This is a genomic window from Actinomadura sp. SCN-SB (genome assembly GCF_043906805.1).
Taxonomy (GTDB): Bacteria; Actinomycetota; Actinomycetes; order Streptosporangiales; family Streptosporangiaceae; genus Spirillospora.
Genome location: NZ_JBIMPP010000064.1, coordinates 1 through 44,032, shown reverse-complemented (window position 1 = coordinate 44,032; position 44,032 = coordinate 1). Strand labels below are relative to the sequence as shown.

At 71.2% G+C, this 44,032-nt stretch carries 26 protein-coding genes; 12 read left to right on the top strand and 14 right to left on the bottom strand.

Annotated elements, in window-relative coordinates:
• Positions 1–258: 258 nt before the first annotated feature.
• The gene (locus ACGWYJ_RS31025; RefSeq protein ID WP_395110000.1) at positions 259–843 is read right to left on the bottom strand and encodes a TetR/AcrR family transcriptional regulator; all 585 of its coding nucleotides are present in this window, start codon (positions 841–843) and stop codon (positions 259–261) included.
• Between the two features lie 92 nt (positions 844–935).
• On the opposite strand from ACGWYJ_RS31025, the gene ACGWYJ_RS31020 reads away from it, so the two are divergent.
• Both ACGWYJ_RS31020 and ACGWYJ_RS31015 read left to right on the top strand, forming a co-directional pair.
• The gene (locus ACGWYJ_RS31020; protein ID WP_395109999.1) at positions 936–1,685 is read left to right on the top strand and encodes an SDR family NAD(P)-dependent oxidoreductase; all 750 of its coding nucleotides are present in this window, start codon (positions 936–938) and stop codon (positions 1,683–1,685) included.
• 29 nt (positions 1,686–1,714) lie between these two features.
• Entirely contained in the window at positions 1,715–2,032 is a 318-nt protein-coding gene (locus tag ACGWYJ_RS31015) for a DMT family transporter (RefSeq protein ID WP_395109998.1), read from the top strand.
• Between the two features lie 201 nt (positions 2,033–2,233).
• Here the strand turns inward: ACGWYJ_RS31015 and ACGWYJ_RS31010 are convergent, their stop codons facing one another.
• The 5 genes from ACGWYJ_RS31010 to ACGWYJ_RS30990 form a co-directional block, all read right to left on the bottom strand.
• A complete protein-coding gene (locus ACGWYJ_RS31010) occupies positions 2,234–2,602 on the bottom strand; it encodes a hypothetical protein (RefSeq protein WP_395109997.1) in 369 nt (122 codons plus the stop codon).
• Between the two features lie 281 nt (positions 2,603–2,883).
• Positions 2,884–4,119, bottom strand: coding sequence for a TIGR02679 family protein (locus tag ACGWYJ_RS31005; RefSeq protein WP_395109996.1), 1,236 nt, complete (start codon positions 4,117–4,119; stop codon positions 2,884–2,886).
• Positions 4,116–8,279 (bottom strand): TIGR02680 family protein, encoded by a 4,164-nt coding sequence (locus ACGWYJ_RS31000; protein ID WP_395109995.1) that lies wholly within the window; start codon positions 8,277–8,279, stop codon positions 4,116–4,118. The genes ACGWYJ_RS31005 and ACGWYJ_RS31000 overlap by 4 nt, the downstream gene beginning before the upstream one ends.
• Positions 8,276–9,439 (bottom strand): TIGR02678 family protein, encoded by a 1,164-nt coding sequence (locus tag ACGWYJ_RS30995; protein WP_395109994.1) that lies wholly within the window; start codon positions 9,437–9,439, stop codon positions 8,276–8,278. The genes ACGWYJ_RS31000 and ACGWYJ_RS30995 overlap by 4 nt, the downstream gene beginning before the upstream one ends.
• A gap of 16 nt (positions 9,440–9,455) precedes the next feature.
• Positions 9,456–10,994, bottom strand: coding sequence for a TIGR02677 family protein (locus ACGWYJ_RS30990; protein WP_395109993.1), 1,539 nt, complete (start codon positions 10,992–10,994; stop codon positions 9,456–9,458).
• Positions 10,995–11,207: 213 nt separating this feature from the next.
• Here ACGWYJ_RS30990 and pglW point away from each other — a divergent pair, with 213 nt between their 5' ends.
• Together pglW and pglX are read left to right on the top strand one after the other, a co-directional pair.
• Complete coding sequence (gene pglW / locus ACGWYJ_RS30985) at positions 11,208–15,653, top strand: BREX system serine/threonine kinase PglW (protein ID WP_395109992.1); 4,446 nt, start codon at positions 11,208–11,210, stop codon at positions 15,651–15,653.
• 39 nt (positions 15,654–15,692) lie between these two features.
• Positions 15,693–19,343, top strand: a complete 3,651-nt coding sequence (gene pglX, locus ACGWYJ_RS30980; RefSeq protein WP_395109991.1) for a BREX-2 system adenine-specific DNA-methyltransferase PglX — start codon at positions 15,693–15,695, stop codon at positions 19,341–19,343.
• A gap of 373 nt (positions 19,344–19,716) precedes the next feature.
• Here pglX and ACGWYJ_RS30975 read toward each other — a convergent pair whose 3' ends face one another.
• Entirely contained in the window at positions 19,717–19,956 is a 240-nt protein-coding gene (locus ACGWYJ_RS30975; RefSeq protein ID WP_395109990.1) for a hypothetical protein, read from the bottom strand.
• An 88-nt stretch (positions 19,957–20,044) separates the two neighbouring features.
• Between ACGWYJ_RS30975 and ACGWYJ_RS30970 the strand changes: the two genes are divergently transcribed.
• The 6 genes from ACGWYJ_RS30970 to ACGWYJ_RS30945 all read left to right on the top strand — a co-directional run bounded on the left by ACGWYJ_RS30970 (position 20,045) and on the right by ACGWYJ_RS30945 (position 31,554).
• Positions 20,045–20,971, top strand: coding sequence for a Scr1 family TA system antitoxin-like transcriptional regulator (locus tag ACGWYJ_RS30970; RefSeq protein ID WP_395109989.1), 927 nt, complete (start codon positions 20,045–20,047; stop codon positions 20,969–20,971).
• Positions 20,910–21,197: a DUF397 domain-containing protein gene (locus tag ACGWYJ_RS30965; RefSeq protein ID WP_395109988.1), complete on the top strand. Its 288-nt coding sequence runs from the start codon at positions 20,910–20,912 to the stop codon at positions 21,195–21,197. Before ACGWYJ_RS30970 ends, ACGWYJ_RS30965 begins: the two co-directional genes overlap by 62 nt.
• A 218-nt stretch (positions 21,198–21,415) precedes the next feature.
• Entirely contained in the window at positions 21,416–25,246 is a 3,831-nt protein-coding gene (locus ACGWYJ_RS30960; protein ID WP_395109987.1) for a PglY protein, read from the top strand.
• Positions 25,243–28,119: a BREX-2 system phosphatase PglZ gene (pglZ, locus tag ACGWYJ_RS30955; RefSeq protein ID WP_395109986.1), complete on the top strand. Its 2,877-nt coding sequence runs from the start codon at positions 25,243–25,245 to the stop codon at positions 28,117–28,119. Before ACGWYJ_RS30960 ends, pglZ begins: the two co-directional genes overlap by 4 nt.
• Before the next feature lie 7 nt (positions 28,120–28,126).
• Positions 28,127–29,458 carry a BREX system ATP-binding protein BrxD gene (gene brxD, locus ACGWYJ_RS30950; protein ID WP_395109985.1) on the top strand — a complete coding sequence of 444 codons (1,332 nt, stop codon included), beginning with the start codon at positions 28,127–28,129 and terminating at the stop codon, positions 29,456–29,458.
• Positions 29,455–31,554 (top strand): DEAD/DEAH box helicase, encoded by a 2,100-nt coding sequence (locus tag ACGWYJ_RS30945; RefSeq protein WP_395109984.1) that lies wholly within the window; start codon positions 29,455–29,457, stop codon positions 31,552–31,554. Before brxD ends, ACGWYJ_RS30945 begins: the two co-directional genes overlap by 4 nt.
• 542 nt (positions 31,555–32,096) lie before the next feature.
• Here ACGWYJ_RS30945 and ACGWYJ_RS30940 read toward each other — a convergent pair.
• Positions 32,097–33,086 carry an Acg family FMN-binding oxidoreductase gene (locus tag ACGWYJ_RS30940; protein ID WP_395109983.1) on the bottom strand — a complete coding sequence of 330 codons (990 nt, stop codon included), beginning with the start codon at positions 33,084–33,086 and terminating at the stop codon, positions 32,097–32,099.
• Positions 33,087–33,292: 206 nt separating this feature from the next.
• On the bottom strand, positions 33,293–34,048 hold the full coding sequence (locus ACGWYJ_RS30935) for a universal stress protein (protein ID WP_395109982.1): 756 nt from the start codon (positions 34,046–34,048) through the stop codon (positions 33,293–33,295).
• Positions 34,049–34,126: 78 nt separating this feature from the next.
• Between ACGWYJ_RS30935 and ACGWYJ_RS30930 the strand changes: the two genes are divergently transcribed.
• Positions 34,127–34,672, top strand: a complete 546-nt coding sequence (locus ACGWYJ_RS30930; RefSeq protein ID WP_395109981.1) for an alpha-ketoglutarate-dependent dioxygenase AlkB — start codon at positions 34,127–34,129, stop codon at positions 34,670–34,672.
• A 5-nt stretch (positions 34,673–34,677) separates the two neighbouring features.
• Here the strand turns inward: ACGWYJ_RS30930 and atzF are convergent, their stop codons facing one another.
• Genes atzF through ACGWYJ_RS30910 form a run of 4 tightly spaced genes read right to left on the bottom strand, consistent with a single transcriptional unit; the run spans position 34,678 to position 41,555 of the window.
• Positions 34,678–36,417, bottom strand: a complete 1,740-nt coding sequence (atzF, locus tag ACGWYJ_RS30925; RefSeq protein WP_395109980.1) for an allophanate hydrolase — start codon at positions 36,415–36,417, stop codon at positions 34,678–34,680.
• Positions 36,414–40,043: an urea carboxylase gene (uca, locus tag ACGWYJ_RS30920; protein WP_395109979.1), complete on the bottom strand. Its 3,630-nt coding sequence runs from the start codon at positions 40,041–40,043 to the stop codon at positions 36,414–36,416. Before uca ends, atzF begins: the two co-directional genes overlap by 4 nt.
• Positions 40,036–40,725 (bottom strand): urea amidolyase associated protein UAAP2, encoded by a 690-nt coding sequence (locus ACGWYJ_RS30915; protein WP_395109978.1) that lies wholly within the window; start codon positions 40,723–40,725, stop codon positions 40,036–40,038. Before ACGWYJ_RS30915 ends, uca begins: the two co-directional genes overlap by 8 nt.
• Entirely contained in the window at positions 40,722–41,555 is an 834-nt protein-coding gene (locus ACGWYJ_RS30910) for an urea amidolyase associated protein UAAP1 (RefSeq protein ID WP_395109977.1), read from the bottom strand. Before ACGWYJ_RS30910 ends, ACGWYJ_RS30915 begins: the two co-directional genes overlap by 4 nt.
• Before the next feature lie 116 nt (positions 41,556–41,671).
• On the opposite strand from ACGWYJ_RS30910, the gene ACGWYJ_RS30905 reads away from it, so the two are divergent.
• Positions 41,672–42,277, top strand: a complete 606-nt coding sequence (locus tag ACGWYJ_RS30905; RefSeq protein ID WP_395109976.1) for a TetR/AcrR family transcriptional regulator — start codon at positions 41,672–41,674, stop codon at positions 42,275–42,277.
• Positions 42,278–42,285: 8 nt separating this feature from the next.
• On the opposite strand, the gene ACGWYJ_RS30900 is transcribed toward ACGWYJ_RS30905, so the two are convergent.
• Positions 42,286–43,806: a sodium:solute symporter family protein gene (locus tag ACGWYJ_RS30900; protein ID WP_395109975.1), complete on the bottom strand. Its 1,521-nt coding sequence runs from the start codon at positions 43,804–43,806 to the stop codon at positions 42,286–42,288.
• Positions 43,807–44,032 lie beyond the last annotated feature (226 nt).

Below are 44,032 nucleotides of genomic sequence, written 5' to 3'. Positions count from 1 at the left end.
CGCGACTTCGCGGGGCCGTGGTGATCCACAGCCGTGCACTCGCCAGGCCCAGGGCGGTGAAGCCAGGGGCGACCAGTTGTGCGAACCGGTTGTCGCGCTGGACGGGCGGTGAGCATCTGTCCCGCCGGGTGGGATCGGCGCTCACACCTCCTGTCGAGCCCCCTTGGCCCACGGGCCGATCAGGGTGCCCGGCGCGGCCGGGCTCGGCCGACCGCGGTGTGCGTTTCGCCGCGGATCTCCAGGGGCTTGATGGCGCGCTCAGGAGACGATTCCGGCGAGCAGCGTGTCGAGTCCGTCTTTGATGCGTTCGAGGCTCATCGTGCGGCGCTGGTGGACGAACAGCTCGGCGGCCAGCGGTGCCAGCAGGGCGTCGGCCAGGTAGTGCGCGTCCAGACCGGGGCGCAGCTCACCGATCAGCATCGCCAAATGCTGGTGGTAGGCCGTGTAGGCGCCGCTTTCCACGCGGGCCATCGGTGTGGCGGACTCCGCGGTCAGCAACAGCTCCGCCTGGTCCTCGGTGCGATCGGCCAAGGCGCGCAGGAAGGCGCGTATCCGCACCGCCGGGGGCGCGCCGGGGCCCAGGGGCGCGGGCCCGCGCAAGAACGCGTCCTGGAAGCGGCGTTCCTGCTCGTCGACGAGCGCGTAGACCAGGCCGGAGAGGTCGGTGAACCGGCGGTAGACCGTGCCGACCCCCACCCCGGCGGCGGCCGCCACCGCGTCCATCGACAGGGCGCCGACGCCCCGCTCGGCCACGATCGCCATGGCGGCCGAGAGGATCCGCCGCCGGTTGCGGGCCGCGTCCGCTCGCTCGGAAGACCGGCGCCGACCAGGCTGGTCGAGCATCCCCCAACCCTATCGGAGAGCTTTCCGGTTGAATTCGGAGGATCCTCCACTTACGCTATCCGGAGTATTCTCCGGATAAGGGGTTTGAACACATGGCGAACGAGGGCGACCTCACAGGCAGGGCGGCGCTGGTCACCGGCGGCAGTCGCGGCATCGGCGCGGCGGTCGCCCGGGCTCTGGCCGAGCGCGGCGCCGATGTCGCGATCACCTACGTCGACGCGGCGGACCACGCGAAGGCGGTCGTCGCCGATCTCGAGGCTCTGGGACACCGCGCCGTCGCCATCCGCACCGACGTGGCCGACGCGCACGCCGTCGCGTCCGCCGTGGACCACGCCCGCGACGCCCTCGGCCGCCTGGACATCCTGGTCAACAACGCGGGCATCTTCCCCAACGGGCCGCTGGAGGATGTCCACCTCGACGAGATCGACACCGCGCTCGCCGTCCACGTACGTGCGGCCTTCATCGCCGCGCAGGCCGCCGCCCGGCACATGGACGACGGCGGACGCATCATCAGCATCGGGAGCTGCTTCGCCGAGCGGGTCCCCTACCCCGGCGTCACCCTCTACGCCATGACGAAGGCCGCGCTCACCGGGCTGACCAAGGGGCTGGCGCGCGACCTCGGACCACGGGGCATCACCGCCAACGTCGTCCACCCCGGCTCCACCGACACCGACATGAACCCCGCCGACGGCCCCGGCGCCGACGCCGAGCGCGAGCTGATCGCCCTCGGCCGCTACGCCGAGGCCGAGGAGATCGCCGCGACCGTCGCCCACCTCGCCGGGCCCGCAGGCGCGTACATCACCGGTACCACGATCGCCGTGGACGGCGGCTTCGCCGCATGACAAGCCCTACGAGAACGGGAAATACACAAATGGCATGGCTCATGCTGTTCGGTGCGGGGCTGCTGGAGATCGTGTGGGCGATAGCCCTCAAACAAAGCGCCGGGTTCACCCGGCCTTGGCCCACCGCGCTGGGTGTTACGACCGCCGCAGCCAGCTTCGCCATGCTGACAGTGGCCCTCAAAAGCCTGCCCGTCGGCACCGCGTACGCCGTGTGGGTCGGCGTCGGCGCCCTCGGTGTGGCCGTCACCGGCATCGCCGTCCTGAACGAAAGCCACTCCCCCGCGCGGCTGACGTTCCTCGCCTTGATCCTCACCGGAGTCATCGGCCTCAAGGCGATCGGCGAATAAGGGTCGGCTTTCTACGGAGCCGTCATTTCCGGCCAGGCTCATCGGAGCCTATGTAGGAGCCCGGCCGCAGCCTCACCCGCTCACGCCAGGGCGGGCGCCACGATCTCGGAATCAAACGGCAGTACGTCGGCTCCGTGGCCGATTCGCAGGATGTAGGCGCCGGTGCAGCCGCAGGAGTCCACAGCCGCTCATGGCCGATCTCTAGAACTTACCAGGAACTCCCCTACCGCCCCCACGTTGACGCTCATTGGCCTCACGCACGAGGAATTCATCAACACTCGGCAACGTGTGCGCCGTTTCACCGGTCCCCCTTTGGGGGGCTGGTCCACCATAAATCGGATCAAGCGATGGCCAGTCAGACGATGGATTCAGAGGATCGAGCGGCAGCTCGTAGCCAAGCGGGCTGTCCAGACTGTAGGGATCATAGGGCGCGTACTGCCACTGCCCTGTGGGCAGCGGCAGGTAGTCGGGGCTTGGCAGGACCATTCCGCTGTAACTCAGCTCCCGATGCGCGGCGGCGATGCGGGCGAACGCCAGCGTTGTGGCGTCGTCGAGCTCGGGCGGTGGCACAGGCAGCAGGGTGTTGGCGGACAGCTACTTCCAGTAGACCGAAGCCGTGTGACGCAACCGAGAACCACGCGCGGTTGCGTTAGTGGAGATCAAGACATATCCGGTTTCGAGAGCATGCACCTTTCACAGGAGGTCGTGGCGGTGCTGGGGCCCGTTGCGAGTACGGGGCCGCACGACTCCGGCTCCGAGCGCGCCGGATGACTGCTTCTGCCACGAAACTCTCGCTCCACCGCCAAGCTCCTGGACATCACACGGTAGGTCGAAAGGACTCGGACCCACCGCTACGAATCAGACGCAGCCCGGAGGTCGGTGATGAGATCTGGCAGGACTTGTTCCTCCTCTACACGCACGGCGCGTCCGGTCATCGCCGCGGCCAGCGAGGGGTCCCATGGTGTGGCGGTTCGGCGCCCTGTAAGGGGAGTGTTCGAGGTCGCCTCGCGGTAGGCGGCCGCGTCGTAGCGCCAGGGGCGCCAGCCGATACGGGTGTGGACGGCAGCGGCGATGGCGACTCCGCCCCAGTCGAAGTCGCCGTGGTAGGCGAACGTGGCGGAACCCTCGGCGAGGAGTTCCAGCAAGCGCCAGACCGCAGCGGACGGGCGTCCGTTGCAACACACCAGAGGAGGGCAGGATGGACCGAGGGCGTCGGCAGCCGCGGTGAGCACGACGGGGTTCTCGCAGATCCGGACCATACGGACGCGCATAGGGGCGGGATGGCGGCGAAGCTGGCGCAGCGTGAGCGACACCGGCTCGCCGTGCATGGCCGCGAGCATCCGGCCGGTCGCGGTGCCGGTGTCGCCGGGCAAGCCCAGGCACAGCACGGTCGAGGACAACTCGTCCAGTTGGACGCCGACGGCGGCCCAGGTGTCGCGGCGGGATTCGGCACCGCCGTCCGCGCGGAACGGCAGGCCGGCGAGGGCACGGGCACAGGAGAAGGCCAGCGTTGCCAGGGGCCGGCCGTCGTCGAGGGCGTGTGCGCTGCCGCAGGTCTCGGCGGCGAACCGGCTGAAAGGGGTGCCGGAAGCGGGCAAGCCCCGAACGACCTCGGCGAGGTGCCGCAGTATCGCGGCGGCCTCGCCGGGGCCGGACGTGAGGCGGCGGACGAGGCCGGAGGAGTCCAGCCGGTCGCGCCATTCGGCCAGCTCGGGGCGGGCGGAGAGCGCCTCGTCCAGCGGGGCGAAGGCGCGAGCCCAAGCGGCGGCCGTGTCGGCGTGCTCGCGGGCCAGGTCACGGACGGGACCGTCGAGGATCTCCACGGCGGCGGCCAGCCCGTCGACGCAGGCCCCGCTCGCCCGCAGGACGCGGTCGACCTCGGCGAGGGACACCGTGAGCGATGTGCCCGTCCCGGCGCGGCGGCCCAGCAGCAGTTCGATCGCGCGTCGTTGGGACGCGGTGGACCCGGTGAGGGTGACGGTCCCGGTGAGCGCGCGGCCCCGTTCCAAGCGTTGCCGGATCCGCTTGACCAGCCAGGACGTGTCGGGGCCGCCCAGCAGCCGCCGCAGGCGGTCGATGTCGGTCATCCGAACAGACCTGCCTGTCCGGCCGCGGGCTCGGGTCCGGACGGGTCGGTCTCCTCCTGGAGGGACGACCGCCCAGAGCGCCCCGCACCAGCCGCGCCGACTCTCCTCCGGCCATTCGGCGGGTCGGCCCGGGTGCGTTTCCGGCCATCCCAGCGCCACGGGGTCACCAGGACGGCGTCGATGCCGTCCCGGCGGGAGAGCTGGCAGATCGACAGGCCCGGCACCTGCGGGTAGCAGCCCCATTCCCGTTCGCTGGTCATCACCACGTCCATGTCGAAGGTGGCCAGCAGCCCGAGACATTTGGCACGCGAGTCGTCGTCCACCCCGGCGAACGCCTCGTCCAGCGCGACCAGCCGCGGCGCGTGCGGGTTGCCGGCCGACTTGTAATGCGCGGACGCCGCCGCGAACAGCGGGACGGATGCGGCGAGGACCCGTTCGCCGCCGGACGCAGGACCTGTCGCGGGACGCCACTGCCCGTCCTGGAGCCGCTGGATCGTAAAGGCGTGCCAGGACCGGTAGTCGAGCGCCTGGGTGAGTTGCTCGGTCCAGCCGGACGCCGGGTTGTCGGCGTGCTCGCGGGCGATCTGTTCCTGCAGGAACCGGCCGACGGCGGCGCGGTCGTCCGGCGACCAGGCGTCGATGGTCTGCCGCAGGCGCTCCCGGACCCGCTCCAGTCCGTCCGGGGCGTCCCTGGCCGGCTTCCAGACCAGCCGTAGCCGCATCCCGGTGGACGTCGGGCGGGCGGTGAGCTCGGCGTTCATCTCCCGCACCTCGTCCTCGGCGGCGGCGATGAGCTCCTGAAGGGTGCCGGCGACCTCGTTCAGCAGATGGTTCTCCAGGATCTCCCGCTCGCGGGCCGACAGCAGCCGGGCCCGGTGCCCGGTCTCGGCCTCCAGCGCGTTCGTTAGACCGGGGACGTCGCGGCTGCGGCCCTGGAACAGCACGTCCACGACCATGATGCCCTCGCGCAGGGTCAGGCCGACCGAGTGGCCGTGCCGGGACATCGCGTCCGACAGCAACTTGTGCTCCTCGGTCACCTTCTTCTGGATGCGGTCCCACGGACCGTCGCCGTCGTCGACCGTGTCCAGTTCGGTGTTGACGGAACGGGCCAGCAGCACGGTGGGATTGGCCGCCCACTCGTGCTCCGGGTCGGGGATGTCCAGGCCGGGTAGCGCGACGGCCAGCAGGCCGGTCGCGGCGAAGGACCGGAACTCGGCGACCGCCTCGTCGCGGGCGCTCGCGGCCTCGGTGATCTTGTCGCGAAGCGTGTCGCGCGTCCCCTGCGCCTTGCCGCGCTCCTCCAGCGCGGCCCGTTCCCGGCGACGCGCCGCCGACTCGGCGCGATCGCGTTCGACCATGGCGGACTTGACCTGTTCGAGCCGCCGGAACAGCTCATCGACCGCGGCACCCGCCGTCTCGACCAGCGCCCGATGCCGCTCGGCGGCCGTGTCCGCCTCGGCACGCGCCTCAACGGCCTGCTCCGCGGCCTCCGCCGCCCGTTCCCTGACGCCGGCGAGGTCTTCTGCGGCCTCGCGTGCCGCTTCGCGCGCCGACAGCAGCGCTTGCGCGGCGGGCCACAGCTCCGCGAGCGTCAGCCGGTAGTCGGTGACGGCCTGACGTACCTCGGCCAGCTCGGTCTCGCCGGTCGGCAGGCCGACGTCCGCGGCGAACTCGCCGGCCCGTTCCTCCGCGGCGGCGGCCTCGTCACGGCGCCGTGTCGCGACCTCGTTCGCGCGAGCGAGGTCGGAGCCCAGCTCCCCTCGCCTGCGATGCTCACCGGCGAGCCGGACGTGCGCCTCACGCAGGTCCGTGTCGTCCGGGATGGCGCGGTGTTCGGCCGCCAGCGTCTCATGGCGTGATGTCAGCTCGTCCAGCTCCGCGTCCAGCGCCTCGATCCGCGACCGGGTCTCGCCGAGGTCCTCGCGGAGCCGTTCGACGCGGGCGCGGCGGGCGGCCTCGCGGGCGCCCTCGCCGATGAAGCTTGCGTGGGCCTTGTGCCAGGAGCCGCTCAGGACGCCGTTCGCCCACCGGCCGTCCACCGTCACCCAGGTCCGCGCGCCGGGTCCGAGGCCCAGCCTGGCCAGGACGGCGCGCACGGCGTCATCATCGAGCGCGGCGGCCTGCGGGTCGGCGCGGTCGATGGCCGGGCGGAGCACCAGCGCGCACGAGGGCCCCTGGACGGCCCCGCCCGTCAACAGGAACGTGTCGTCGTCGCCGACGAGGGCGCCGTCCGGCGTCACCCAGGCGTCCAGGATGCCGGCGGCCTCCAGCGCGGCCTCCAGCCCGGCGCGATGGTCGTCCGGCACGGCGCCGTCGAAGTCGACGACCTTCCACAGCGGCGCGCCTTGCCTGCCCTCGCGTGAGCCGGTGCGCGTGTACGGGACGGGCGGGACGTCGTGCCCACCGGACTCCAGCCGTTCGATCTCCTCCAGCAGCGCCTTCTCCGCCGCGCGCTCGGCCCGCAGCCGGGACCGCACGTCGGCGGTACGTCCGCCCAGCGACGCGGTCGCCGCGCGGGCGGCGTCGTCCACGGCGGTCGCGGCGGGGTTGCGCCCTTCGGCATTCTGTGCCCATTCCTCCAGCTTCGCCAGGACCGCGTCAGGATCGTCCACACCGATTTCGGTGAGCCCGGCGAGGTAGGTGACGAAGGCGTCCAGCAGCTTCGCCGCACCCGCCTTCGTCAGCGTTTCGGCCGCGCTGATCCGCTCGGACGCGGCCTGCAACTCGCCGCGCAGCCGCTCCGTTTCGGCGATGGCGGTGTCCAGCCGCGTCCGGGCGGCGGCGACGGCGGCCATCAGCCGGTCGAGCTCGGCAAGGGCACGGGACCGGTCCTCGGCCAGCGCGCCGGTGACGCGGCGTGCCGCGGCCGGATCGCCTTGCCAGCCTTCCAGCGCCTCGGCGTGGGCGGCACCGCATCCGGAGCGGCCCGCCAGCGCCGCCGCACGGTCCCGGACGGCATTGAAGGCGTCCTCGGCCGCGCTCTCGCGTGATCGCGCCGTCTCGGCCCGAGATCGCTTCCGCACGGTCTCAGCGGACAGGTCGTCGCGGTCGCGCTCCCGCGCCTTGGCGTAGTCGTCGCGCCGCCGTGCCTCCTGGCCCGCCTGATCGATGCGCTCGGCGTCCCGCATCTCCGGGCTCGTCTCCAAAGCCTGGCGGCGGGCCTCCAGCCGGTTCTTCTCCGCGTGCAGGTCCTCCAGGAGCCGCCCGGTCTCCGCCAACTCGGTCTCGGCCGCCGCGAACCGCGCCTCCGCCTCGCCGAGGTCCCGGTTCAGATGCTCGTAGCGGCTCTGCGTGAGCCGCGGTCCGGCGGCCTTCCGCTTCGCCGCGATCCGGGCGTACCGCGTGTAATGCCCGAGGAAGTCGGTCGCCGCCTTGTGCGCGTCCTCCAGGGCGCGCAGCGCCTCCCGCTCCTCGTCGAGCCCGCGGAACGCCTCCGCCACCGTGGTGATCAGCGCCGGGCTGAGCGGCGGCAGCGCCTCGGTCAGCGCCCGAGACAGCAGCCGCTCGTCCGGCTTCTTCGACAACTGCGGCTGGCGGAGCTGGATCAGCAGGTTGACCAGCGCCTCGTAGCGGCGCTCGCCCAGCCCGAACAGCGCCTCGTCCACGGCGCGCCGGTAGTCGGACGCCCGGTCGTAGACCAGGCCATGCCCGTCCACCACCTCGCGCAGCTTCTCCCGGGTCAGGGGCACACCCCCGTCCGACAGCAGCGACAGGTCCACGCCGAAGCGGCGGGTCGTGATGAAGAACCAGTGCCGGACGATGCCACGGTCCTTCACCGCTTTCAGTCCGCAGCCGAGAGTCCGGTACTCCTCGGTACCATCCGGGTGGCGGCGGCCGAACTCCAGCCAGGTGTAGCCGAGCCTCTCAGGATGCGGGTGCTTGCCACCGAGCAGCAGGTTCCACTCCATGCGCTTCTGCCGGTCGCCGTCGGGCTCGACCCGGTGCGGGGACAGTTCCCCGTCCAGCAGAAACGGCAGCGTGAGCGCGAGCACCTTCGACTTGCCGGTGCCGTTGTTGCCGCGCAGCAACAGCCGCCCGTCATGGAACGGGAACTCCTCGACGTCGTAATAGAACATGTCGACAAGCCCGGCCCGCAACGGCTTCCAGCGCTCGGACGACGCAACGGGCGCCGCCCCCGTCCTGGTGATGCCCCCCGTCATCGAACGGCCCTCCCCGATTCCCGGATGGTCGGTTGCTCCACGGCGTAGCGCGCGATCGCGGGACGTGCCCGGACCCGACCGGGCAGCACCTCCACCAGCCGGAGTGCCGCCAGCTTCCCGAGCGCGATGGTCAACAGCTCCTCCTCGGCGCCCGGCTCCGTGACGCCCTTGCGCCAGAACGACTTGTGCCGCACCGCCGCATCCCGGACGAACGCGGCCAGCTCGTCCCACTCGGCCGACTCGCGTCCCGACAGGTACTCGGCGACCAGCAGCGTCACATGCCCGTCGGTGCGCTGCTCGGGCATCCGCACGTCGGTCAGCTCGTCGTCCGGGTCGACCATCGCCAGGCCCTCGGCCCGCACCTCGGCGACCAGCCCCGTCGCCTCCTCGATCCGGCGGGTGATCGCCGCGCGCTGGGAGATCAGGTAGGCGCGCTCGGCGTCGTCCAGGTCGTCGTGATACACCACCGGATCCTCCAGCAGCCTGCGGGTCAGGCCGTGCCGCAGCGCCCGGTTGCGCAGCTCGTCGGTGTCGGGGACGGGCTCATCGGTCAGCTCGGCAAGCCGCTCGGAAAACCCGGTGGCGGTGATCGTGGACGGTCCCCGCACCCCGGTGAGCAGCGAGGCGAGGACGACCCGGCGCACGTCGTACAGGACGTCCCCGGTCGCCGACAGGTAGGACTCCTCGTCGCCGGACACCTTCCGCAGCGCGCCCCAGCCCAGCAGCAGCCGTACCACCGCTACCAGATCAGACCGCTCCGCACGGCTGTCCAATGTGAACGGGAAGGCCAGGCCGGGTTCGGCGGCGGCGTTCACTATCTCCTCCGCGAGCCGTCCCAGCGTCGTCTGCGCGTCGGCGCGCTCCAACACCGCCAGGGCCAGGCACAGAACCACGTAACGTCGTCGCCCGAACGGCTCCCCGGCCTTGCCGCGTGCCGGGTGCGTGCCGTCGTCCAGGGGCGGTGCCGTCTTGAACAGCCGGGCCGTCTCGGCGTCCACCTGGAGCCGCCAGCCCGTCTCCCGGCCCAGCCATTCACGCAGCTCCGCCTGATACCTGCGGACCAGTACCAGGCTCTCCGGATCGGACTCGGCGGTCAGCAGAGGCCGGCGCAGCAGCGCCCGCAGCGCCGCGCGCCGTCGCGAGGCGTCCTCGTCACTCATGCGCGTCACTCATATGTCACTCGTACAGATCTGTGATCTCGATGACGTGCTCGGGCCCGGTGAGCACACCGTCCTCGGTCTCGACGCGCACCTGACCGCCGCCGGGCACCAGGGAAAGCCGCACTTCCATCGATCCGTCCCCGGTGACCGCCTTCACCTCGGTGTCGCCCGGCGGCCGCGCCGCCAGCGCGTCCCCCAGCAGGGACAGGAACAACCGGAACGCCCGAGCGTCCAGCACGCCGAGCTCCGACAGCAGGATGGGTCCGCCGGTGCGCAGCCGGGCCCGTGCCGCCGCCGTCTCCGCGGCTTCCTGGTCGGCCCGCTCACGCAGCAACCGGCGCAGATCCGAGCGGTCCTGCACGCGGTTGGGCTTGCCCCTTCGTTCGTAGGAGCCGGTGCGGCGCAGCTGCGGGGAGATACGCACCGGCGGCGCGTCCGCCCACGGCAGACCTTGCGCACCCTCCTGCTCCCACGCCGCCACGGTCGCGGCGGTGACGGTGAGATGACGCGCGGACGTCAGCCCGAACGCCGCCCGCCACAGCCGGTGCATCGCCGCTTCGTCGGGCGCCTCGGCGAACCAGCGGGCCAGCGCCCGGAAATCCGCGGACCGGTCCGAGCGGCCCGAGCGGCGTTCGTTGAGCAGCCCGACCGTGTCGAGGAGCTGCTTGATCGCCGTCACCGCCGACTGTCTCAGCAGCCGCGCCTGCGACGGGCGGGCCGTGCCACCGGAGACGAACCAGTCGCGCAGACCCCGCCACCGATTGCGCCACGACTCCAGCGCGTCGGCCTCCGCGCGGCCGAATGACTCGGCGGAGTCCGCACCATCGGGAACCGCGTCGTATGCCTCCCGCCGCGCCGCCAGGATGAGCAACGGCTCGTGGCCACGCGCCTCCACCTCGTCCAGGAGCGCCGCGATCCTGGCCCCTGAAGTGGCGAGATCGGCGATGAACCGGTTGATGTAGTCGATGAGCCGCTCCTTGTAGGCGATGAATGCCTCGACGTCGCCGTCCGAGAAGTCGATCGCCCGCCGTAGCGAGGACATGAACGCCTGCGCGTTGTCGGCCAGCGAGGAGAACCGGTCCGCCAGCGTCAGCAGCAGCAAATGGACCTTGGCCGGGTCGGGGTCGTCCTTTCCCGCCAGCGCCGACAGGGCCGCGAGCTGGTCGGCTATGTCGGCCAGCGCCACCGACTGCAGCACTCCGCGGTGCCCGATCGCCTCCTCATAGAACGCGATGGCCTGCTCGGCGGCGTGACCGGCCGCGGTGAGCTGGAACAGGAACCGTTTGCGGTGGAAGTCCTCGACGGTGGTCACCCGGCCGGTGTCGGCGTCGGCCCGCAGGTTCCCCCACTCGACGAGCTTGTCCAATGCCTGCGCGAGCTGGTCATCGCTCTCGCGCCGCAGTTCCGCCGCCACGTCCTCGGGACGCAGATGAACGATGAAGCGTTCCTTCGCCCGCGCGAACGAGCGCAACACGTCCCGGTAGAGACTCGCATTCGGGGCGGTCAGATGCGCGAACGGTTGCGGCCCTTCCTGCCCGCCGTCCGTATCCGTCATCGCCCCATTGTCACGCGTGAGCGGGTTGAAAGTGCCGACTTCGCGCACAGGGGCGGTGGCCGGTACCACGGCCAGAGGATGGGCCCAGGACAGACCCGATGATCCGAAATGATTGCTTCCAAAAGCCGATGAGAGCGTCCGGCTCGCTCGATAAGATCTGCCCCACTTCCGTCCGTTGCTCGCATGAGGCCGGACGGTACGGGAGGAGGGGCGATGGTGGCGGACCAGAGCAGACGGCCTGTGCCCAAGCCCCCACGGCCCAAGCGGCGCTGGTTCCAAGAGCTTCCCTCCGAGTATCCCTGGGAACAGGAGGCCCTCGATTTCATCAAGGGCCTGATGCCCATGGTGGAGCCCTACCGGGCGTGGGCGCTGTTCTCCTTCACCGCCAGGTCGGGACGGGTGAACGAGTGCGACCTGTTCATCGCCACCCCGGGTGGTCTGTACCTGGTCGAGCTGAAGGGTCACCGGGGCACGGTCGTCAACAACGGCGGCTGGTGGACGTTCCACTACGGCTCGGCCCGCCCGAAGTCGATCCGTAACCCGCTGCACCTGACCGACCATAAGAGCAAGGAGCTGAAGGGCGACCTCGAACGGGCCCTCGGCAGGATGCTGCCCGGAACCAGCCTGAAGATGCCGCGGATCGAGCCCGCGGTGTTCCTGACCGACCCCGATCTGGTCAGCCGACTGGACGAGGTCCAGAGCCGCCGGGTGTACGGCCGGGACGGCGGCGGCCACGGGCTGCAGGAGATCTGGCGCGACCTGCTCGGACGCCCGCCGCGGTCCGAGGCGCGGCGGGTCGGCACGGTCCTGTCCCAGCATCTGCCCCAGCTGATGGAGAACATCGGCATCTCCCACTCGCAGGCGCATCTGGATCTCGGTGACGGCTGGCGGCTGGACACCGACGTCCTGGACTCCGGCCCGACCTGGGAGGACCGGCTGGCCGAGCGGACCGGTCTGGTGCATGAGACCGGCCGGGTGCGCATCTACCTGGTCGGGCAGCAGGCATCCCAGGAGAGCTACGCGTCGGTGGAACGGGCCGCCCGACGTGAATACGAGGTGCTCCAGGGCATCAACCACCGCGGCATCACGCAGGCGAAGTACATCCGAGACCACCGCGGCGCCCCGGCCATCCTCTTCGCGCACGACCCGGCGGACCAGCCGTTGGAGACCTACCTGGAGTCCTACGGCGCCGACCTGACGCCCGAGACCCGGCTCGACCTGGTCCGCCAGCTCGCCGAGGCCGTCCGGTACGCGCACAACCGGTCGCTGTACCACCGTGCGCTGGCGGCACGGTCGGTGTACGTGTCGGCGCGGCCGGACGGCACCCGGCCGGTCCTGCGGATCATCGACTGGCAGGCCGCCGCCCGCGACTTCGACACCTCGACGACGATCGGCAACTCGCCGCACACCGACGCCCACCTCCAGGACACGGCGCAGGTCTATCTGGCGCCGGAGTTCGAGAACCCCTACGCCGACCCCGTCGAGCTGGATGTGTTCGGCATGGGCGCGGTCGCCTATCTGATCCTCACGGGCGAGCAGCCCGCGGCCGACCGGGCCGCTCTCATCGAGCGCGTGTCCCGGAGCGGCGGGGGCGGCCTGCATCCGTACGGGGTCGCCGACGGCCTCACCGAGGAGCTCGACCAGCTCGTCTATCAGGCCACGCGGGGGGAGCCCAGCCTGCGGCTGGCGTCGGCCGACCGGTTCCTGGACCTGCTGGACGCCGCCGAGCAGGAGAACGCCGCTCCCGCCGAGCCGGTGGACCAGGACTGGGAGGCGGTGGACCCGCTCACGGCCCAACCCGGTCAGGTCGTCGACGGTGACGCCGCGGGCCCGTGGCGGATGGTGCGCCAGCTCGGCGTCGGCGGTACCGCCCGCGCGATCCTGGTCGTCCGGTCGGTGGAGGACGACGACGGCGAGCAGATCGACCAGCGCCGTGTCCTGAAGATCGCGCTGGACGAGGCCAAGGCCCCCCAGCTCCGCGCCGAGGCGGAGGCCCTGCGCAAGGTGGGCGGCGGCGCGATCGTGAAGCTGTTCGACGGTCCGCGCGAGCTGGGCGGGCACACCGTTCTCGACCTGGAGTTCGCCGGCGAGCGGACCCTCGCCCGGGTGCTGCGGGAGGAGGGCAAGCTCACCTACCACCAGCTCGAACGCTTCGGCGACGACCTCTTCACGGCGCTGGACCAGCTCGCCGGTGAGGGGCTGTGGCACCGCGACCTGAAGCCGGAGAACTTCGGGGTCCTGCACCGCGCCGACCGCACCTGGGCGCTGAAGCTGCTGGACTTCTCCCACTCCGGGGTTCCCGACCGCGACTACACCGCCGGTACGCGCGGCTATCTCGACCCGTTCGTGGGCGGTCGCGACCGTCCCTACTTCGACGACCATGCCGAGCGGTACGCCGCCGCCGTGACCCTGCACGAGATGGCGTCGGCCGAGCGGCCCCGCTGGGGCGACGAGCGGACCGATCCGCGGATGACCGACGACGAACTGCCCTACATTTCGGCGGACCTGTTCGAGCCCGCGCTGCGCGAGGGACTCACGGCGTTCTTCCGCCGCGCCCTGCACCGCGACGTCTCCTGGCGGTTCGACACGCTCGCGCAGATGGTGTCGGAGTGGCGCGCGGTCTTCCAGCGGGCCGACCGGGCGGCACCGGCCGGCGCGGTCGAGGCCGCGTCCGTGACGGCCAGCGGCGACGCCGTCGGCCCCGCGCTCGACCCGGAGGCCCTCCAGGCGGCGCGAGACGCCGCTGCCGAGACGGCCACGCTCGACACCCCGCTGGACGCGGCGGGCCTGTCGCCGCGCGCGGCCGCGGTCGCGGCGGGGTTCGGCGCGACCACCGTGGGGCGGCTGCTGCGGGTCCCGCTCTACAAGATCGCCAAGGCGCGCGGGGCGGGCGCCGTCGCCCGTAAGGAGCTCAACCGGCGCCACAAGCAGTGGACGGCCAGGTTCGGTGCCCCGGATCAGGAGGGAGACACCGCCGGCTCAAGCGGTTCCCCGGTATCCGCCGATGCCGCTGATGGCGAGGGCGTCGGCCGGCTCCGGATCGACCGGCTCACGGAACTCCTCGCCCCGGCCCCCACCGCTAGAACGTCCAACAAGGCCAAGGTGCTGCGGCTCCTCCTCGGGCTGCCCGGCCCGGACGGCGCGCTTCCCGACCTGCCCGCCTGGCCCACACAGGCCGAGGTCGCCAGGCGAAGCGAGCTGACGCAGGCGACCGTTTCCCGGCACCACAAGGCGGCGATCAGCGAGTGGGCCGGGGCGGCGTGGCTGGGACCGGTTCGCAATGAGATCGTCGAGCATGTTCGTGCGCTGGGCGGCGTGGCGACCGCCGCGGAACTGGCGGCGGGGCTGCGGGTCCGGCACGGCACGGCGGCGTGGTTGCCGGCGGAGCGGATGACGGCCATGGCGCTCGCGGTGCTGCGCGCCGCCGTCGAAGCCGAGATGTACATCGGCGTGGAACGGTCGGAGGAATCCGAACCCCGGCTGAACCGGCTGCGCCGTGGCGGGCAGGTGCTGGTCGCGTTGGAGTCCTTGCCGGGCACCGAGGACCCCACCCCCGGCGAGCTCGCCGACTACGCGCAGGAGCTGGGACGTGTCGCGGCCGAACTGGCCGGGGCCGAGCCGCTGCCGGGCCGGGCCGAGGTGCTGCGCGCCCTGCGGGCCGTCCAGGCACCGGACGGCATGGCCCCGCTGGCCGAGGCCCGCCTGGTCGCCCTCGCCGCCGCCGTGGCGCCGGGCGTGCTGGTGTCGCCGGGCATGCAGCTGTACCCGCGTGATCTGCCGCTCGGCAAGGCGCTGCGGCTGGCGCAGGCGGGCGCGGGCGTCCGGCACCCGCAGGGCGTCACCGTGGACCAGATCATGGCCAAGGTCGAGGCGGCGTTCCCGGGCCTGGACGCCTACCATCCGTGGCCGACCTACATCACGATGGAGTCGGCGCTGGCGGACGCCGGATTCCCGCTGACCTACGACAGGACGGGCCAGCGCTTCCTGCCGCCCGCCCCCGTCCCCACACGGACCTCGACCATCACGGTGACGGGGAAGACCGGCCGTGACGCGGGCGCGGAGCGGACCCAGGACGGCACCGCCGGGGCCAAACTCGACCGGGCCCTCCACCAGGGCGGTTTCCTGGCGCTGACCGTCCACTACAAGCGGCTGCCCGGCATCGCCGAGGCGCTGGCGGCGGGATACCCGGTCGTCCCGGTGGACGTCGCCGAGGTTTTCCTGGCCGAGTTCCGCAACCTGTCCCGCGAGCAGGGTGCGGACTGGTCGCAGGTGCTGCGGGCGGACGAACGGATGACCCGCCAGGGCCACCCGTCGGCGGCGCTGCGATCGTTCGTGACCCGCGTCATGGACCGCACCCGCGACGTCGTACTGGAGCGGGCGGCCGCACAACCGGACAGGGTGCTGTTCCTGTACAACGCCGGGTTGCTGGCCCGGTACTTCGACGAGGGCGGGCGCGGCCTGCTGACCGGCCTGCAGAACGCGGCCCGCAGCCCCGGTGACGTTCCGCACGGGCTGTGGCTGCTGTGCCCGGCCGAGGTCCCGCGGGCCCTGCCCAAGCTGGACGGCCGGACGGTGGAGGCCATCGGCGGCTCCGCGGAATGGGTGGTCCTGGACTCCGCGTTCGTCGAAAGCCTGCTGCGAGAGTACGACGCCGCTTGACCTTCCGCTCCGCCAGACCTGAGCGAAGGGGACGATCGAGTGACCGTGGACCAGGCGGCCCTGTTGAAGGACCTGCGCAGGCAGGTCACGGCGCTGGAAGACGACCTGCGGGAACGGACCGAGGCGGAGCCCGGCTACGGGGAGGCACTGAGGGCCGAGGACGACCGGGCCCGCCAGGCCCGGCGCACCGCCGCCACGTTCGGCGCATGGCGCGACGAGCGCGTCACGCAGGCCGCCGTCGCGTGGGTCCTCGCCACGGTCTTCGTGCGGTTCTGCGAGGACAACCGGCTGATCCCCGACCCGTGGATCGCGGGTCCGGGCGAGCGTCTGATCGAGGCCGAGGAACGACACCAGGCGTTCTTCCGCCGGTACCCCGACAGGAACGACCGCGACTGGCTCATCGCCGCGTTCGACCACCTCGCTGGCGCGCATGAGACCGTCGCGGGCCTGTTCGACCGCCGACACAACCCTCTGTGGGAGTTGGAGCCGTCGTACGAGGCGGCGAGCGAGCTGCTGAGGTTCTGGCGCCGCGTCGGCCCGGACGGCGCCATCATCCATGACTTCACCGACGCCGAACTGGAGACCCGCTTCCTCGGCGACCTGTACCAGGACCTCTCCACGCACGCGAAGAAGACGTACGCGCTGCTCCAGACCCCCGAGTTCGTCATGGAGTTCATCCTCGACTTGACACTCAAGCCGGCGCTGAAGGAGTTCGGGCTGGAGCCGAAGTGGAGGTTCCGCCCGTCCGGCTGGCCGGGTGACCCGGACGAGGAGGTGCGCGGGTTACGCACCATCGACCCTGCCTGCGGCTCCGGTCACTTCCTCCTAGGCATCTTCAAGCGTCTGCTGGCGGAATGGGAGAAGAAGGCCCCCGGGCTCGACAAGTGGGAACGCATCCGCCGCACGCTGGAGTCCATCCACGGCTGCGACAAGAACCCCTTCGCCGCTGACATCGCCCGCTTCCGCCTACTGATCGCCGCCCTGAAGGCCTCGGGCGAAACCCGCCTCCACCACGCCGGTGCTTTCCCCATCAACGTGGCCGTCGGGGACTCCCTGCTGCACGGCCGTGGAGTTGAGAGCGACACGGACAAGCTCTTCGGCGATGAGCAGACGTTCCATTACCGGTCTGAGGACATCGATAAGTACTCGGAGCGCTGCGACCTGCTGGGCCTCAACTCCTACCACGTCGTGGTCGCCAACCCACCGTACATCACCGTCAAGGACAAACAGGAGAACGAAAACTACCGCGCATACAGTGCCGCATCCGGAAAGTACGCACTCTCGGTACCGTTCGCCCAGCGCATCTTCGAGCTAGCGATCATCGCGGGAGGAAAAGACCGCGATGCGGGCTTCACTGGCCAGATCACCGCGAACTCCTTCATGAAGCGGGAGTTCGGCAAGAAGCTGATCGAGGAGTTCCTGCCCAAGGTCGACCTGAGCCACGTCATCGACACCTCGGGCGCCTATATCCCCGGCCACGGCACCCCGACCGTCATCCTCATCGGCCGCAACCGCATGCCGTACCGGAACTCCAAGATCCGCGCCATCCTGGGAGTACGGGGAGAGCCCGGCGTCCCGGACGATCCGAGGCGCGGCCAGGTCTGGTCCGCAATCACGGCACAGGTCAACGAGCCGGGCAGCGACTCGGAGTGGGTCACCGTCGAGGACCTGGAGCGACCGGCCTTGGCTCGCCATCCCTGGTCGCTGACCGGCGGTGGTGCTGGTGAACTGAAGGAGACGATCGAAAAGTCTGCGACAGCCCGTATTTCGGATGTGACCGATTCTATTGGCTTCCATGACATTCTAGGAGAAGACGAGGTATTCTCCGCCTCCAGAAAAACTTCTCTGTGGAAATCTCGCAAAATTCCGACTCGCCCGCTCATCTCGGGTGATCTGGTTCGGGATTGGGTGGTGGGTTGGCGGCGAGTCGCCTGGCCCTACACACAGAAAGGAGGAGTCAACCTTTCGCTGCAAAAGAGCGAAGCTTTCTGGCCATACAGGTCCTTGCTTCGTTCCGGACTGACTTTTGGTAAGACCAGGGAAGAGCGTGACATGGCATGGCACGAGCATGTCATGCTTTCACGCTCGAGGACTCAAGCCAGATTTCTTATCGCGTATGGCGAAGTTGCCACCCATAACAGTTTTATATTGAGCCGCGGCGGGAAAATTTTCAAGCAGACTGCGCCAGTTATCAAGCTGCCCGAGGAGGCTGGCGAGGACGCGTATCTTGGTTTGCTTGGCTTACTGAACTCCTCGACGGCCTGCTTCTGGCTCAAGCAGGTCAGTCACGTCAAGGGAGGAAGCGGCATCGGTCGCGGAATCCAGGATGAGCTCTGGGAATCAAGATTCGCTTTCAACGCAACGCGCCTTGAGCAATTTCCGCTATCAGGAGTGCTTCCTGTTGAATTGGCAGCCAGGCTAGATCAACTGGCCGCTACGGCGAGCTCATTAGCTCCTGCGTCCATCGTGGAAAAGATGGTCCCCACGCGCCTGGAGTTGGATCGGTCTCGTGCTGAGGAGGAGGCCAGGCGAAGGACGATGGTGGGTCTTCAAGAGGAGTTGGACTGGAAGGTCTATGGCCTTTACGGAATTCTTACCGACGCCGAGGTTGAGAACGTCACGCTGCCTTCAGGCGACGTTGTTCCTGAGGTCCGGCTGGGCGAGCGGGCGTTCGAGATCGTATTGGCGCGGAAGATGCAGGCCGGCGAGGTCACGACAGCATGGTTCGACCGGCATGGGTCCGCCCCGGTCACGGAAGTCCCGGAACGCTGGCCTGAGGAGTATCGAAGGGTCGTTCAGGCTCGGATCGACCTGATCGAGAAGCGGCCCAAGGACATCGGGTTGCTGGAGCGGCCCGAGTACAAGCGGCGTTGGCTGGACGAGCCCTGGGAGAAGAAAGAACGAGCCGCGCTACGGGACTGGATCCTCGATCGCTGTGAGCGGGAGGAGATCTGGTTCGCGATGCGGGACGGGTACCGGCAGCCGCGTACGCTGACGATCGCGCAGCTCGCCGACCAGTTCCGCGGCGACGAGGACATGCAGAGCGTGGCCGCGCTGTACGCCAGCGATCACATGGGCAAGAACGACGTGCCGTTGGAGACCGTGCTTGCTCAGGTGATCAATGACCAGCACGTGCCGTATCTCGGCGCGTTGCGGTACACCGACACTGGGCTGCGGAAGCGCGAGGAGTGGGAGCAGGTCTGGGAGCAGCAGCGCGAGGAAGACCGGACTGGCGAGCGGCTCGACATCCCTGTACCACCCCACTACAAGGACAAAGACTTCAGGGCTAAGTCCTACTGGTCGCAGCGTGGGAAGCTCGACGTCCCCAAGGAGCGGTTCATCTCCTATCCGGGGGCGAGCCCGGAGATGGACGGCACGCTGCTGATCGGCTGGGCCGGGTGGGACCACAAGGACCAGGCGCAGGCCCTCATCAACATCATCAGGGACCGGACCGAGCAGTCCGCATGGGAGACCGAGAAGATCCGGCCGCTGCTGGCCGGGCTTCTCGAAGTGATGCCGTGGGTGCGCCAGTGGCATGGAGAGTACGACGAAGAATGGGGAGGGAACCCGGCCGAGGAGTTCGGGACCTTCTTCAACCAGGAGTGCGCCAAGCATCAGCTTGCCGAGCATGAACTTCGGAGTTGGCGTCCAGAGGAACCCCGCCGCGGGCGGAGGTCCAAGTCGGAGTGATGGAAGCCGCGCGGCCGGAGAACCCGTGGGGAGGACATCCGGCCGCGCGGCGGTCATTGGGCGAGCGCCTTGGCGATGGTCCGAGCGAGGTCTTGGACAGTGTTCGCGTTGACGAGCCGGTACCCGGCGGATGTCGAGATGACCGCCCACCATTCACGGGTCCAGACACCCCACCAGCAAAGGACTCCGGGTAGAACGTGCCGCAGTTCCTCGACCGTCATAGGCAGGAATGGCGTCGACATGTGTGCGTCTGATGGCTCACCGTAGGAGCCCCCCGAGGCTTTCACTGCTGCGGACCGGCTACGTACATGCGGCCTAGCCGTTGATGTGAGGTGGGCTTCGGTACGGCCCGGGACGACGCCACCCGAGGCATTCATCGCTCCCTGCTGATATTCGCCACCCGGCCGGCCTCGACCCTCAGTGCTCTGCGGAGGTCTGAGGCGGTGTCGGCCATGACGGTGGGATCCACACCGCAGGACGGATCGTGAAGTGTGGCGACCCAGTCGCCGTCCTGTCCGTCCCACCGGACGGCCCGGAAGATCCGGTGACCGGGGAAGTCCGTTCGCAGCTCGATGAGCGCTTGATGGTCGTGGTCGATGCGGGTGTCCGGCATGGGCGAGCCTCACGATGTGGTATCTCTCCGTTATCGCTCGCAAGCATGCCGTGATAAGGCTACGGTCGGAAGGGCAGGAAAACCAGCGTTGGAAAGCGGCTCCGGCCGTGAGAAAGTCGATCAGGTTTCTATACCCCCGGAGGAACCGATGCCCCGCCGTCCCCGCGACCCCGGTGTACCCCAGAACCCCGTCCAGTACTTCGGCAAGGAGCTGCGCGCTTACCGGGAAGCTACGGGTTTGTCGCGCTCTGAGCTGGCGAAGAAGATCGGCTACACGCCGCAGTGGATCGGCCAGATCGAGGCCGGTGATGGGAGCCCGTCCGAGGAACTGGCCCAGGACTGCGACACGTTCTTCAGGACAAACGGGTCATTTCATCGCAATTGGGAGTGGATCCAAGAAGTCAGCCAGTTGGATCTGTTGCCGCCGGGCTTCCCGGAGTACCTCCGACTTGAGGGCGATGCAGTGTCGATACACAAGTTCGAGGCGATGCAAGTCTCGGGGCTGTTTCAGACGTCAGAGTATGCCTATGCACAACTCATACGCGAACATTCACATGAGAAAGTCAAGGAGTTGGTCGCCACCCGGATGCGGCGGCAGCAACTGCTGGAAGGTGAGGACGCCGTCCACGTAGTCGTCGTGTATGACGAGTACGCGCTCCGACGACCGGTCGGTAACGCGGTTATAATGCAGGGGCAGGTGCAACACCTGCTTGATATGATGAGCAGGGTGAATGTGACTCTGCAAATAGTTCCCCGATCGCAAGGTGCTTATGCGGGGGACATGGGGTCCTTCACCATCCTGGGCTTGGCCGACGGATCGAACGTTGCCTATGAGGAGGGGCACGTTGGCGGACAACTCTTCCGGAACTGTGGCATCGTGCGAGCGTTTGGGGTACGTTTCGACTTGATCAGAGGGGTCGCCCTATCCGCGGACGCCTCTTTGAGGCTTCTGAATGAGATTTTGGAGAGCTATGAGCGAGCCGGATCTGACGAACGTCCAGTGGCGGACAAGTAGTTACAGCGGTTCGACCGGCGGAGACTGTGTCGAGCTTGGTGGAGTGTGGAGTAAGGGGTCCCACAGCGACTCATCGGGTGTGGGGTGTGTTGAGCTGGCCGGAGGTCCGCATGACGTGGCCGTGCGGGATTCCAAGGATCCGGACGGGCCGAAACTGGTCTTCGAGTCGGCGGCTTTCAGTGCGTTCGCTCGCCGGGTGAAGACCGGGGAGCTCGACCTGGCCTGATCCGGTCTCCCGACCAGCCTTTGGACCGGCCCCGTCTCAGCGTGTTCTGCGCAGGCGGGGCCGTCGCATGCGCTGGTCCAGAGCGTCGCCGACCACGCTTGTGACGGGAGATCACTCTCTAGTAAAGGACCGGTCAAGGCATCGCACGGGCACTATCTTGGGCACCGCAGTGGGCCCGGAGAAGCGGGGTTGGCGCACGATACGCGGGCGGAGGCGTCATGAGCGGCGGGGCGGCGGACGTGACCTACCTGCGGGACGTGCTGGTCATCCCCGAGAGTGTGCACGCCGGGGACTTCAAGGTCGATCTGGCCAGCGGGTTCGACGATGTCGAGCGGCGGCTGGACGAGTACGTGGTCACCGACCAGCTCGCACGCGCCTTCGCGACCGCCCTGGACATGGTCAAGGGCGCGATCGAGAAGAACGAGTCCGAAGCGGCCTACCTGCGTGGCTCGTTCGGTTCCGGAAAGAGCCACTTCCTGACCGTCCTGCACGCCATCCTGGACGGGCACCCGGCGGCCCGCCGCAAGGAACGGCTCCGGGAGCTGATCGGCGACCATGAGCGCCGGTGGATGCGGGGCCGCAGGTTCCTGATGGTCCCGTTCCACCTGATCGGCGCCACGGATCTGGGCTCGGCGATCCTCGGTGGGTACGCGCGGGAGGTCCGTCGGCTCGGGCTGTCCGCGCCACCGGTCTACCGCAGCGACGCGATGCTGGCCGACGCCCGCACGATGCGTGAGCGGCTCGGCGACGACCAGTTCACCGCACTGCTCGGCGACGTCCACGAAGCCGAGGACGAGGACGGCCTTCCGGTCATCGGCGGCGCGGGCGGCGGCTGGACGCCGGAGGCGCTCGACCGGGCCTTCGCCGCGCCCTACGGCGACGAAGAACGCACCAGGCTGGAGACCGCGCTGCTGGACGGCCCCTTCTCCAACTACGTCACGGGTGCGCAGGGGGAGGCGGCCGCCTTCCTGCCGCTGGAGGACGGCCTCGCCGCGATGAGCAGGCACGCCCAGCGGCACGGCTACGACGGGCTGATCCTGTTCCTGGACGAGCTCGTGCTGTGGCTCCAGGCGTACCTGTCGGACCAGTCCAAGGTGCGCAGCGAGATCGACAAGCTGGTCAAGCTGGTCGAGAGCGGCACCGGGAGGCGGCCGGTGCCGATCGTGTCGTTCATCTCCCAGCAGCGGGACCTGACCACGCTGGTCGGCGAGGACGTCATGGGCGCGGACGTCAAGGAGCTGGAGAAGCGGGTCAACTACCTGGCCGGGCGGCTGAAGGTGATCTCCCTGGAGGACCGCAACCTCCCGGCGATCGTCAAGGAGCGGGTGTTACGGCCCCGTCCCGGCAAGGCCGCCGTCCTCGACGAGGCGTTCGCGGCGATCGAGTCCAGCAACGCCACCGTCAAGGACGTGCTGCTGGACGCCACCGGCGCAACCCACGCCACCTGGCAGGAGTTCCGCGACGTCTACCCGCTGTCCCCGGCCCTGCTCAACGCCCTGGTCGCCTTATCGGGAGCGCTGCAGCGCGAACGTTCGGGCCTCAAGCTCATCTCCGAACTGCTGTCGCGGCGGCGCGGCGACATGAAGGTCGGCGAGCTGATCCCGATCGGCGACCTGTGGGACGTCCTCATGGAGGGCGTCGGTGAGCCCTTCTCCGACGTCCTGCGAAGCGAGGTGGAGCACGCCAGGCGCTTCCACGCCAAGGTCCGCGCCCACCTGCTGGAGAGGTACGGCCGCCAGGACGAGCGGTTCCGTGCCGACGACCGCCTGGTCAAGACGCTGATCCTGGGTGCGCTGGCGCCGGACGTGCCCGCGCTGACCCGGCTGACCGGGCCGCGGCTGGCGGCGCTGAACCACGGCACGATCCGCTCGCGGGCGGTCGCGCCCGGCAGCGTCGTGGTGTCCCGGCTCCAGGAGCTGATCGCGGCCGGGTTCGGCGAGATCCGCGCCGACGGGGACCATGACCCGGTGTTCACCCTGCACCTGTCGGACCTGGACGTCGAGCCGCTGCTGGAGCGGGTCGGCGAGGTCGACAACGCCGGTGCCCGGCGGCGCTGGATCAAGTTGCGGCTCTGGGAGCAGCTCAAGGTCACCGAGTCCGGCGCCATCCACGACGAGCGCCTGGTGATCTGGAAGGGGACCAGGCGGACCGCCGAGTTCGTGTTCGGCAACGTCCGGGACCAGTCGGAGATGTACCCCGACGCCTTCAAGCCCTCGGTGGAGGGGCGGATCCGGTTCGTCTTCGACTACCCGTTCGACATCCCCGACCACTACCCGTCCGACGACGCCCAGCGCATCGACGAGCTGCGGCGCGACGGGCTGACCGCCGACACCCTGGTGTGGCTGCCCTACCACCTGTCGGTGACCAAGTCCAAGCAGCTCGGCCGGCTGCTGAAGATCCAGTACCTGCTGGAGCGCGACCGGCTGGACGACTACGCCGGGGACTTTGCGTCGGACCAGCGGATGCGCATCCGCACCCAGCTCAAGGCCCAGGCCGACAACCTCACCTCGCAGCTCACCACCGTGCTGCAGCAGCTCTACGGCATCGCCCATGGAGACGAGGCCAACCGGGTGGGTGAGATCCCCGACGGCCGGCACGTGCTGTCGCTGCGGCCCGGGTTCGAGCCGCGCCGGCTGCACGCCGCCGCGGGGTTCGAGTACAACATGCTGGACCTGGCCGGCGAGCTGCTCGACGACATCTATCCCAAGCACCCCGACCTCGACCTGCAGAAGACCGGCAAGGCCGTCACCACCGCCGAGTTGCGCAACGCGCTCAAGTGCCTGACCGAAGCGCAGGTCGAGGGCGGCGGCCGGACGGTGGTGGATCGCAAGCAGCTCGCGCCGCTCAAGCGGATCATCCACCCGCTCGAACTCGGCGAGGTGCACGACGGCCCCGTGACGGTCTCACCAGAGTGGCGGCGGCGCATCGAGCAGCTCGCCGCCCGCCATGGCAGGACCGGCGACTACCAGGCCGAGGAGATCCGCCGGTGGATCGAGGAGTACGGCTGGACCGGCCTCGACCGGCCCGTCGCCAACCTGATCATCGCCGTCTACGGGCTGCTGTCCGACCGGGTGTGGGCGTTCAACGGCGCTCCGGAGCCGGCGCCCGACCTGGAGCGGATCGGTCCGGGCTGGGCACTGCGCGACCAGCCCAAGCCCTCGCCCGCCGAGTTCGCCGCCGCCCGGGTGCGCGCGGAGCGGATCTTCGGAATCAAGGTCCCCGACACGCTGACCACGCGCACCGTGGCGGAGCTGGCCAGGCGGGTCCGGGAGAAGACCGGCGAGCTGTCGGACGCCGTCACAGGGGTCGAGCGTGCTCTGAAGGAACGGGCGCACATCCTGGCGGTCACCGACGAGAACGCCGACCGGCGACGGTCCGCCCGGTACGCCGCCGACCTGCTCGACCGGCTCACGCGCGTCGGTGAGCAGGGCGACACACCGCTGCTGCGCGAGTTCGCGGCGGTCTCCTATGACGTGGACGACGAGGTCATCGGTGCCGCCGTGGCGTCGGCGCCCGCGCAGTTCGAGGCACTGGACAGGGCGACGCCATGGCGGCTGCTGGAGGCCGCCCCTGATCTGGCTCGCCGTGACGACGACATCGGGGAGCAGGCACGCGCACTGCTCGGTGCGCTCGCACAAGCCGCGTCCGCCCACGAGCGGACCACGGCGCTCGCCCCCGTCTTGCACAGCGCAGGGGAGACGGCGTCCGCCCTGGTCGCCGAGGCGGCGCGGAGCGAGGCCCCGCCTCGGCCCGTGTCGCCGTCCGTCCCCGAGCCCGCTCGCGATACAGAGACCGGTCGAGGTACTGAGACCGGTTCCGATTCCGAGCCCGTCCCCACCCTGGTCCGCGACGGGGACGACCCAGACCGCGACCGTCCCGTCACCCCCTCGGGGCGGGGCCGCCGGCGGGTGGCGGCGTCCAGGATCGCCACCGCCCTCCATGACGAGGTCGCGGCGCTGGAACGCGAGATCCGCGCGTTCGCCGACGCCAACCCCGGCGCGGCCATCGAGATCGAGTGGCGCGTCACCGACGAGGGACCCGACCGGTGAGCACGCCACCGCTCGTGGACCGGCGCGCCCTGGAGGCGATGCTCGATCTGGAACTGACCGCCCGCGCGGCCGAGGACGGCCCCGTCAGGCCGCGCCTGGTCCTGGTGCACGGGCGGTACCGGCCGGGGGCGGCGACCGAGTTCACCATCCACGTCGGCGACCGGCAGCAGCCGGTCAAGGTGAGCGACCAGCAGTCGGTGCTGGGAGTCATCGACGCGTGGGAACGGCACCGGCGCGACACCGCGGGTGACGGCACCGGCCCGCTGCTGGTCGTCACCACAGGGGCCGACGCTCGGGAACTGGGCGCCGACCTGCGCGGCCACGCGCTGGCGCGGCGACCGCTGACCCTGGACCCGGCGGAGATCGTCAAACAGCGCTTCGGCGCCGCGCGGCTGGACCCGCGCGTCCGCGTCGAACGGTGGCTGGTGGACGCGCTCCTGGACGCCGAACCGCCCGGCGGCTGGCGCACCCACCCGGCCGCGGAGGCGTGGCGGCGCAGCGGCGGCACGCTGCTGACGTTCGACGCCGCGCTGCGTGCCCTGGTCGAGGCGCGCCTGGAGATCACCACGGGGCGCACCGGTACGCCGGGCGACCTGGACGCCGACACCCTGCTGGCCTGGTCGCGGCTGCCCGGCGCGGCCGACCGGTTCGCGGCGCTGCCGCGCGAGGAGCGCGACGGCATGACCGCCTGGCTGCGCCGCACGTCCGGCCCGGCCATCGCCGTCCTGCTCGGCCTGGCCGGAGCGGGACGCGGCCAGGACACCATGGCGCTCGGCGTCGTCGCCGGCTCCCTGACCGACCCTGCCGCGCCCGCCGCGGCGGCGATCGCGGCCGGGCGTCTGTTCGCCGACGTCCCCGCGGACATCGGCGATCTGGCCGCGTTCGCGACCGCTGTGCAGGGCACGCTCGCCCGCTGGATCAGCGAGGCGGAGTCGAAACGCGACGCCGGGGGCGAGACCCGCGACCGTGTGGAGGCGGTCCTGCGCCGGGCCGACCGCATCGCGGCGGACGCCGGTGTGGCACCGGGCGGGGCCACACCGGTCGACAACTCTTTCCTGCCCTCGACGCTGCGTGCCCGCGTCCAAGAGTTCGCCGCGACACTCGGGTGCGGCGTCCAGGACGCCGAAGCGGCCCTGTCCCGGGTCCTGGACCACCGGCTCAGCGGCCTCCGCACCGAGAGCGTCGAGGTGGCGAGGATGGCGCTGCGCGTCCGGCGCTGGCTGGAGCGTGAGGAGTCCGCGGGCGATCCCGCGATCGGCTCCGTCGCCGATGGCGTCGCCCGGTACCTGGCCGACTGGGCGTGGGCGGACCGGGCCCTCACCGTGCTGTGGGCGGGCTCCGCCGATCCGGACGGACCCACCGGACACGCCTACCGCCGCCTGTACGAACGGGCCCGGGTACGGCGGGCCGCGATCGACCGGGCGTTCGCCGGCAGGCTCGTGACCTGGGCGCAGGGAGCGGCCGTCCCCGCGCCGGGAGGCGCGCTTCTCGTCGAGTCGGTGCTCGATGAGATCGCCCTCCCGGTCGCCGCCGCGGCCGGGTCCGCGCCGTTGATCATCGTGCTGGACGGAATGAGCGGCGCCATCGCCGTCCAGTTCGGCGAGGAGCTCGCCCGCGGCGGCCGGTGGTCCGAGGTCACCGCGACACCCGGCCGGCGCGCCGCCGCGGTGTCCATGATCCCGTCGCTGACGCGCATCAGCCGGGCCTCGCTGCTGTGCGGCGAGGCGACCGCGGGCGGGCAGAACATGGAGAGCGCGGGATTCGAACGGTTCTGGAAACGGCATCGCCGCACCGGCGTGCTCTTCCACAAGTCCCGCGTCCCCGGTCCGGCGGGGCGGCGGCTGTCGGAGGAGCTCGTCGACGCCCTCCCCGGTGACCAGGTCGTCGGCGTGATCCTCAACACCATCGACGACGCCCTCGACCACGGCCAGGAAGGCGACCGGGCGGGCTGGCGGCCGGAGGACGTCAGCTACCTGCCCGAACTGCTCGACGCCGCCATCGGCTACGGTCGCCCGGTGGTGCTGGTCGCCGACCACGGCCACGTCCTCGAACGCGGCGAATCCCCTTCGGACACACCTTCCGGCACCGCGGCGGAGGCCGGGGCCGCGCGATGGCGCACCGGTACGCCTGGCGAGGGCGAAGTCGAACTGGCGGGCCCGCGCGTCCTCGAAGGCGGGGGGCGCGTCGTCGTGCCATGGCGCGAGGACATCCGGTACACCCCGCGCAAGGCCGGATACCACGGCGGTGCCTCCCTCACCGAGATGGCGGTCCCTTTGCTGGTGCTGCTCCCCGAGCCCGCCGCCCTCCCGAAGGGCTGGGCGGTCCTGCCGCCAGAGCAGGCCGTTCCCGCGTGGTGGACGGGACGCACGGCACCTGAGCAGACCGTGCCGGAGGCGGGCGAAGAGACCAGGCCGCAGGAGACGGCCGCACCACGCCGACCTTCAGGCAAGACCGCGGAGCCACCTGCGGCCGAGGCGTCCTTGCCGGTCAGCGAGGCCGCACCGCAGTCGGCGCCCCCTGAGCCAGAACCCGGGATCAAGCCTGAACGTGCGACGCTCGGCGGTGCGGTGACCCGGTCGGCCGTCTACGCGGGGCAGAAGCGTTACCTGCGCAAGGCGCCGGACCATCGGCAGGTCGCGGCCGTGATCGATGCGCTCGTGGCAGCCGGGGACCGGCTCTCGACGTCCGCCGTCACGGTGGCGGCAGCGGCGGCGGGCGGGCGCCCGCCGCGCAGCCCCGAACTGTTCGTCACCGCGCTGCAACGGCTCCTCAACGTCGAGGGCTACGCGGTGCTCGACCTCATCGATTCCGGCCGTACCGTCCAGCTCAACCAGGGGATGCTGCGCGACCAGTTCGGAGTGACGTCGGAGTGAGGGACGAGTGAGCGAGACGGGAGCGGTCAGCGCGGCGCGTCGACGTGAGGTCATGGACGCGTTGCGGCGCGGTACCGTGCCGCAGGCCGGCCTGGACCTGCTCGCCGTCGGCCTGGACCGGTTCACCGCGACCCTGGACGACGAGCTGGCGACCGTCGCCAAAGGGGGAGCGGCGTTCCACGCGATACGCGGCGACTACGGGGCGGGGAAGACCTTCTTCGCCCGCTGGCTTGGGGAACGTGCCAAGCGTGCGGGCCTGGCCGTCACCGAGATCCAGATCTCCGAGACCGAGACGCCGCTGCACCGGCTGGAGACGGTCTACCGCCGTCTCACCGAACGGCTCGCCACCGCCACCCACGCCGCCAGTGCGCTGCGCCCCGTCATCGACGTGTGGTTCTACACGCTGGAGGAGGAGGTCCTCGACGCCGGCGAGATCGCCGACGACGACGCCGAGGGCCTGGCCCGGGCGGTCGACGAGCTGATGGAAGAACGGCTCGCCGTCGTCGCCCGGACGACCCCCGCCTTCGCCGCCGCGCTCCGCGGCTACCGGCACGCACGCTCGGCAGGGGACACCGCCACCGCCGAAGCGCTCATCGCCTGGATCGGCGGGCAGAAGTCCGTCGCCGCCTCGGCCCGGCGGGCCGCCGGCGTACGCGGCGATCTGGACCACTTCGCCGCGCTCGGCTTCCTTCAGGGCCTGCTCACCGTGCTCCGCGACGGCGGCCACCCCGGGCTGCTGGTCGTCCTCGACGAGATCGAGACCCTGCAGCGGGTACGCGGCGACGTCCGCGAGCGTGGACTGAACGCGCTCCGGCAACTGCTCGACGAGATCGACGGCGGACGCTTCCCCGGCCTCTTCCTTGTGATCACGGGAACTCCGGCGTTCTTCGACGGGCAGCAGGGCGTCCAGCGGCTGCCTCCGCTCGCGCAGCGGCTCGCCACCGATTTCACCACCGATCCGCGCTTCGACTCCCCACGCGCGGTGCAGCTCAGGCTGACCGGCTTCGACCTGTCGCGGCTCGGGGAGCTCGGGCGCCGTGTCCGCGATCTGTACGCGTCCGCGTCCCGTCGTCCCGACCGGATCACCTCCACGGTGGACGACGCCTACATCGGGCAGCTCGCCACCGCTGTGACCGGCGGGCTCGGCGGCCAGGTCGGTGTCGCGCCGCGTGTGTTCCTGCGCAAGCTGGTCGCCGACGTCCTGGACAGGGTCGAGGAGTTCGGCGATTTCGACCCGCGCCGGGATTACGCGCTCACGATCTCGGAGAATGAGCTCAACGAGCCCGAGCGCAGCGCCGCCGCGGCCGGCGCGGGAGATGTCGAGCTGGAACTGCCGTGACCGGGGAAAACTTCAACCGGCTGTCCCCTGTGCTCGTCCACCACATCGTGAACACGCTGGGCTGGCGCTCGCTGCGGCCTCTCCAGGACGAAGCCATCGGTCCCCTGCTGGACGGCTCGGACGCGATCCTGCTGGCGCCCACCGCCGGAGGCAAGACCGAAGCGGCGGTCTTCCCCCTCCTCTCGGCCATGGAGCAGCAGGGCTGGACCGGACTCTCGGTCGTGTATGTATGCCCCCTGAAGGCGCTGCTCAACAACCTGCTGCCAAGGCTGGAGAGCTATGCCGCCTGGCTCGGCCGCACGGTCGCACTGTGGCACGGTGATGTCCCCGACTCCGCGCGGCGGCGCATCCTGCGAGATCCTCCCGACATCGTGCTCACCACCCCTGAGTCGCTCGAAGCGATGCTGGTGAGCGTCAAGGTGGATCAGCGGCGATTCTTCGCTGACCTGCGTGCCGTCGTGGTCGACGAGGTCCATGCCTTCGCCGGTGACGACCGGGGCTGGCACCTCCTGGCCGTCCTCGAACGCCTCACCCGCATCACCGGCGGGCCCATCCAGCGGATCGGATTGTCCGCGACCGTCGGTAACCCCGGCGAACTCCTGCACTGGCTCCAGGGCTCCGGGCGTGGTATCCGTCCCGCCTCGGTCATCGCCCCAGGATCAGAAAAGGGAAGCACCACCGAAGGCGCCATCGAGCTGGACCACGTGGGCTCGGTCCCGAACGCCGCCAAGGTGATCGCCGCCTTGCACCGTGGCGAGAAACGCCTGGTCTTCTGCGATTCACGGGCGCTCGTGGAGGAACTCGGCGCGGCGCTGCGAGCACGTGGCGTGACCACGTTCCTCTCCCACGCGTCCCTCTCCCTCGATGAACGGCGGCGGGCCGAGCAGGCGTTCGCCGAGGCCCGCGACTGTGTCATCGTCGCGACCAGCACCCTCGAACTCGGCATCGACGTCGGCGACCTGGACCGCGTCATCCAGATCAACGCGCCCGGCACCGTCGCCTCGTTCCTTCAACGGCTCGGGCGCACCGGTCGCCGTCCCGGCACGGCCCGGAACTGCCTGTTCCTGGCCCTCGACCATGCGGCGCTGGTCGACGCGGCGGCTCTGCTGCTGCTCTGGCGGCGCGGCTTCGTCGAACCGGTACAGGCCCCGCCCGAACCCCGGCACATCGTCGCCCAGCAATTCATGGCGCTCTGCCTGCAGGAACACAAGATCGGGCGGGGAGTGTGGCCGGAAGCATGGAACGGGCTACCGCCCTTCGACGCCGGCGCCGCGCCCATCGTCCGCCATCTCATCGACCATGGCTTCATCGAGCGGGATGGGGAGTTCCTGTTCATCGGCCCGGCCGCCGAGGAGCGCTTCGGCCGCCGCCACTTCATGGACATGACCGCGGTGTTCACCGCTCCGCCCGAGTTCACCGTCCTGTCCGGGCGCAAGGAGATCGGCAGGACCGATCCGATGCTGCTCACCGAGAAGGTCGACGGCCCGAGAGTGCTGCTCCTGGCCGGACGGAGCTGGCGGGTCACCTGGACCGACTGGAAACGTCGCCGTTGCTTCGTCGAGCCGTCCGATCTCCCCGGGCGGGCACGCTGGTTCGGAACCGCTATCGGAGGGGCGGGCTTCGCGCTGGTCCGCGCCCGCCGTTCCGTTCTCCTGGGAGAGGATCCGCAGGTCTCGATGACCGACCGTGCCGTACGGGCGCTCGCGGAAGTCCGCGATCACGACCTTGGCACCGTCCATCCCGGTGGCCTCGTCATCCGCCGCGATGGCGAGGACGTGCGCTGGTGGACGTGGGCGGGCCACCGGGCGAACGCCGTGCTGGCCGCGACCCTCGCCGGGATCGCCGACGACAAGCAGCGCTTCCAGGACGAGTGGATCCGGTTGCGCTCCGATCTGACGTCGGCCATGTGGAAGGCGGGCACGGCCGACGCCCTCGAACGTCTCTGCCTGCCCGATGTCGATGACCGGGCTCTGCGCGGATTGAAGTTCAACGAGGCCCTACCCCAGCGTCTGGCAATGGCGACGCTCGCCGCCCGCCTGGCCGATCTCGACAACGCGGCGGCGGTACTCCGCGAACCCGCACGGTTCCATGGCTGAGCGCCTCTACCTCCCACTCCCCCGCCAGCGTGAACCCAAGCCGATATGCAGCGGGAGTACGCGGACCTTGGTGGGTGCTCGTGCGGCAGCGCCGCCGAGGCACACGAATGCCGCCATTATTAGTTAATCCCGGCGTGGCGGGATCGATAAGCGGCGGGTCAACCTCTGGGGCGTCTCGGGTGTTCCCCGTGTCGCTTGATGCCAGTGCACAAGTTCGTCAGGGCGCCGCCGAACTGCGCGAGATGCTCGCTGAGATCCGTCCTGCGCTTTATCCGCAGGCACCGGCCTGAACACTCGGCAAGAGAAGGCTGCGCCGTTCGGCGAAGTTGTGGATCAAGCCGGCGTGGCGGATTCAGCGGATGTCGTCGGCGGCCTGCTGCGTTGCGGATGCGGCGGGTTCGTCCGTGTTCGGCAAGCAGTCGGAGTGCGTCGGGTGCGGTCACGATCCGCGTCGTCGCGGTCGTGTGCTGGAACCAGTCGGTGGCTCGCCCTGCCGGTCTGATCAGCCCGAGGTCGGCGTCTGCTTGGGTGTGCGGAGGCGGTCAGCCTTTGGCGCTGAGGACGTCGGTGACGGGTCGTCGCGAGCTAGGCAGGCTGTGCTCCGTGTGGCCTAGTCGCAACACCATCTGGGGATGCCCGCACCCCAGGTCCCGCCGTACCGCCGTTCGTAGGTAGGGCAATTCCAAGGGCTGGGTGTGGAAGGCCGCGCTCACCTGGGCCGTTGCCGCGTGCAGCAGGACATGCTGGAGGGCCTGTCCGGCCAGCAGCCAATCCGTCCTTCTGTCTTCGCGGGTGGTGAGCACCGCTACCGTTCCCACGGCGCGCGGATCGACTGGTCGATCAGCGTCCCGGCGACCGGCGGGGAGTGGGAATCCCCACGGCGACCCGGCGGCATGGTCGCGGCCCGGAGCCGCCCACGCATCCAGTTCGCCGGAGAAACGTGCATCAAGGCGCTGGATCGCCTGCGCCACCTGGACGTGCGCCTCCAGCAACGCCCGCTGCCGGTCATCGTGGACGATCCGTAGTCCGGCGCCTTCATGCCGGGCGATGCCTGCCAGCACGGTCGGCAGCGTGGGCGGAAGCGCGGTCGTCAAGAAGGGACCGCGGTGGGTGTGGCGGTGCCGCATCGCCCGATACAGCGATTCCTCGTATGGCCGCGGTGCCGTTCTGGCTCCCCAGGTGATTCTGGCGAGCAGATCGGGGTGGGCCGGATCGGGCAGCAGCCGTACACGCGGAGTGAAGCCCAGGTGCCGGACGGCCAGCCTCGCGTTGAACAGCGCCGCGCCACAGCTGATCACCATCTCGCGACCCGCCGCATCGGCGACACGCAGCCTTCGCGACGGATCGGCCCACAACTCCAGACCGCTGGGCCGGTCGATGAACCGCCAGGGCTGCGTGTTGTGCGCGGACGGCGCCAGGATCGCCGCGCGGACGACGAAGCGAGCCGCCTGCCCAGCCCGTACTCGTCTGGAAACCGTATCTCCACGTCCGGCCGCGGGACGTATGGCGCTGACCATGGGGATGACCTCCAACCGTGAGCTGTCCGATGCGCCCAGCGTGCCGGGAGGGGTGTCCGGCGGCACCGTCCCAAAGCCCCTCCGACCAGGGACCTTCGTCCCGAGGGCCCCGTGTACGGGCGGTGGGCATGCCGGCGACCCTGATGGTCGGCGGCGTGATCGCCTCCAGCCACGGCCAGCGGGCGGCGGCTCCGCGGGACGGGTGTCCACGCGTGTTCGCCTCATCTGGTTCGGGCGACCGCGACCGGGCAGTGGGCGTGGTGGATCACGCCGTGGCTGACCGTTCCGAGTCTGGGAACCTCGAACCAGTCGTGATCGTGCGCGCCCACGACGACCAGGTCGGCCTCGCGCGAAGCGTCGGTCAGTGCGACGACGGCGTGCTCGCGCAGCACGTCCTCGACCACCTCGACGCCCGGGTACGCCTTGCGCCGGCGGGCGTGCGCCCCGAGGATCCGCCGGTGCAGCTTCTCCTCCACGGCCTTCACGTCGACCTGCTGCCGCAGGTCGGTGATGGCATCGCCCAGCCGCCAGGCGTGCAGCACCCGGACCCGGGCCTCGCGCGCCGCGGCGGCCTCGAAGGAGTAGCCGAGCGCCACGTCGGGGTCGGCGACCAGGCCCAGGCCGACGACGATCTCGCCATGGACGGTGTCGGAGTCGCCGCGTACGACCACGACCGGACCGGCGGCGTGGGCGGCCACGCGCAGCCCGGTCGAGCCGAGCAACAGGCCGGCGAACCCGCCCAGCCCTCGGTGCCCGACCACCAGCTCGAAGGCGCGGCGGGACTGCTCGCGCAGGGCCTTGGCGGTGCTGTCGGCGACCAGTTCGGTGGTCACCTCGATGCCGGGACGGTGGTCACGGGCCAGCCGTTCGGCGGCCCGCAGGATCCTGCCGCCGGACGCGGTGACGTACCCACGCGCCCAGCAGCCCCAGCGTGACACGGGCGTCGGCATCGTCCATGCCAGGAATCCTGCCAGCACGATCGCCGTCGTCCGCGACGTAGAAAGGCGTGCGCCGACTTCGCACCGGATCGACCGTTGTCGGCTAGATTCTCGATCATGGTTCCGGGTCTCGTGTGTCTCGACCGCTGGCTGGACGAGGACGAGCAGCGGCGGCTCGTGGCGGAGATCGACGCCGCGCCCTGGTCGTCGCAGCTGCGGCGGCGAGTCCAGCACTACGGCCACCGCTACGACTACGGCAACCGCAGCGTGGGCGGCGCTCCGGCACCGCCGCTGCCCGCGTGGGCGGTCGCGCTGGCCCGGCGGCTGCACGAGGACGGCCACTTCGACCGGCCGCCCGATCAGGTGATCGTGAACGAGTACCTCCCCGGCCAGGGGATCAGCGCCCACGTCGACCGCGTCCCCAGCTTCGGACCGGTCGTCGCCTCGGTCAGCCTGCTGTCGGCCTGCGTCATGGAGTTCCTTCACCCGGAGGACGGCACGCGCGTGCCCGTACGTCTCGACGTCGGCAGCCTGTGCGTGATGACCGGCCCGGCACGCTTCACCTGGCGTCACTCCATCCCGGCGCGCAAGACCGATCCCGGACCGAACGGACGCGTGCCCCGCGGTCGGCGGGTGTCCGTGACCCTGCGCACGACCCTTTGACCGGCCTAGGTACGGGTGGCGAGCCAGGCTTTCCACGACCCGTGGACGGTGATGTCCTGACCCGAGGCGATCGCGTCGGCGGTGGCGCCGAAGCCGACCACGCGGCGGCCGTCGGAAAGTTCGACCTGGCCCAGCGTCATGGGCGCGGGGAGGGCGGCCAGGAAGCGGCCCAGCGCGCCCGGGGTGAGCTGCCAGACCTCCCCCGCGATGGACGTTCCGCCCGTGGTGACGCGGCTCATCCCGGGTTTGGGGGGTGTCGTGTCCAGCGCCGTGAGGCGGTACGCCGGGGCGGTCGTGGCCTCCCCCGCCCAGCGGGCGCCCAGGGCTCGTAGTTCCCCTTCCAGGGGCTGGCCGCGCAGATGCGCGCCGACGACGAACAGGTCCACGGCCCCGGTGATCGCGGCGGGCCACGGCAGCGGCGGGACGTCCAGGGACGGGGTGAGGTCGGCGCCCGGGAACGTCTCCGCGGGAGGGTCCGCCGGGACCATGACGCGCGAGGCGAGGTCGAGGGCGGCGGCGTCGTGGAACGCGCGGGCGACGACGGTGACGCCGAACTGGGCGGCACCGGCCTCTCCCTCGTCGACCGTCCCGGACGGGACGGCGACGGCGCACAGGTCGAGCAGGTTGCAGAAGTTGGTGTAGGTGCCGAGGCGGGCGTTGGTGCCGAGCGGGTCGGCGGCGACCTCGGCCACGGACGGGTGGAAGGGCGCGGTCGGCACGAGGAGGGCGTCGAAGCCCTCCAGCAGCGCCATGCACTCCCGGTGCAGGTCCTTCAGGCGGGCCTGGTCGCGGGAGAGCGCCGAGCCCGTGACCAGGCCCGCCCTGTGGATGATCCCCGCGACCGTCGGGTCGAGGCCGGCACCGGCGTCGTCGAGGTGGGCGTCGATGAAGTCGCCCACGGCGGCGTGCCGTTCGGCGACGAGGGCGCCGTCGTACAGCAGGCGCGCGGTCTCCAGGAAGCGGGCGAAGGGGATCGGTCCGACCGTGCAGCCATCGGCCCGGAGCCGGTCGGCCGCCGCGGTGAACGCCTCGGCCCAACCCGGCGCCACGGCGGGCAGGTCGTCCGGGATGGCGACGCGGGCCGCGTGCGGGGCGGCGAGCGGGGCGTCGGCGGGCCAGGCACGCGTCCCGGGCCCGCCCGCCATCACCGACATGGCCAGGGACGCGGTGCCCGGATCGCGGGCGAAGATCGTCACGGTGTCGTAGGAGCGGCACGCCGGGACGACCCCGTCCGTGGAGACGGTGCCGAGGGTGGGCTTGATCCCCACGATCCCGTTGAACGCGGCCGGGACGCGCCCGGACCCGGCGGTGTCGGTGCCGATCGCGATGTCGGCCTCGCCCGTGGCGACGGCCACGGCGGACCCGGACGACGACCCGCCGGACACATGCGTGGCGCGGTGGGCGGACCGCACGCGTCCGTAGGGGCTGCGCTGCCCGACGAGACCCGTGGCGAACTGGTCGAGGTTGGTGGCGCCGACCAGTGCCGCGCCGGCGGCCCGCAGCCGCGCCACGGCGGGCGCGTCCGCCGCGGCCGGTCCCTGGGCGAACCCGGGGCAGGCGGCGGTCGTCGGGACGCCCTGGACGTCCACGTTGTTCTTGACGGCCAGCCGCAGCCCGGCCAGCGGACCGGTGGCCGCGCCGGCCGTGACCTCCGCTTCCGGCAGGCGCCAGATCCACGCCTCGGGACGCGGTGACCCCGCGTCCGCGGCGAGCCGCCGCGCGCCGGTCGTGGTCTCGGTGGTCATTCCGCCCCCTCCGCGTGCGGCGCCAGCACCACGAGCGCCTCGCCGGGGGCGACCTGGTCGCCCGCGCCCGCGAGGATCGCGTCGACGACGCCCGCGCGGGGAGCCGTGATGGGTGCCTCCATCTTCATGGCCTCCAGGGTGACGAGGGTCTGCCCGGCCTCGACGACGTCGCCGGGCGCGACGTCGACCTTCCACACGTTGGCGACGAACGGCGCGTCCACGCGGGTGCCGCCCTCGGGGACGTGGACGTCCACCGGCGCGGGCACGGTGGCCTCCTCCGCGGCCGCCGCGCGCTCGAACTCGCCCGCCGCCTCCCACGCGTCGCGTTCGGCGCCGAACGCGGCGGCCTGGGCGGCGCGGAACGCGGCGATGGACTCGGCGTTCTCTTCCAGGAACCGCTCGTGCTCGGCGAGGGAGAACGTCCCCTCGGCGGCCTCCAGCCCGCGGCGCCCGGCGGCCACGTCGGCGCGGATGTCGAGGAGTTCCTCGGCGGAGACGGGATACCAGGAGATCCGATCGAAGAACCTGAGCAGCCACGGGTCCCGGCCGTCGTCGGGATGCCTGCGCCAGACCTGGTGGGTGCGCCCGACGAACTGGTAGCCGCCGGGGCCCTCCATGCCGTAGACGCACAGGTAGGCGCCGCCGATGCCGACGGAGTTCTCCGCCGTCCAGGTGCGGGCCGGGTTGTACTTGGTCGTGACGAGGCGGTGGCGGGGGTCCAGCGGGGTCGCGACGGGCGCGCCCAGGTAGACGTCGCCGAGGCCGAGCACGAGGTAGGTGGCCTCGAAGACGGTCGCGTAGACGTCGTCGACGGAGTCCAGGCCGTTGATCCGGCGGATGAACTCGATGTTCCAGGGGCACCAGGGCGCGTCGTCGCGCACGCCGGCCATGTACCGCTCGATGGCCTCGCGGGTGGCGGGATCGTCCCAGCTCAGCGGCATGCGGACGGTGCGCGAGGGCACGGTGAGCTCGGAGACGGGCGGCAGGGACCGCTCGATCTCCTCCAGCAGCCCGAGCAGCGCGGGCACGGGCAGCACGGACGGGTCCACGTGCACCTGGAGGGAGCGGATGCCCGGCGTGATGTCCAGGACGCCGCGTTCGGCGCGTTCCTCCAGTGCGGTGTGCAGGGCGTGCACGCGGGCGCGCAGGCGCAGGTCGAGGACCATCTCGCCGTACTCCACCAGGACCGAGTCGTCGCCCTGGCGCCGGTAGGTCACCGCGGGGCCCGACGTCTCGCCGTCGCCGAGGCGGCGCAGCACGCCGTCGTCGCCGTCCCCGCCCGGGACGAACGAGGGCGGCGAGGGCAGATCGAGGCCGCGGGGATCGGGCGCGTCCGCGAGCCGGACGGGCACGAACCGCACGGTGTCGCCGGGACGCAGCTGCCCCAGCTTCCAGCGGTCGGCGGAGACGACGGTGAGCGGGCACACGAACCCGCCGAGGCTGGGACCGTCCGGGCCGAGCAGGATGGGGGTGTCGCCGGTGAAGTCCAGGGCGCCCACCGAGTAGGGGGTGTCGTGGATGTTGGACGGATGCAGGCCGGCCTCTCCGCCGTCCGGGCGGGCCCAGGCCGGTTTGGGTCCCATCAGGCGCACGCCCGTGCGCGCGGAGTTGAAGTGGACCTCGTAGTCGGTGGCGTAGAGCCCGTCGATGTCCGCGCGGGTGAAGAACTCGGGGGCCGCGTGCGGGCCCTCGGTGACGAGCAGTTCCCAGTGCGTGCCGAACCGGGGACGGCGGGATGCCGGGACGGGCGCGGTTTCCGCGCCCTCTGTGTCCCCGCGCGTCCGCAGGACGTCCCCTGGACGCAGGGCGCGACCGCCGTGGCCGCCGAACCCGCCCAGGGTGAACGTGGCCGTCGACCCCAGATAGGCGGGGACGTCCAGACCGCCGCCCGCGAACGCGATGTAGGTGCGCAGCCCGGCCTCGGGAGCGCCCACGTCCAGTGTGGCGCCTGCCGGTACGCGCACCGGCTCCCACATCGGGACCGCAGCCCCGTCGACGGTGACCGGGGACGGGGCACCGGCCACGCACACGGTGGTGTCGTGGGTGAAGGTGAGTGCGGGGCCGCCCGCGGTGCACTCCAGGCCGGCGGCGTTCTCGTCGTTGCCGAGCGCGAGGTTGGCCAGGCGCAGCGAGCGGTCGTCCATGGCGCCCGACGGCGGCACGCCGACCTGCCAGTGGCCCAGGCGGCCGTCGGCGTCCTGCACGGTGGTCATGAGGCCCGCGCGTCCCACGGTGATGCGGGGCTCGGGGTCTCCCAGGCCGGTCAGGGTGGACGTGGTGTGCTCGGCGGCCCGGAACTCGGGCAGGCGCACGGCGGCGCGCAGCATCCCGAGGTTGACCTCGATGCCGTCCAGGCGGGTCGCGGCGAGCGCGCCGCCGAGGCGGCCCAGCGCGTCGTCGCGGTCGGCGCCCGTGGCGATGACCTTGGCGAGCAGGGGGTCGTAGGCGGTGGTGACGTCGGTGCCCGTCGTGACCCACGCGTCGACGCGGACGCCGTCCCCCTCGGGCAGGTCCACGCGGGTGAGCGGGCCCGCGGACGGGCGGAAGCCGTTGGCCGGGTCCTCGGCGTAGACGCGGGCCTCGACGGCGTGGCCGCGCACGGGCACGGCGCCCGTCCGCACGTACGGGGCGAGGAAGGCGGCGTCGCCACCGGCCAGGCGCAGCATCCACTCGACGAGGTCGATGCCGGTGACCTGCTCGGTCACGGGGTGCTCGACCTGGAGGCGGGCGTTGACCTCCAGGAAGGACGCCTCCCGGCGCTCGGGGTCGTAGACGAACTCGACGGTCCCCGCCGACCGGTATCCGATCCCGGCGGCCAGGGCCCGGGACGAGTCGTGCAGCCGCCGCCTCACCTCGGCGGGCAGCGCCGGGGCGGGCGCCTCCTCGACGACCTTCTGGTTGCGGCGCTGAAGGGAGCAGTCGCGGTCTCCGAGGGTGACGACGCCGCCCGCCCCGTCCCCGAAGACCTGGACCTCGACGTGGCGGGCGCTGGCGACGTACCGCTCGGCGAACACCCCGCCGGAGCCGAAGGAGCGCTCGGCCAGGGACGTGACGCGGGCGTAGGCCGCGCGCAGCTCGGCGGCGTCCCGGCACACGCTCATGCCGATGCCGCCGCCCCCGCCCGTGGCCTTGAGCATCACCGGGTACCCGATGCGCCCGACCTCGGCCACCGCGTGCTCGGCGTCCCGGAGCAGGCCGGTGCCGGGGAAGACCGGCACGCCCGCGGCCACGGCCGCCGCCCGCGCCGTGTGCTTGTCGCCGAAGGCGCGCAGTTGCGCGGGGGTCGGGCCGACGAACACCATTCCGGCGCCCTCGACCGCCTCGGCGAAGTCGGCGTCCTCGGACAGGAAGCCGTAGCCGGGGTGGACGGCGTCGGCGCCGGTCTCCTTGGCGGCGCGCAGCACGGCCTCGGCGTTCAGGTACGACTGCGCGGGCGCGGCGGGGCCGAGCAGGACGGCCTCGTCCGCGGCCAGGACGTGCGCGGCGCCCCGGTCGGCCTCGGAGAACACGGCGACGGTGCGCAGGCCGAGGGATCTGGCGGACCGGATCACGCGGCAGGCGATCTCGCCCCGGTTGGCGACCAGGACCGTGGAGACGCCGAGCCGCCCGTGTGACCGGTCAGCCACGGTGCACCACCATCTCCACGCGGGACGGGTCGAAGCCGTTGCAGGGGTTGTTGATCTGCGGGCAGTTCGACACCACCGCCAGCGTGTCCTTCTCCGCGCGCAGCGACAGGGCCAGGCCGGGCGCGGAGATGCCGTCGACGATGCCGAGCGCGCCGTCCGGGTCGACCGGGACGTTCATGAACCAGTTGATGTTGGAGACCTGGTCGCGCTTGCCCATCCCGTACTTGGACAGCTCGTTGATGAAGTTGTCGGCGCAGGCGTGCTGGGCGTAGGTGTGGTGGCCGTAGCGCAGCGTGTTGGACTCCCGGGAGCAGGCGCCCCCGAGGGTGTCGTGGCGGCCCACGCCGTCGGCGGCGATGACCAGCAGGGCCTCGCCCTCGTTGTCGCGCAGGACGGAGCCGGTGGTCAGGAACACCGAGTCCTGCTCCTGGAGCGTGGCCTGGGCGCTGTACGCGCGCGAGTGGTCGTGGGCGTCGTAGGCGAGGAAGTCGACGGCCTGGTTGCCGTCCAGGTCCACGATGGTCAGGACCTCCCCCGCCTTCAGGACGCGGGACCAGGGGGCGCGGGGGGGCACGGTCTCGCGGTGGACGATCGCGCCGAACCGCGCCGCGGCCGCGGTGATGGACGCCTCGGCGGCGGCCGGGTCGCCCGGGGTCTTCGTGCCGAGGTGGGTGACGCTCATCGGGTGCTCCGTCCTGCGCGGTGGTCGGCGGTGTTCTCGAAGGCGCGGCGTCCCTCGGGGGTGGCCGTCCACTCCGGGTCCTCGGGGGTGGTGACGCGGTCGCGCCAGGCCAGGACCTCCAGCGCGCCGCAGGTGTACCGCTCGCGCGGGTCGAGGGGGTGGGCGGCGTTGGCGACGAGCACGACGACGGGCAGCTCGGTGCGCAGCGTGACCTGCGCGCCCGCCCCCGCCGACCCCTGCCAGACGGGACGCCCGTCGTCGATGCGCACGCCCTGGAAGAACGAGATCGCCGGGGGCACGTCGCGCCGCTCCAGGCCGTTCTTGAGGGCCCCGTTGACCAGGAGCTCGCGTCCGGCGGGGCTGGGGCCGTGCACGGAGCCGTCCCCGTAGCGGCGCTCGTTGCGGGCCTTGGTGGACGCGCCGTAGATCGTGTCGTGGTGACCGGAGGTGTCCTCGACGATCGTCGCGAGCACCCGTGCCTGGTCGCTGAGCAGCAGGTAGCCCGCGCGCGGGTACACCTGCCACTGGATCTTGGCGGTGTCGGCGATGTTCAGCCGCTCCCACGGCATGTCGGCGTGGTACAGCACGACCTGCGCGCAGGCGTCACCGGTGACGTCGGTCAGGCGCACCCGCATGCCGGGAGCCAGCACGCGGTGGGCGTAGCCGCCGCCGGGCAGGCGGTCGCTCCAGACGACGTCCTCCGGCGCGACACCGTCCGGGACGTCGGTCTGCGACGAGGCCGGGACGGTCGGCGCGGCGTAGACGACGGTCCCCTCCTGGGCACGGGCGTGTTCCCTGGCTCCTGCCGTCGTGGCGGTCGCTGCGGGCACGGCTTACCTCCTCCGACTTTCTGTCGATCAACAGAAAAGTGAAACCGGCGCGGTGACGCGCCAGATCTCAGACGTGTGAACGGCATGTAAATCGGCGATCCTGCTACGTTCCGTCCATGGCAGGACGCGGACGCCCCCGGACCAAGGGCCCCTCTCTCTCGGGCAGCACGGAGCAGGACATCCTGGACGCGGGGGCCGACCTCTTCTGCACGGCGGGGTTCGGCTCGGTGAGCACCTACCGGCTGGCCAAGGCGGCGGGCATCTCCCAGGCGACGCTGTACCACTACTTCGCCAACAAGCACGAGGTGCTGCTCGCCCTGCTCCTGCAGACGGTCCGGCCGTCGATCGTCATGGCGGAGCGGATCGCCGGCGAGAACGGGCTGCCGCCCCGCGAGCGGCTGCGCCGCCTGTGCGCCTACGACGCCGACCTCCTGGCGACCAGCCCCCGCAACCTCGGCGCGCTCTACCTGCTGCCCGAGGTCGCCGACGAGGCCCTGTCCCCCTTCCGCGCCGAGCGCGACCGCCTGGTCGGCGCCTACCGCGCCCTGGTCGAGCAGTGCCTGCCGGACGCTCCGGAGCCCGAGCACGGGGCCGTCGCCGACCTCGTGTTCGGGCTCGTGGAGAGCGTGATCCTGTGCCGTCAGCGCGCGGGCGGCGCCCCGATGCCCGCGGGCACCGGGGACCGCATCGCCGAGGCCGCGCTGAGGATCGTCGGCCGCTGAGCGGCCGGTCACACCCCGGCGACGGGCACGCCGCCCGGGGCCTCCGGCTCGGGCACGTCCACCACCCGGTAGTCGAAGGACCGCAGGTCGCGCTCCTCCTCGTCGCGCGAACGGCTGGCCAGCGAGGCCAGGACGAACGCGGCGAGGCCGAGCGCGCCGGCGAGCAGCGTGGCCCATCCGTCGAACCCCTCCCCCACCAGTCCGTTCTCGACGTGGAAGAGGTCGTTCGGCAGGCCGTAGAGGGTCGGGGTCAGCGCGAGGAACACCAGCCGGACGACCAGCCCCACGCCCATGCCCACCAGCGCGCCCATCGCCGTCGACCGCCGCCAGAACACCCCGAGCAGGAACGGCCCGATCAGGCAGGCCAGCATGAGGTCGAACGCGAGCGTCAGCAGGATGCCGGTCTGCGAGACCCGTACGGCCAGGAGCGTGGCGCAGACCGCGACGGGCAGCATCGCGATGCGCACCCACCGCAGCAGCGGGTCCTTGCGGCCCGGCTCGACGCCGCGCTTGAGACCGGCGATGTTGCGGACCGTCACCGCCGAGGTGGCCAGCACGGCGCCCGACCCGGTGGAGAACGACGCGGCCACGACCCCGGACAGCACGAGCACGGCGAGCAGCACCGGCGCCCCGCCGTCGAGCAACTGGTAGATGACGGGCCCGTCGGCGGGCTTCAGCCCGAGCTCGGCGGCGCCGGTCAGCGCGATCAGCGACCACACCACGCCGATGAGCGCGGTGAAACCGGCGCCGACGAAACAGGCGCGGCGCGCCGCCTCGGGACTGCGGGCGCCGAAGATGCGCTGCATGAAGTCGATGGCGACCAGGTCGCCGATGCCGAGCGAGACCAGCGTCGCCCAGTTGATGGCGGCGCCCTGCGCCGGATCGGTCAGCTGCCCCAGGTCGAAGGGCCCGGCCCCGTCCGGGACGCTGATCCCGTGGTCGGCGACCACCCAGCCGAACAGCGCGAGGGTGGCGCCGATGGTGATGGCGGCCTGGATGACGGCGGTGTAGACGTCCGAGAACAGCCCGCCGCCGACGGTGTAGGCCAGGATGAGCGCGATGGCGACGACGACGCCCAGCTCGTAGGGGACCCCGGCGAACCTGTCCATCAGGAACCCGAGGGCGACCAGGTTCCCGGCCAGCAGCACGGTGAACGCCACGACCATGAGCACGCCCGCGCCGACCTCGACGCGGCGCGTGTAGCGGCGCGCGAAGAAGTCCGCGAGGGTCATCAGCCCCATCCGGTTCATCGGCTTGGCCAGGAAGAGCCCGGCCAGCAGCAGGCAGATGGCCAGCCCCAGCGCCAGCGAGGCGCCCGCCCAGAACCCCAGGTCGGCCGACAGGTCGGTGTTGCCGATGGTGGCGTTGGAGTCGACGGCGGCGGTGGCCAGCGCGACCGACACCAGCGGCACGCCGAGCTGCCGCCCGGCGACGAGATAGTTGGTGGAATCGCCGTCGACGAAGCGGGCCACCGCGATGCCGACCACGAGCACGAGCAGAACCGTCAGGCCCACCCCGGCGATGATCATTCGTCCTCCTGGACGCCCGAATTTCTGTCAAGCGACCGATAGTCGCGTCCAGTTAGCCCGCCTGCTGTTACGCCGGAGGCGGCCCCATGCAACAGCCAGGTAAACCAGTCCTCACAGCCCCCGCGCGCCGGGGGTGGGTGGCTCAGGTCTCCGGAAGAGGTCGCTCAGGTCCGCACCATCGCGCTTTCAGTCGCGGAGTTCGAACGCCCAGTCTCCGGGGCTTCCG

Excerpts from the sequence above, each read along its gene's own strand:
- ACGWYJ_RS31025 (WP_395110000.1), bottom strand. The coding sequence starts at position 843 with ATGCTCGACCAGCCTGGTCGGCGCCGGTCTTCCGAGCGAGCGGACGCG.
- ACGWYJ_RS31020 (WP_395109999.1), top strand. The coding sequence starts at position 936 with ATGGCGAACGAGGGCGACCTCACAGGCAGGGCGGCGCTGGTCACCGGC.
- ACGWYJ_RS31015 (WP_395109998.1), top strand. The coding sequence starts at position 1,715 with ATGGCATGGCTCATGCTGTTCGGTGCGGGGCTGCTGGAGATCGTGTGG.
- ACGWYJ_RS31005 (WP_395109996.1), bottom strand. The coding sequence starts at position 4,119 with ATGACCGACATCGACCGCCTGCGGCGGCTGCTGGGCGGCCCCGACACG.
- ACGWYJ_RS31000 (WP_395109995.1), bottom strand. The coding sequence starts at position 8,279 with ATGACGGGGGGCATCACCAGGACGGGGGCGGCGCCCGTTGCGTCGTCC.
- ACGWYJ_RS30995 (WP_395109994.1), bottom strand. The coding sequence starts at position 9,439 with ATGAGTGACGAGGACGCCTCGCGACGGCGCGCGGCGCTGCGGGCGCTG.
- ACGWYJ_RS30990 (WP_395109993.1), bottom strand. The coding sequence starts at position 10,994 with ATGACGGATACGGACGGCGGGCAGGAAGGGCCGCAACCGTTCGCGCAT.
- pglW (WP_395109992.1), top strand. The coding sequence starts at position 11,208 with ATGGTGGCGGACCAGAGCAGACGGCCTGTGCCCAAGCCCCCACGGCCC.
- ACGWYJ_RS30975 (WP_395109990.1), bottom strand. The coding sequence starts at position 19,956 with ATGCCGGACACCCGCATCGACCACGACCATCAAGCGCTCATCGAGCTG.
- ACGWYJ_RS30965 (WP_395109988.1), top strand. The coding sequence starts at position 20,910 with ATGAGATTTTGGAGAGCTATGAGCGAGCCGGATCTGACGAACGTCCAG.
- ACGWYJ_RS30960 (WP_395109987.1), top strand. The coding sequence starts at position 21,416 with ATGAGCGGCGGGGCGGCGGACGTGACCTACCTGCGGGACGTGCTGGTC.
- ACGWYJ_RS30930 (WP_395109981.1), top strand. The coding sequence starts at position 34,127 with ATGGTTCCGGGTCTCGTGTGTCTCGACCGCTGGCTGGACGAGGACGAG.
- atzF (WP_395109980.1), bottom strand. The coding sequence starts at position 36,417 with ATGACCACCGAGACCACGACCGGCGCGCGGCGGCTCGCCGCGGACGCG.
- ACGWYJ_RS30915 (WP_395109978.1), bottom strand. The coding sequence starts at position 40,725 with ATGAGCGTCACCCACCTCGGCACGAAGACCCCGGGCGACCCGGCCGCC.
- ACGWYJ_RS30905 (WP_395109976.1), top strand. The coding sequence starts at position 41,672 with ATGGCAGGACGCGGACGCCCCCGGACCAAGGGCCCCTCTCTCTCGGGC.
- ACGWYJ_RS30900 (WP_395109975.1), bottom strand. The coding sequence starts at position 43,806 with ATGATCATCGCCGGGGTGGGCCTGACGGTTCTGCTCGTGCTCGTGGTC.